The following is a 56,117-nucleotide window of genomic DNA, read 5'->3' on the forward strand; positions in this document are numbered from 1 at the left end:
GCCGTGGACGTGATGGCCTACGCCTGCCTGGTCGCCATCATGTCCCAGGGCCGCGGTGCGCACCGCGGCATCGAGGAGCGGCTGACCCGGACCGCGGCCGACGCGGGCGCGCCGGTTGACGTCGTCTCCAGCGCCGGGGCGCTCATCGCCGGCCTGGAGCACCTCGGGGCGCGCAAGGTGTCCATCGTCACCCCGTACATGAAGCCGCTGACCGCACTCGTCGCCGACTACATCGAGGCCGAGGGCATCGAGGTCCAGGACGCCATCAGCCTGGAGGTCGACGACAACCTCGCCGTCGGACGCCTCGACCCGGCGAACCTGCCGGACATCGTGCGCAAGCTCGACACCCGCGGCGCCGACGCGGTAGTGCTCAGCGCCTGTGTGCAGATGCCGTCTCTGGAGGCGATCCCCGCTGCCGAGACCGTCGTCGACCTGCCGGTCGTCACCGCCTCCACCGCCACCTCCTGGCAGCTGCTGTCCTCACTCGGCGCCTACACCCCGGTCCCCGACTCGGGCGCGCTGTTCCGCGGCTGAGCCGTGCAGCGCTGCCCTGATCAAAACGAACCCACCGAACATCCATGTACTGCGAGAAGGAGCCGCTCGTGACCACGGAGAGTGCCACGGAACTTCGCAACGGCGCACCAGGGCGCCTCGGAGACCCTGCGCTGTCGCTCGGGACCGATCCCCGGGTTCATCCGGGTGTCGTTGCGGCGTTGGCGCCGTTCGGCCTCGACGGGTTGGCGTCGGAGCCGCCGGTGACCCCCCGTTCCACACGCGCGGAACTCCTGGAGTTCGCGGCGGGCGCCGAGGCCGGCTTCGAGTCGGTCTTCGAGGCGCTGATGGCCGGACTGCCCGAGGTCGGCGGGGTCGTGTCCGAGACGCACACCGCCGTGGCAACGGACGGCCAAGAGATCAAGCTCTACGTCTCCCGCCCGGAAGGCGTGGAGGGTCCCCTGCCGTGCATTTACCACCTGCACGGCGGAGGCATGGTCCTCATGGGGGCGACGGGTGCGGTCTACGACCGCTGGCGGCAGGAACTGGCCGCCACCGGCCTGGTCGTCGCCGGCGTCGAGTTCCGCAACGGCGCGGGCAGGCTCGGCCCCCATCCCTACCCGGCGGGGCTGGAGGACTGTGCGACCGGGCTGAAGTGGGTCGCGGAGCATGCCGGAGAACTGGGTGTGTCGGACATCGTGGTGTCGGGCGACTCGGGAGGCGCCAACCTCGCTCTGGCCCTGGCCATCAAGGCCAAACGGGAGGGTTTCCTCGCCGCGGTCTCCGGGGTGTACGCGCAGTGCCCGTTCGTCCACGGTCGGTGGACCGACGACAGCGGGACGCCGCCCTCCGTGGCCGAGAACGACGGGTACTTCAACCATCGCGTCATGATGCAGGTACTCGCCGAGATCTACGACCCGGGTGCGGCGCACATCGACGAGGCGACGTGCTGGCCCTCCCGGGCCACGACCACCGACCTGGAGGGACTTCCGCCGCACATGATCTCGGTCAACGAGCTCGACCCGCTGCGCGACGAAGGGCTCGACTACTACCGCAAGCTGCTCGCGGCGGGCGTCCCGGCGAGCGCCTGGACGAATCCGGGCCTGTCCCACGAGGGCGAGATCCTCTTCCGCGCGACCATGCCCGACGTCTACGCCGCGAACGTCCGCAGCGTCAGCGGCTTCGCTCATTCCCTGGGTCGGCGAGCAGGTCGTTGATGGCGGACGTGGTCTGCCCGTCGTACGGCACCCACAGCTGAAGCCAGTGGTTGGCCTCTCCGACGAGGAGAACCTCGATCGTGAAGCGCAGAGTCCCGGCGACAGGGTGAAGGAGACGCCGGCTGCCCGGTTGCCGGAACGCGACCGGGTGGGCGGCCCATCTCCGCGCGAACTCGGGCACCGCGTCCAGATCTTCGACCAGGTCACGGAACTCGTCGTCCGTACCCCAGTCCGGCTGGGCGGACCGAAGCCAGCCGACCAACTCGTCCGCGATGGCCGCCCAGTCGCTGTCGGCGAAGATCCGGCGCGCCCGGGGATTGAGGAAGTGGAAGCGGAAGAAGTTCGGCCGGTCCTCGTCCAGCACGCCCAGCGGCCTGACCACCGTTTCCCATGCGTGGTTCCACGCCACGAGGTTGTAGATCGGGCCGAGCAGACACGCCGGCGTGGGATCGAGATGGTCCAGCAGTGCACGCACCGTGGAGCGCGGCTCCTCGCTGACCGGGTGGGGTGCTGGGGCGAGAGCGGCACCGTGCCGTTTCATCGCCAGCATCGCGAGGTGCCGCTTCTCGTCGTCGGAGAGCCGCAGGGCCTCCGCGAGCGCGGCGAGTACCGCGACCGAGGGGTTGGTGTCCCGGCCCTGCTCCAGCCGTTCCAGGTACTCGACGCTCAGGCCGGCAATGGTGGCGAGCTCTTCCCGGCGCAGCCCGGGAGTCCGGCGTCGGCTGCCGGAGCGCAAGCCCACCTGTTCGGGGCGCAGTTGCTCCCGACGCGATCGCAGGAAGCCCGCGAGCCCGTCTCCGTTGGTCGTCCTCCGGTGTTCCTTCATGGTCCGCGCGGGAGCGCTCCTCCTGGGAGCCGGATCGGGTGGGACGAGACGCTTTGTCTGTCATGGTCGACGCGGCGACAAAGCTACTCCGACCAGAGTTGATGCGTCAACCAGCGGGTGGCGGTGTCGTGGCGAGGGCACGGACCGCGGTCGAGTGGTCCAGGAGTCCGAGCAGCCGCCGAAGACCGAGTGGACGATCACCGAGTTTCCCGTAGCCACGAGCTTCTCCATCATGGCACCCAGCTTCTCGTCCTCGCCCACCGTCGCGAACTCGGCCCGATGTCGGCCTCCGCCGCCTGCTGCACGCCCTCCGGGAGGACACCCGCATTCAGGACTACACCGAACGACAACTCGGCCGCCTCATCGACCACGACACCCGCCACCACACCGACCTGCTGCCGACCCTCCACCACTACATTGGACGCCGCAGGCATCAAGACCAGCGCCGCACTCCGTAGCGGCCTGTCTCGCGAGACCTTCTACCAACGCCTGCGTACCATCGAGCGCCTACTCGACTGCGACCTCGAATCCGGCGAACAGCGCACCGCACTCCACGTCGCGCTCACAGCGCTCGACGCCCTCGTCCACTGAGGAACCCGGCCGAGCCATGACTTACTGATTTCGGCGTTTTAGGGTCTGTCCGGTCTGTGGAGGGTGAGGCCGGTCCCGGTGAGAATCCGCTCAGGATGTGGTGCCGGTACTGCACCGCCTTGAGCCGCCTGCGGAGCAGGGTTTCCAGTTCGCTGAGGGTGCGGGCGGCCAGGTTGGCCAGGCTTCGCTTGATGTGTGCCCACAGGCCCTCCAGTCGGTTTGCCACAGTGCGGGGAGAGATGGACAGCAGGGTCTGAAAGCGCCGATTATCGGTAGGGAGGGCCTGCTTCGGCTGGTCGAGTTGGTCGAGCGGCTGCGGGCTCGTGATGAAGGCGGGGCACCGTGGACGGAACCGGTAAGGACGGCCTCCCCAGAGCCGGGCGTGTACGCCGTGGATGTTGCTGCCCGAGCCGAATCGCCAGGAGGCGGTCCGGGCTCTGATCGTGCTGCTGGAGCGGGCGGCGGGGACCACAGTGCAGGTGGTCGGGGGTGATGGCGATGTTGCTGCGTGAGCGCGAGAACGGGAAGATCCAGGGTCGGCATCGTGACCGCTTGGCGGTGGTCTACGTGCGCCAGTCCATCATGGGGGAACTGCCCGGCTTCCGTACCGGCGACGCCCTCGCCTCAGTCGCCCTGACAGCACAACACAAGCGCCCACGCACCAGCCGGTCCTGCTCGTCGACCCCACCCGGGGCGTACAAGCGAAAGGGCCGTCCGGATTCAGCGGCACCACTGTCGCCGTTGGTCAACAGCGCGAACTCTTCCGCCGCTGGACCACCGCTGCCGACGCGCACCCCCACGAAGCTCTGCTCGGCACCCTGGCCCTTCTGCACGCGGCCTCCAGCCGAGAGGTCCGGTTCCTGCGCATGGACGACATCGATCCGACCGACCGCACCGTCCGTCTGGGCAAGCGACCGCATCCGGTGCCGCTGGACCCGGCCAGCCGGTCGGTTCTGCAACGATGCCTGGCCCACCGCGAGAACCAGCACACCGACAATCCCTACGTCGTGGTCACCCGGATCACCAAAACCGGCCGGTCGCCGGCGTCAACCGCCTATATCAGCCACGTCCTCGACCCCTGCGGCATCCCACCCAGGACCCTGCGATGCACCCGCCTCGCCGACCTGGTAAACGTCCTCGACCCCAAACTCGTCGCCGCGGCCCTCGGTATGGAACCCGAAGGCGTGATGATCTATCTCGCCGACCACGTCGACCGGACACCGCTCCCCGACGTCCCGACAGCCTGACGGAGAAGACCCCATGAGCACCCCACCATCCGACGACGAGCTCTGGCAGGCATTCGTCGAGGCCAAGCGCGAAATGCACCACCGCCAAGCCGACTTCCACCAAAGGGCCCACGACAGGCCTGCGATCCTCAAAGCCGCTCTCACCGCAGGAGCAGGACCATGGCAGCAGGGCGCCGCCCTCGACTTCCTCGCGGCACTCCCAGATGACGTCCCGGCACTCCTCGGCGACCTTGTCGACCTCTCCCTGTCTCACGGGTGGGCTCTGGCCGCCCTACAAGCCATTGACCACATCCCGCACGACGAGCTGCTACCCCTGCTCGAACCACTCATCTGGGAGCAACTCGACTCGGCCGACAACGACGAGTACCGGCGCTTCGCCGAGCTCCTCGCCCATATCGAAGCATGGGAGCTCCTCGGCCAGCTCGTGAGCCGGGCGCTGGACACCGCTGACCCCGACACACACGAAGTAGCCGAAGACTTCACGCAGTCGTACGGCCCGGTCTGGCTCTCCAAGCCCAACCCGTGAAGTTTCGATGCCGCCTCGCACAGGTTCGCCGGAACATGTGCGCTTTTCCGAAGGACTCATTCGAGGCGATGGCGACGCTGTTCTTCTCCTCTCGCTCGGTCAGCACTTGGAAGAGGGGTTCAGCTCCGTGGCGGTCGAGTTCCATGTAGCCGAGTTCGTCGATGCAGAGCAGGTCGACGCGCCCGTAGCGGGCGATCGTCTTGTTCAGCTGCTCCTCGTCGGCAGCCTCGACCAGTTCGTTGACCAGTTTCGTGGCGAGGGTGTAGCGGACGCGGTAGCCCTTCATCGCGGCCTCGGTGCCCAGCGCGATGAGCATGTGGGACTTGCCGGTGCCGGAGTCGCCGATCAGGCAGAGCGGCTGGCTCTTCTTGATCCACTCGCAGCTGGCAAGCGTGTGGATGGTGGCCGGGTCGGTGTTCGGGTTGGCGTCGAAGTCGAAGGACCGCAGTGACTTCTCCCGCGGGAAGCCGGCCGCTTTCGGCCTGAATGCTGTTGGCACGGCGCGGGGACAGCGAGCGCGGACCGCCGGCCAGCAGTGCGCGGCATTGGAAGCCTGGCAAAGCCAGCCGCCGCCTCTGCGCGCCACTTCCTCGCTGTCTTGACTGCCACGCCAAAGGCGAGTGCAGCGCCCACGTTTGTCATGCCGTCGGCGCACGCAAGGACGATCCGGGCCCGCTCAGTCGAACGCCGGTCCGATAATGCTGCCCGACGCATTAGCTCTGTAGGCACGTCATCGGACAGTGCGATTTCCGCAGCAGAGGGACCCGGATGCCGCATGCCAACAGGCTACTTACCAGCCCTCAGAATTTCTGGCGCATCACACTAGGGCCACAGCAGGACGGCATCCGAGTTGTCGCCTGAGGCCGAAAGCGGTCGAGGGCTCGCGCTGCTGTACGCCGTCGTGGACAAGTGGGGTGTGGGACCGAAACCGGGCGGCGGTAAGACGGTCTGGTTCCAGTACTGAATACGTTGACCGCAAAGGCATGTACACGTAATATCCGGGCCCTCCAGATGCTGCAGGCGTACGCATGTCCCCCCACCGCCTGGGGCTTCCTCGCATCCGTACCGGGAGAAACGGACGTACCCCTGTGTGCTTAATACGTGCGCGTCTCAGACGCGCCTTCCTGATGCTCTGCGCGGTGATCATTTTACTGGCCTCCGCCGCGCAGGCCCCCGCCCTTTCGGCGCCCGGAAGTTCGGGCAGGCCGCCGGGGCCCGCGGCCGGAATGGCCGGACAGACCAGGTCGCCCCAGCAGGAAACCGCTGCGGAGGCCACTGAACCTCTTCCCGCGGCGGCGAAACAGAGCTTCAAGAACCAGAGGCAGGCCGACCGCAAGCCTCAGAGCATCGAGGAGAAGCGGTCCAGGATCACGCACGGCGCCAGCTGTGACGAGCTGAGGCGTGATCCGGCCAAACGCCAAGGCGGCGCGGTCTGCGTCGAGGAGAAAGAACTCTCCGCTTCGGCTGCCGTCACCGCGGCCGCCTCCCTCCCGGTTTGGTGCGACGGGGGCACGGCCATCATCCAGGTCACCCGCTTCAGCCTCTGCTCCGTCCGGTACTGGGGCGTCATCGTCTACAACACCGACGGCAGCCAGTTCGGCACAGCCGACATCACCACCGCACAGGAGATCACCACCAAGCCCAGGGCCTCGGACTTCATGGAGGAGTTCTACATGCGGGTCGACCGCATGGACCCCGACCTGGCCACCGTGACCGTCTCCGTCAACGCGGAGTGCAACTACCTCTCCGGCTGCTCCGACGGCGGTCAGGACCCCTGGATCGGCGAGCTTCCGTTGCCTCTTCCCGGGCACTGGCACGAGGGGACCGTGCACCGTAGTTGGACCGGGGCGAACGGACACGACAGCATCCTGATGCTCTGGACCCTGACCTTCACCAAGCCTCAGAGCAAAGAGAGTTCCAGCGTCGTGTGGGGCGGAGCCGACTACGAGATCCGCTGCGACGACGAGATCGGCGGAACCGCGGGCTGTGTCGTCCCCAGCTACACCCCGACGATGGTCGTCGACGGCTCCGCCTACCCCGGCGCCCGTGACTACATCGGCCGAGTCCAGGCGAGCTTGGACTCCCACATCGGCTGGCTGGGCATGGGCGAACCGCTCCACCGCGAGGGCGACTCGACGGTGTCGAACGAGAACCGCAAGAAGGTCTGTGACCGTTCCTGGGTCAAGGAGGACCGTTTCGGCGGGAAGGCCTCTCCCGACCCCGACAGCATCGAGTGCGACGAGTTCCCCTTCGCCGCCACCAAGGAGAGCGGCGCCCAGACGGGCATCTCCTCGGGGACCGAGTGCCAGCAGTGGACAGTCTGGCCCGGGGGTTCGGGCTCCGGGTGGCCGTCCACCGACTACGCCGTGCAGGCGTGGACGAGGTCCGGCACCACCGGTGAGTGCGCCCGCGCCAGCATGCCCCGGCACCAGAACGGCGGGGTGGGCACCGCCCTCAGCAACTTCAACCAGAACCAACGCATCCTGGACAACGAGGACTTCTGGCTCGACTCCGGCGCGGCCTCCGCCTACAAGGACCCGGGCCCGGTCAAGGCCCACCAGCCGAAGAGCTGCACTCTGAGGACGCCGGTGTTCTCCGAGGTGACGCCCAGGGCTGCCCCGCAGACTGCCTTCCTGGACTACGCGAGGGCCACGCCGAACGGCTGGACCGGCGGCGACTCGACCTACTCGGTACGGCTACCCGACGGCCGCAACCTCTGGCTCTACTCGGACACCTTCCTCGGACCGCTCAACTCGAACGGCACCAGGCCAACCAGCGCCCCGCTGATCAACAGCTCCTTCGTCATCCAGGACGGCTCGAACCTGACGACGATCACCGGCCCGAACCGGACCGCCATCATGCCCAACAACGAAGCCGGCCACTGGTACTGGCTCGGCGACGGAATGATCGCGGAACGCGGCGGCACCAAGTACCTCCAGGTGATCTTCCAGGAGTACTACCGCTTCGGCGACGGCCTGTGGGACTGGGGCTGGCACCACAGTGTGCTGGCCACCTTTTCGCTCTCTGACTTCAACTCCCCTTTGAGTGTGGTCCCGTTGCCCTCGGCCGGGGGCGTCACTTGGGGATCGGGCATCCTTCCGTCCAGCGAAAGCGGTGACGGATACACGTACATCTACGGCGTGAACGACGCCCCCACCAAGAAGTCGATGCGCGTCGCCCGCGTCCGGGGCGACGACCTCAACACCCGCTGGGAGTTTCTCGACTTGGCGAACAACCGGTGGGCGCTCGACGAGCGCCGCACCTCCAACACCCTGACCGGCGTGGCCAACGAGTACAGCGTCACCCCCTGGAACGGCCAGTTCATGCTGCTCACTCAGGACAGCAATCTGGCCTTCAACGCCCAGGTGTACTCCTACTCCTCCTGCGATCCAGCAGGCGGATGGTACAACCAGGCAGAGGTGTACAAGATGCCGGAGACCGGGCTGTGGGGCACGTACGGCGACGAGAACATCTTCGCCTACAACGCGCACATACACCCTCAACTGAACTCTGACGGAACCCACTTCACCTTCAGTTACAACGTCAACACCTTCGACAGCCGAGTCTCCGACGAAGGCTCGCACTACAAGGACCCCAGCATCTACAAACCCCGCTGGGTATCCTTCGCCGTTCACCCCGATCCCTGCCCACCGAGATGCTGACGAGGTGACGGAATGACTGACGGACTCCGCTGGGTGTTCGAGGCGTACCCCTTCGGCTACAGCCTCGTCTTCTGCGAGGACCTCACACCGGAGGAGGTGCTTGAGCGACTCGGCGCCCGGCGCGAGTCCGTCTTCCCCCTGACCCGCTTCGAGGCCCAGGAGATCGAGGTCCGCAACGCGACGGAGGAGCCGTACGATCTCGACCACCTGGACGCTCTGGATGTGGAGGCCGTGGACGAACTGGGCTTCCTGCGCCCTTCGACGAACGCCGTGATCCGGGCCGGCACAATCGAGGGCTGGTCCTTTGCGATCCAGGCCTCCGTATCGTACGTCTCCGCCGTGAGCTACCTCCCCACGCTCTCCCGGGGCACCCGCGTCATCGCCGCCAGCCGGGACGTGAACGCCGTACAGCGGGTGGAGTACGCGGTGGACGGGCGTGTCCTGTCGTCCTTCGACCCCCTTTTTCCGGCGTACGACGACGGGGCCGAGCCTTTGGCGCTCGGCTGGCCGTCGGGCGAGGGCATGGACCCGACCCAGGTTCTGGAGCAGCTGGAGAGCCGGTTCGGGCTGTGGGTGCCAAAGGACTCGGAGGAACGTCGGCTGCCGGCGGCGGGCCTGTCGACGACAGACCGATGAGTACTTCCCGCCCCTGCCCTCTTGAGATTCACAAGGCCGTTTCTGGTAGATGCCTCGTCCGGTTGGACCTGCACCGTGATGTGCGGCTCGGCACCGAGCGCGTTCAGGTGCCCCAGCTGTTCACGCATGACGTCCGGGCTCCCGACGACACGACGCAGTGCCGATTCGTCCAGGACGACCCACAGGCGCAGCGGACGGGCCGGGTCGTAGATCCGGTGCTGACGGCGCAGCCGCACCTTCAGGCGCGTGCCGGCCTCTTCGGTTAGGTCGGCGAGCTTCAGCATCGTTGTACCGTCTCTGTCGCCCGCCGCACCGCGCCCTGGCCGGCATCCTCCCCGGCGAGGCGGCAGTCTTGGACCGGACCTGGCCCCGCCGCATGTCCACCGCCCACGCCTCCGTCCCCTCCGCGGAACTACGCGACGCCTGGTCGACCGGCACCGTCGACAGCTGGGACGGCCATGTCCGTCCTGTGCTCGGTCACCACCTTCTTGACTGTGGCTCATCCCTATCAGGTCGATCATGGGGAGTCGGTGGCGTCAGCCAACTGTCCCTGAGCCTCGTCTGATCATACGTGGGGTTTGCCACCTACCGCCGCTGTTCGTGCCTGTTGGTGTCAGCCGCTGATGTCAGGCGGCAGTTGCCCTCTTGACAGAGCAGCCCATCGCGGCCGCATTCATGGGAGCCATGCCGCCTCCGATTGGCCCAAGAGCTCAGAGGGTGAGGTGAGCTGCACGGTGCGAAACGCCATGGCCGTCCACCCGGGATCGATGGCCACGCCCATGGTGCGTTCCATGAGCGCAAAGGACTCGGCGCACAGGGTCTCCATGTGGAAGACGACCCCTTCTGCCCAGGCGGGGACCTCCGGTTCCGGATCCATCCACGCTGCGTCCTCAAGCTCGAAGGGGTCGAACATGCCGTCTACGCGGCCGTCAACGGCGTGCATGACCTGGTACCTGGCGTTCACATTCCGGTAGACGCTGAAGAACTCGCCTCCGTCAGAGGACGCTCGTATGGCGACCTCTGGGATGCTGCCGTGGTAGCCCCATTCGATGGCGATGACGTGCCGGTCGACGGTGAGCACACGAAGCAGCTCGTAGTCCTCATAGAGGTGAGCTGCTTGCTCTTCGACGGTCTCGGCGAATGTCATCAGCCGTGACGCTCCGGGATCGCCACCAAATGCCCGGATGACCTCGTCCTCCGTCTTCCCTGCGATCACGGAGAAGGTGTACGCATCGGGCTCGTCGGCATCGGCCCACGCGTATCGGGCGACAAGGTCTTCCCAGCTCGCAGCACCGCCGTGCTTCGGGTCTCGGGGGGCATCAGGACTCATGGTGGTGCACCCTACAGAGCGGCTGGCGGAGTCTTAATGGCCGAGTCAAGGCCTCTGCTGGGCCGCTGGCCATCAGGCGTCGTGGTCGGCGGCCTCTTCGAGCAGGTCCATGGCATGGTTGTGGAAGCGGCGTTCGGCGTCGCGGCACGGGGCGTTGAAGAAGGCTCGTTGAGCTTGGGCAAGATCGCACTGCAGCAGGCCCATGGTCACGAACACGGCTTCCACTCCGTGGCACCCGTTGTCCTTGAGGAACTGCTGGAGTGCGTCTGTGTCGCCGGTTGCCTCCCAGACGGGCCGGGCGGTTTCCTGCATGGCAGCGATGCGCGCTGATCGTTCTGCGTCGAAGCCCACTGGGGTCCGCCTCTCTCGCGGCTCTCCAAGAGCCGGCCGAGCCGACGCCACGCCCCCGGAACGGTTCGCAAACAGTACTGAGGCTGCGCCAAGCTCGTTTCGGCAGTTCAGTGGGGCTGGTGTGATGCGCAGGTGAGGTCATCACGCTGGTAGGCGGCATGATCGTCGGGGCGAGATCCCCCCCCCATCTCGTCACCGTGTCGGCGTACAAGCGAACGTGCACCGCCTCGTACGGATGAAAGTGCACCGTTTGCGGTGCGGTGAGGGGTGAAGCACGTGAGTCTGCTGTCGGTTCGGGGCGGCAGGGAGGCGACTGACGGTGGTCTTGGATCCGCATCGATGGCTGGAGTTGAGGCGGTTCCGTTCGCTGTACGAGTTCGGCGCCATGAGCATGAGGGAGATCGCAAAGGAGATCGGGCTGAACCGCCGGACGGTCAGCAAGTACCTCAGGGACCCCGCTTCGGTCGCACCACCGAGGATAGAATCAGCAGGTCAGCGCCCTCGGCGGGTGGTGGACGAGGTTGCGCCGCTGATCGACGCGATGCTCAGGTCCGAGATCCTGCTCGAGGGAAATGTGATCCACGAGCGCCTGGTCCAGGACTTCGGGGTCAGGATCAACTACCAGCGGGTGAAGCTCTACCTGCAGAAAGCCCGTCCCCGGATCGCGGACGAACTGGGCATCAGCCCGGGCGAGCTGGTGGGCCTGCACCGGCGGTTCGAGGTCGTCCCGGGAGCTCAGGCCCAGGTGGACTGGGGCGACGAGGGCAAGATCCTCGCTCATGTCGGCATCCCGAAGGTCCTACTCCTTCCACATGACGCTGTCGTACTCGCGCGATCCGTTCTGCTGCTTCACCACCAACCAGGACCTGGCGACGTTCTTCGACTGCCACCGGGCCGCGTTCGCGCACTTCGGCGGGGTGCCGATGAGCATCGTCTACGACCGCACCAAGGCGGTCGTGCGCCGGCACGTCGCACCGGGCGAGGCCGTCCCGCTGCATCCGGAGGCGGTCGCTTTCGCCGGGCACTACGACTTCGACATCGACGTGCTGGCCGCCTACCGGCCGCAGGGCAAGGGCCGGGTCGAGCGGCAGGTCGGCATCGTCCGCGACTACGTGCTGGCCGGGCGGGCCTTCTCCTCGATCGAGGAGCTGGACGCCGTCTTCGCGGCCTGGGTGCCACTGCGACGGGCGAAGGTCCACGGCACCCACGGCGAAGTCATCGGACAACGGGCCGTGCGCGATCACGTGGCTCTCTGCCCGCTGCCGAAGGTCCCCTACGTGGTCACCCAGCGGCATTTGCGGCACGTCGGAAAGGACTGCTTGGTCGCCTTCGACGCGAACCTCTACTCGGTGCCCGCCCGGAAGGTCCGCCCTCGTCAGCTGGTCGAGATCAGGGCAACGAAGTCCCAGGTCAGCCTGCATTCCACCGTCGCCGACGCAGGCGGTCAGACGCTGCTGGCCGTCCATCCGCGGGCCTTCGGCCGCGAGCCCGGATCGTGGACGAGACCCACTGGGACGGTCTGCCCACCGGTGCCGGCCGCCGCGTCACCACCGGCGACGCCCTGCCTTCTGCCCGCAGCGGTCAGCCTCCCGGACCGGAGGCCGGGCCACTGCAGACCCTGCTGAACCGGACCGCCGCAGCAAGTGTCGAGGTCGGACGCCGTCCGCTGTCGGTCTATGACGAGCTGACCGGCACCCGCCCCTTCACCGCAAACTCTCCCTGCAAGGAAGCCCGTACGGGGTGCAGGCATGGTGGTGGTGGATCTCCTTCGCCAGGACCGTAACCCTGGCATCAGGGACTCCACAAATCTCAGTACAGCTCAGCGCATGTCCGCCGCATCGAGCAGGATGGCCACGGTGGGAGCGACGAGCCCGGCCTTCGCGTCGGCTTTGATTCCCGCGCGGGCGCTGGCGCCGTCGAAGACCAGGATCAGTTGCCGGGCCAGCAGGTCCGGGTCGCTCGCCCCGCCCTGTTCGGCCTCGGCACGGAAGAAGGCTGTCAGGTTCTCCTTGACCCGGCGGGCCACCCGGCTCGCGGGGTGGCTCTGGTCTTTGAGCTCGATCTGCGCGACGAGGTACCGGCAGCCTTGGAAGTCGGGTGTACTCGCCTGTGATTCCGCCTGTTCGAAGACGTGCAGGATCCGCTCGCGGGGTGGACGGTTGTCGTCCGCCGCGGGAAGAAGCGTCGTCATATAGGCGGAGGCGCGTTCCTCCAGGCTCGCCGCCAGCAGATCGCCTTTGCTCTCGAACAGCTGGTACATGGAGCGCTTGGACACCCCTGCCGCCTTGCACAGTGCGTCGACGCCGATGTTGACGCCGTCTCGGTAGGTGAGCGTGGCCGCTGCCTCCAGCAGTCGCTCTCTTGAGCTTGACTTTGCTTCGGTGGTCATAGTGTGAGGTTAACTCGATTCCAGCCCCTTGGAAACCGATCGGTTTGCAGCGCTTGCCGGGGTGATCCATGGCGCCGCCCATGACCGAGCGGGCCTATGAGGACGGTTCCCACTGCTCCGAGGCGGCGGTCTTCTCGGGCTCCGTTACCGCGGGGGCCCGGTGCAGCCCTCGAGGGTCATGCCGACGCGTTACCCCGAAGCCGAAGAGTGCGGCCGCAATGAGGCCGACAGTCGTCATCATCCAGCATCGGGCCGGGGCCGCGTCGCCTCGGGCGTCGCAGTAGAGGGAGGATCGAGCGGATACGGCTGGTGATTTTGTCGTAGCAGCTCGAACTCTGCGAGGAAGCGGTTGAAGCCGGGCGGCGTCTTGATGGGGGTGGCGACCGGACGTCCGCACCGCCATCGCGGTCTACAGGGTCGGTGCGCTCATCCTCTTGCCGCGTTGGGCGCGCCCGGCATCGCTCGCCTGCCGGTGCCGTGACTGCACTCGGTGGCACCCCCTTATGGCCGGCGTGTCCCTCGGCCTCGCATATTCAGCTTCAGCCCACATCGTGGGTGCCCTCTACCGGCGACGATCCGTTTGCTGAAGACGGAACGCGCGGGTAGAGGCGGGCACCATCTCGGAGATGCTCCTGTCTTCCTGCGCTGATGTGTGCCTGAAGAGCACCAATCAGCGCAGGGCATCTCTCACCACGTGGATTCATGCTCAGTGGGCGATCACGGGCTCGCCCTCCGACGGCGCCAGAGCTGAATTCGGCATCAGGAACGCCGTGAGCACCGCACCGACCACGAAGATCCCGGCGCCCCACGCCAGGGTGGCCGTGTAGCTCTCGACCCCGGCCTGCGCCGCGGTCAGCGCGCTGGGCTTGTGCGAGGTCAGGTAGTCGGTCGCGGCTGATGAGGCGACAGTGGTCAGCAGTGCCGTGCTGATCGAGCCACCCACCTGCTGGCTGGTGTTGATCAGCGCTGAGGCGACGCCCGCGTCCTCGTGGTGCACGCCTGCGGTCGCACCTTGGAACGCGGTGGTCATCACCGCGCCGATGCCGAGGCCCAGAAGGATCATGCCGGGCATGATGTCGGCGACGTAGGTGCTGTCCAGGGTGAGCCGGGTCAGCAGGGCCATGCCGGATGCCGAGATCAGGAAGCCGGCGCTGACCACGATCTTGGAACCGACCCTGGGCAGCAGCAGCGAAGGCACGGTGGTCGACGAAGCGACGATGCCCATGACCATCGGAAGGAACGACAGACCGGCCTCGATCGGCGAGTAGCCGATGCTGGCCTCCAGGTAGTAGGTCAGGAACAGGAAGATCGAGAACATCCCCATGCCCAGGACGAACACCGCCAGGAACGAACCGCCGCGGGTTCGGTCCAGTACGAGGCGCAGCGGCAGCAGCGGATGCGCGACCCTGGACTCCACCCAGACGAACACTGCGAGCAGTACCACACCGCCGACCAGGAAGCCGAGGCTGACCGGGTCGGTCCAACTGGTGGATTCGACGTGCGAGAACCCGTAGACGATGGCGAACAGCGCGGCGCTCACCACGATCGTGCCCGGAATATCGATTTTCGGACGCTCGGTGATCGCGGGCTTGGCCAGCAGTAGCAGCGCACCGACCAGCGCGGCGGCCGCGAAGACGACGTTCACGTACATCACCCAGCGCCACGACGCCCATTCGGTGAGCATGCCGCCGAGCAGCAGCCCGACCGCGGCGCCCGCACCGGACAACGCACTGAAGATGCCGAAGGCCTTCGCCCTTTCGGACTTTTCGGTGAAGGTCACGCTGAGCAGTGAGAGCGCGGCGGGGGCGAGCAACGCGGCGAAGAGGCCTTGGGCCACCCGCGCCCCGACGAGGATTTCGAAGCTGTTGGCCGCGCCGCCGGCGACGGATGCGCCCGCGAAACCGATCAGGCCGGTCACGAAGGTGGTGCGTCGGCCGAACAGGTCGCCGAGTCGGCCGCCGAGCAGCAGCAGGCTGCCGAAGGCCAGGGCGTAACCAGTGATGACCCACTGCCGGCTGCCGTCGCCGAAACCGAGGTCATGTTGCGCCGCGGGCAGTGCGATGTTCACGACGGTCGCGTCGAGTGTGACCATGAGCTGCGCCACGCCCAGTACGACAAGCACCCACCAGCGCGCCGCATGTGAGCCGCGCAGGCCCGAGTCGTCTTTCCCGGGGGCGGGCGCCCCGCGGTCGATGATCGTAGTCATTGCTTCCCTTTGTCGCTGGTCATAGGCCGAACATCGGCTGGAAACCGATCTGTTTCACCCCTAGGAAAACAGATCGGTTTCCACCACGCAAGTGAACGGGTGGTCCCTGGCCCATGAGCGACTCGACAATGCCGACGCCCGCACCGGCCGCCCGTGCTGCCTCAACGCGCGACCAGGGCTCGACCGACGGGACGAGCGACGACACCGCCGACAAGCCGATCCCCGTCGCCACCGACTGACCCCCGCGAGGGAGGCGCCGATGACACGCGGGCACCCCGCCGGGGACTTCCACCGCCGACCGCTCCGGGAAACTCGCCCCTCCGGCCGCTCCCCCGCCCGCACGCACGGCGAGCCCTCCGGCGTCGAGGCCGCCCCCCCCTGCCTCCCGCTCTGCGTCTGCGATACGACCACGAGAGCCGGAAGCACGGCGAGCTGTGGCGCAAGCTCTTCGAGGACGCCCGGTACGCGGGCGACCTGCGCGCCGACCTCCACCCGACGGTCGCCCGCATGCTCGTAATGGGTGCGTTGAGCTTGACCGCCGAGTGGTGGAACCCGCGCCGCGAGTCGCTGGAGACGGTCATCAAGACGGCGCAGTCGCTGGTCAGGAGCGGCCTCGCCGAGCTCTCGGCCGCCGCGGACGAGGCCACGGCCAAACCGCCGTCGCCCTCACGGAGACGCCACAAGGCTCCCGGAACTGCGGCCTGAGTCGTTCCTGACGCCTCCTCTGTCGGGGCAGCCCGGGCGGCAGCCTTGAGGTGGGGTGGCCGTGTCAGCCGGGCGGAGGGACGCGGGGCACCGCTCCGGTCAGGAGCGTGATGCGCGCCCGTCGGCGGCGACGTTGTCGGTCGTCAGAGTGCCCGAGAAGGTCACGCCGACAGCGCAGGTGCACCAGTGCTCCCCCGCCGCCCGACGCAGCCGGCCGGTAAGCCGGAGTCCCGGGCTCCCGGCCACTACCAGCGCCACTTGTGGCAAGCAAGCTCCAAATCCCCCTCCCCGTCATTCAACAGCCGCTCGACGCTCTTGACGGCCAGGCTGTCGAGGTCGAGCAGCAACGTCGACACGGAGTCGTCACGCGCGCGTCGTTCCACCGGCGCCGGCTCGTGGGACGGCCCGCACAAGCCATCGCTTCTGGGTCAGAGGATCATGTCCTCGCCGGTGGCCCGGACCGTGATGTCGGAGATGGACACGCCCCACGGCTGGTCGATCGCGTAGATCACCTTCTCGGCGAGTTCCGTCGGCGTGGGCACCCAGTAACGCGGGTCGTCCGAGTCGCCGTACTCAGGGGACAAAGTGCCTGCGGCCGCCTCAGCTGTGCGCGCTTGGAACCGTGCCATGTTGTGGCCGATGATCCCGAGGAGGGCGTCGGGGTTGATGACCGAGTTCATGAGACCTGTGCCGGGTATGCCGGTCGGCCGGACGACGGTCACCTTGATCTTTCCCTGGGACTCGACGCGCAGGGACTCAGACAGGATGTTGACCGCCGCTTTGGTGGCGGAATAGACGCCGCTTCCCGCAGCCCCGGCGTTGCCGTAGATGGAGGAGATGTTGACAACGTGGCCCCTGCCTTGGTGCGTCATCTGGTCGAAGACCGAGGCGATGCCGTGGACGACGCCCTTGAAGTTGATGTCGATGCAGGCGTCCCAGGCGCGCCAGGCCTGCTCGTGATCCGCGAAGAAGGCGAGTGGCATGATCCCCGCGCAGTTGACCAGGACGTCGATGCTGCCGAACCGCTCGACGGCGAGCCGCGCGACGGCGTCTGTCTACTCCCTGTCGGTCACGTCCGTGAACTGGTGGACGAAGACGCCGCCGTCCTTCTCGATGGTGGTGGCGGTCTCCGCGAGCCCGTCGGTGTTGATTTCGGCGCCGACGACGTTCGCGCCGCTGGCCGCGGCGAGCTCGCTGATCAGGCGGCCGAAGCCGCTGCCGGCCCCGGTGACGAGAACCGTGCGGCCGGTGAGATGACTGTTCATGGGTGTCTCCGATGAGTGGGCGCACGCAGGCCTGGCGAAGCCGCCGGAGGCGGGCCGCCGCGCGTGTGCGGTGAGTCTGACGGCTCCCGGGCAGACGTTTAATACGCCGCCCGTGCTGCTCCCCGGGTGCGAGTCATCTGCCGCAGCTCGGTGCGCGCCGCCGACCCGAGCGGGCGTGCTCTCAGCACGGATGCCACCACAGCCGCACCGACAGGCGCAGCAGGCGGCGGCGCAGGGCGGTGGTGTCACAGGGTGGGGCGCGACGAGCGTGTTGTAGGTGGCGTTCCAGGCGTCTTGCGTCTGCACCGAGCCGTCGCGGGAGGCCTGGAAGGAGCAGGAGGAGCCGTGGTCGCGGTACTGATCGCTTCCATGGTCGTGGGCACCGAAGAGGGACACACCGACTACTTCCGCGCCGACAAGGCATGGCTGTACATCGTGATCCTGACCGTCGGCTACATGATCAGCCGTGGGCTGGCCAAGTCCGGCAGCCGCGACCCCTACGACGAGTCCCACTAACCCGGCGGGGAAAGGCAGCATCCGGTGTGCTGTACGCCGCGGCCCGACGTGTAGCGCCTGGCGGAGCGGATGAGCGCGCGTCGCGACCAGTACGTTGGTCGCGGCGCGCGCTTGGCCATGCCCCCGTGCCCTGCGGGAGGAAAGGCCGGGCCGTGCAGTGCTGGCCAACTGTTTGAGCCGCCCTGGTGAGCGAGGGGTTTCAGGCGGTGGCGCGGTTGCCTTGGCGGGCGGCGAGCGCGGCCTGGGCGCTGGGGTAGGCGGGCAGGAAGGTGTCCATTCCGGTGACGCTGAGCAGGCGGCTCAGCCGGTCGGGGATGGCCGCCAGGGTCAGGGAGCCGTCGGTGTCCTTGGCGCAGCGCCAGATGCCGACGAGGGCGCCCAGCCCTGAGGAGTCGCAGAAGGTGACGCCCGCCAGGTCGGCAACCAGGTCGGGGTGGCCGTTCGTGATGAGCTCGAGGGCGCGGGCCCGCACGGCGGGTGCGGCGGCGCTGTCGAATTCACCGGACAGTGCGATCACGGCCAGGGCGCCGTCGGTGTGCGGGACATCGATGTGGAGTGCGTCGGTCATGGGCGTCGGTTCTCCTGCCCGACAAAGACGTCGGCGGTCGGGGCTGCGGCGCTGTGAACGGTAGTGGTGATACCGGCGGGAGCGGCATCGCGGGTGGGGACGGACAGGGCCAGCAGCGCCACGTCGTCGCGTTCGGTGTCGGGGAGGGTGTCCAGGAGTGCGACGGTGTCGTCGATCAGGGCGCCGGCACTGACCGGCGCCGGCCGCCGGGCCAGGAAGTCGAGCAGGCCCGTGTCGGCGAGCATGTGGCCATCGGCGGTGCGGGCCTCGGTCAGCCCGTCGGTGTACAGCAGCAGTCCCTGGCCGGGTGCCAAGTGCAGCGTGCGTGAGGCGAAGGAGGCCTCGGCGAACGCGCCGACCAGCATCCCGCCCTTGGCGCGGACCGCCTCGACCCGTACACCGCCTTCCTCAATGGGGCTCAGGTGGTAGGCGGGCGGATGGCCGCCGGTGGCCAGCGTGACCGTGAAACCGCCATCCCGGGCGGGATCGAGCAGGCCGAAGATGGCGGTGCAGAAACGCGTCCCCACCGCGGCGTCCAGCAGCAGCGCCGTGTTCAGGGCATTCAGCGCGGCCGTGGGGTCTGCGTCGACGAGGGCTGCGGCCCGCAGCGTGTAGCGGGTCAGTGAGGTGACCGAGGCGGCTTCGGCGCCCTTGCCGCACACATCGCCCAGGAAGAACGCCCACCGGCCTCCGCCGACGGGGAAGACATCGTAGAAGTCGCCGCCCACTTCCTGCGGGGAGGCGGTCTTGTAGTGGCAGGCCAGCTCCAGGCCCGGTACCGCGGGCAACGCGGGAGGCACCAGGGTGCGCTGCAGGGTGGAGGCAAACGCGGCGATGGCCGCCTTGTCCCGCTCCGCCCGCTGCCGGGCCTCTTCCTCCGCCTGGCGCTTCTCCTGCTCGACCCTGCGGCGCTCCTGCTCGGCGCGCACCACGCGCAACGCCGACAGCCGCAGCTCCAGCTGGTCACGCACCACCGCGGCCAGGTCTGTGAGGGTGGCGGCATCGGCCTCGCTGATCTCGCGGGGGCGGGTGTCAAGGACGTTGACCGTGCCCAGGCGGTGCCCGTCGGCGGTGATGATCGGAGCGGCGGCGTAGAACCGCACCCCCATCGGGCCGGCGACCAGCGGGTTGGAACAGGCGACCGGGTCCAGCAGGGTGTCGGGGATGACAGTGGTGTCATCCGTCAGGACCGCCGAGGCGCACAGCCCCGGATCCCGGCCGATCTCGCTGACACCCTCCAGCCCGTGCGCGGCCTTGAACCAGATCCGGTCCTCATCCACGATCGTCACCGTCGCCACCGGCACCTCGAACAGCCGCGCCGCCAGCGCCGCGACTCGGTCGTAGGCCCCGTCCGGAGGGGTATCGAGAATGTCGTAACGGCGTACCGCCGCCATCCGCGCCGCCTCGACCGACACGGCCAAAGGCCCGCTCGGTGCTATCGCAGGCAGGATCGCTTGCTCCGGCATGTCCCTCGTCTGGCTCATCCCCCCAGGAAGGCACCGACCAGACAGCCAGCACTCCGGAACCCTACCGAACGCGGCCGGGGCACCCGATGTTCGGACCGCGGCAGGACGCCGCGCGACTCGGTGTGCGCAGAGTTGAGTTCGGTTGGAGGGCGCGGCTCGGTCGGATCCGCTCGCCGCAGTTGATCGAGGTCCGCTTCGGCACCTCGCGGGCGCGGGGCCGAACAATGTCACGGAAAGAGTGAGCATGAAGGCGGGGGAAGGGGGTATGCGCGGCAGTGGCAAGTCGAGGTGGGCCGGTGTCGGCATGGCCGACAAGGGGAGGGACACATGGTCACGGATACGGCAGTGACGACGGCGGATGCGAAGTGCGCTGAGCTGCCGGAGGTGGCCGACCCCTCGAGGGTCGCTCCGAAGGATGCTCGTGAGCTCACCCGCCTGTTCTTCCAGCAGCTGGACCGGCTGGAGGAGGGCACGCCGCAGTACCAGTACGCGCGCAACACGCTGATCGAGATGAACATCTCCCTGGTCCGCTACGCGGCCTCCCGTTTCCGCAGCCGGGACCAGGAGGAGATGGAGGACATCGTCCAGGTCGGCGTGATCGGCCTGATCAAGGCCATCGACCGGTTCGAGCTCTCCCGCGAGGTGGAGTTCACCTCGTTCTCCATCCCCTACATCGTGGGAGAGATCAAGCGGTTCTTCCGGGACACCACCTGGGCCGTGCACGTTCCGCGCCGCCTGCAGGAGGCCCGCGTCCAGCTGGCCCGCGCCACCGAGGAACTGAGCAGCCGCCTGGGCCGCACCCCGACCGTCGCGGAGCTGGCCCAGCTGATGAACCTCGAGGAGAAGGAGGTCATCGAGGCGCGACTGGCCTCCAACGGCTACCGGTCCTCCTCCCTCGACGCCGCCATAGGCAACAGCGAGGACGGCGAGAGCGCCCTGTCCGACTTCATCGGCAACGAAGACGGCGCGCTGGAACTGGTGGAGGACTTCCACGCCCTCGCCCCCATGATCGCCGACCTCGACGAGCGCTCACGCAAGATCCTGCACTGGCGGTTCGTGGAAGAACTGACCCAGGCCCAGATCGGCGAACGGCTCGGCGTCTCCCAGATGCACGTCTCCCGGCTGCTGTCACGCACCCTGGCCCAACTGCGCGAGGGCATGCTCACCACCCACTGACACCGCAACCTCGCAACGGCACCTCGCGGCCCCGGTGAACCCGTACACCACGCACGCCACCACCCTGTGTGCGCGGTCGGTTTGGAGCGGCCCGCTCAGGCCGTTCTCCACTCGTGTGGGCGGCCTCCGCGCCATTCCACCCACCGCGGATCGTCCAACACTGCCTCGGGTTCGTCGACGCCCGCCGCTTGAAGGAACACCACCAAGTCGTGGTCGCTGAAAGCGGTGCCGAGGATCTCGTCCCGGCCGTGCGAGTGCACGGTGACACTCCGGCCACCGGTACGGGAGGGCTGGTGTACGACGATCGGCGCGCTCATCACGCCTCCCAGCGTGCTCCCGGCAGGGCCGTGCGGCGAGTCGGCTGCCCGCTCAGGAGGGTGCCGGACCCGTCGAAGCGGCGCGGGGCTCCGGGACTCGAGTCCTACATCGCCCCGCCCGCCGGCGTTCGAACTGCCCCACGCTCTGAGGGCAACACGGGTGTCGATCCCGCGGCCCAGGGTCACGCAAGCAGCCTGACCCGCACCTCACCGCTCGCGTGGTCCACCTGCACGGGATGACCGGCTTGCGTGAGGATCGCCAGCAGCGCCGACCGCAGAGCTGCACGAATGCCCTCGAACTCGGTATCCTCCCGGCCCGCAGGATCTAACTCGCTGCCGGGCACCCATCCCACCAGCACCGAGTCCGTATCCCTCCGCACCCGCAGGCCGGGGCTGCCCTCATCACCAGCCGACGCCACGTCAAAGCCAGCACAGGCCAACGTCCCGCACACATCAGCGAGCAGCTTCTCTACGGCATCAGCGGTCACCGCCGAAGCCTATCCACACACATCCTGACGGTTTCGGGCACAGGTGCTTCACGCACGGAAGAAGGAGAGCCGACCGCTGGTCTTCTGCGCTGCCTGTGCCGTCCAGCTTCTGGTGCTCGCGCTCGCCGTGGCGCGCGAACGCCGATCGCCCGGCGCCTGCAGTGGGGGCCCGTGAGCTGGAGCGCCGGCCAGATTGGCGGTGGTCCTTCCTCGTACGGGCCCAATACCGCATCGGCGTCAGCGGGCGCCGTGACGGTCACAGCGACCGCGAAGGTGGCGAAGATCGTGTGGCAGATGGGCGACGGAACGGCCGTGACGTGTGCCGGCCCCGGTACGCCCTACAGCGCGGCTGCGGGTAAGACGGACTCCCCGACCTGCGGTCACACCTGCACCCGCACCTCCACCGACCAGCCAGCGGGCCGCTACCGGGTGACCGCGACCTCCACGTGGAGCATCGGCTGGCAGATCACCACCGGTGGCGGCGGGCAAGCCGGCCAGCTGACCGAAACCCGCCAGACACAGATCCAGGTTCCTCTCGCGGAGCTCCAGGTCCTCAACTGACATGCAGGCACAGGTCCTCGCCGGGGGCGGTTGCGGGCACGCCGCAGCCGGCGCATTCGACGAGCGCCCGGTAGGTCAGGGCCTCGGTCACCGTGCGGCCGGCAGAAGCCGTGGACGACCGCCCGGCCGATGGCCGCCCCTGTGGCTCGTCTTCCATCACGTCGCCGCGGTGGTGAGAGCCGTCCAGGGTGGCGGGCGGCGGGTAGGCCTGAGCAGCCCGCAGACGGGCGGCGACGATCGCACCGACCGAGGTGCGCACCGGTTGCGGCAACGGCCGGCCGGTGATGACGCGACGCAACTGCTCGGTACTCCAGCCGGCCTCCAGCATCACGGTCGCCACGCGGCCCTGATCAGTCAGAGCCTTCCCGGTCAACAGCAGCTCGGGACGGCTCGCCCCGATCTCCAGCAGCAGCCGGATACCGGCGTGTATCTCGTCGGCCGGAGGCTGCAGCGTCGGCGATGCTGTCGCGTGCGAGGGGGCCGTCCGTGCGTTCGTGCGCGCGGCGTCGCCGCGGTCGCACGGACGGAGGGGGTTGGTCTTCTTAACGATGGTGTTCTTAAGACAGTGGACCGGATCCGTGGGATCGCCCATCGCGTCCACTGTGCCCACACGGCTGTGATCGCACGGCCGCTGTGGCCACTGCCGTCAGACGCCGGAACCTTGCAGCTAGCGACATCACCGAACCGCACGAAGACCTCGTCCAGTCCACGCGTCGGAGACCGAACAATGCAGCTAAACCCAGCACGTTCCTGCGACACGGCCACCACCGTCACCAGAGCCCCATCGATTAAGAGCCGATCGTCCTTGGCAATGTCCACGCCATCCCCTCCCCCGGCCTTGCGGCCCCGCCCCCAGACGGCGACGCCACCCCACCGAAGCGCCTGTCGATCAACCTATCTGACTACGTCTCAGGCGAGGATGATATTGGAAGGAACGCTGATCTTTTGATCACATTTAGAGCTCGCTCCGCGTCCATCGCCTCCGGAGCATGTCCGTAGTACCGCTGGGACCTGCCCTTTCCGGACAGGGTGGGGGAGAACGCGCTGCGGTCCGACTTCCTGGGATCCCCGCCGACGCGTCCCGCAAGCCGTGTCGGCACTGTTGCGCGGCTCCCCATCCGCTGCGGGAAACTCAGAAGAATCGTCGCGACACCCGCGCCCATCCCCGGATGCGGAACACCCCCGCGTCGGCGGGGAGAACGCGCCGCGGTTCGACTTCCTGGGACCCCGTCCGGGACACCTCGCGGACGCGGGTTTTCTATAGCCGACGCCGTCACCATAGGCGGGCCGCCGTTCTCCCCTCCGACGCGGGGGTGCTCCGGCGTTCTGCGCGAGTTCGTCGCCACGTCCCCGCAGCCGGCCAGAGCATCCACGCGGGCAAGAAGATCGTGGCCTGGGGTGCAACGGAGCACCGGCACCGCCGTCTCCATCCCGGGGGTCCGCCGTGAACTTCGGGCCGAAAGCTGTGGACCCGGCCGGAAACTTCGCGCGCCCCTCTGGCCCTGTCGTTCTGGGCTCGCTTGAGGCCGAACCCAACCGTTGGAGGCCTCATTGGCGAACACTCCCCCAGTCACAGGGACGGCGTAGTCCTCGGTCTCTCGCGTCGGCAGGGCTCTACGATGGCCCGGTGACCGAGACGCTGCCCCCAGTGGGTATTGACCTCTTCGACGTCGAACGGGTTCAGCTCGCGGAGGTGGCAGCGCCTGCGCTGTCACCCGAAGACGAAGCGGCCAGAGACCGTGTGTGGGACAAGGCAGCCCAGACCAACCCGGCCCTCTTCGACGGTCCGGTGGTGGCATGTGTGGGACTGGAGTGGGCCGGGCCGCGCATCCTGAGTCTCTCCTGGGCGCGGGTTACCTACCGGCACTTTGCCCTGCGCCGGGTTCCGGGCGCCACCGCGCTGCCGTCACTGTTCGTGAACGTCATCCAGCCGACCGACGACGGCCGCGTACCAGCGGTGAGGATGTCACCGTCCACGGCCGCCCCAGGCCGCTGGCAGTTGCCCGGAGGTTCCCTGGAACCGCCTCAAGACGGCGAAACTCTGAATGAAGCCGCGCTGGTCGGCCAGGCGGCACGGGAACTGGTCGAGGAAATGGGCATCAGCACGCCTCCCGACGCAATGCGGCTGTGGGCGGTTACCCGTGGTGAGAACCGCAGTATCGGCCTGACCTACCTTGCCCCGGCCCTGCCGGAGTCGGCGCTGCGCGCGAGGTTCGTCTCGGTGGCGCGTGCGGAGCGCGCCGAGGGTCGTGAACCCGAACTCGACGAGATCGCACTTGTGCGCTCCCCGGACGAGCTGGCCGCCCTGGAAGGTCCGCACGCGGACTACCTGGAGCCGGTCGTCCGCCGGTACACGCGACAGGCACCGCTGCGGCACGACGTGTGACTCACCCGCCGAGGAGGAAGTCGCGGGCGCGTTCGTCGAGTTCGGCCGCGCACCGTAGGCCGCGGGCCCGGAAGCGGGCGAGGTCGCCCCTCATGCGGCGGACGGCCTTGCGGGTGCGGACGGAGCGGACGCCGTCCATGTGGTCGATCGCTCGGTGCCAGGTGGCGCACGCCTGCTCAATGCCGCCGCGCTTGAGGTGCATCTCGGCGCCCGCGACCAGGTCGAGGGCGACGATCCGGGCGTAGGTCCCGGCAGGGCGGGCAGTGGCGGCGAGAGTGTACTGCTGGGCCGCGGCCCGGTGATCACCCAGAGTTTCGTGGACCTTGGCAGTGCGGGAGTACACCGAGGCTGCCGGCGGGCCCCAGGTAAGGGCCCAGAACTAGACCTCGTCGCCGGGGGCGGCAGTCAGCAGGGTGCGGGCCCGTTCGGCCTCGGCGAGGGCGTGACGGCGTTTGCCGAGCTTGGCCAGCGTGTGTGCGTGGACCACGCGGAACAGCGCTTCGGTTTCGGCGTCGACCCGCCCCTTGGCCAGGTTCAGGCCCGTTTCGGCGAGACCCTGGCAGTGCTCGGGGCGGTGGAGTCTGAGGCCCTGCATAGCCATGGTGCGCATCACGAACCCGTCCTGTCCGGAGATGCCGGATTCGACGGCCAGCGCGTAGGACTGGAGATAGTAACGCTGGGCAAGTCCTTGCTGGCCGGCGTCGTAGCTCTTCCAGCCCAGGAGGTGCACACCGCGGCTGGCAGCCGAAAGCATCTGCCGGCGGACCTCCTCGGTATGGAAGCGGGCCCTGCACAGCGGGGCGACGTCGTCCCGGAGATAGGTGACCAGGGCGCTGCGGCCGTGCTGTCCACCGTGGCGCTCGTCCATCTCGGAGAAGGCGCGGATCATGTCGCGTACAGCGGCGACCTCGGCCATGCCGACGGTGTGGCCGGTATGGGCCGCAGCGGTGCGGGCGGCGATCTCGTGGACGTGGGTAAGGGGCAGGGCGGCGGCGGCCACAGAGTACGCGGAGGCCGTCAGGAAGCGGCGGCGGTCCAATTCGTACCTCCACATCGGCATCAGTGCGTCCAGCGGATCGTTCCCGAGGGACAGCCCGATGGTGTCATCCTCCGAGGCGGCGGGGAGGCCGAGATCGGCGGGGGTCAGGAGGCGGCCCAGCCGCCGGGACAGGGCGACAGCAAGGTAGCGGCCGGTGTCCCCCCTGGGGATGGCTCCAGCGATCCAGTGCTCAACGGCGCTCTTGTTCGTCTGTAAGGCAGCGCCGCATTCGGCCGCGACCGCCCGCACCGCCTTGGCTAAGCCTTCGTAGGTGAGGCCCGATTCGGCGACGAGGTCACGGAGCAGTTGGTTTGGTGTGCGGGTGGGCATGAGCCACCTCCCCGTATATACGCGATATACCGCTTGGCCTGCCCGTCACCGTACCGCCGCAAGCCCGCTGCAGGTTGACTCTTCATCAGGCCAGGACGGGCGTTCGGCAGAGCTGAGGCCCTCGCCCTGACGGTCTGCGGACGGCGCCCGCTCCGGATCTACTTCTGCGCCCCTTCTGCGATGAACGCACGGCTACCCCCTTGGGAGGGATCTCCTTGGATGAGCGGCGAGTGCAGTGGATCAACGACGAGGCGACAGCTCTGCTTGCCGCTGAGCGCGACCGGGTTCCGGTGGCCTCGCTGACCGAGCGCTGGCCCGGACTGTCCCTGGACGATGCCTACCGAGTCCAGGCGGCGGCGGTTGCCCGGCGGATCGCGGGCGGGGCCCGCGTCATCGGGCACAAGGCAGGTGTGACGTCCAGGGCCATGCAGGAGCAGATGGGGGTCGCCGAGCCGGATTCCGGCGTTCTCCTGGACTACATGCTGCTCCCCAGCGGCAGCAGCCTGGCCCGTGGCGCACTTATGCAGCCGCGGGTGGAGGCGGAGATCGCCTTTCGGCTCGGCCGCGACTTGGCGGGCCCGGACATCGATCTGGAAGCCGCCCAAAGGGCCGTGGCCGGGGTATGTCTCGCTCTGGAAGTGATCGACACCAGGTTCACCAGCTGGCGGATCACCGTGGCGGACAGTATCGCGGACAATGCATCCTGCGCACGCGTCGTCACCGGCCCAGTGATCCCGTTGGACCCGGACCTGGACCTGGCCGCCGAGTCGCTGGTTGTGAGCGTGGACGGCAGGGCGGTGGCCACGGGCGAGGGCCGGGCGGTGCTCGGAGACCCGTTCCGTGCACTGGTGTGGCTCGTGCACCGGCTGGCCCGCTTCGACGCCGGCCTCAAGGCCGGGGAGCTGGCCCTGGCCGGGGCTGTGCACGCCAGCCTTCCCCTGGACGTGGCATCGACGCTACGGGCTCACTCGCCGCATCTGCCCCCGTTGGAACTCCTCGTCGTCTGACCCCGGCCGAGGGCCGCGGAACCGCCATCACGCACGTCATCCATGAAGAAGGGACAGCCCATGGCTGCTGGCGAACGAGGCACGAACGTCGCGGTGCTCGGTGCAGGACTGATCGGGATCGACCTGGCCGACAAGATCCAGCGCTCGACGAGCCTGGACCTGCGTCTGGTGGTGGGCCGCCACCGGGAGAGCCTGGGGCTTGCGCGGGCGGCCGAGATGGGGTGCGCGACATCCTCCGGCGGAATCGCCGCCCTGCTGGAGTCCGGCCCCTTCCATGTGGTCTTCGACGCCTCGAACGCCGACAGCCATGCCGATCACTGGACGGCCCTGAGCAAGACCGGCACGACGCTCATCGACCTCACCCCCACGCAGCTCGGAACCGTCGTCGTGCCCACCGTCAACGGAAGCCAGGCGGCTGCGCATCGGCACATCAACCTGGTCAGCTGTGGTGGCCAGGCGGCCATCCCGGTTCTGCACGCCGTGGCCCAGCACTGCACCCCGGCGTATATCGAGGTGGTGTCCACCGGGGCAAGCGCAAGTGCCGGCCGGGCCACCCGGCTCAACCTCGATCAGTACATCGCCACCACTGAGGCCGCGATCCGTTCCTTCACCGGCACGCGCGAGGTGAAGGTGATGGTCAATCTCAGTCCCGCGCGGCCGGCACCGCCGTTCCGGGTGGTCATGACCGTGCTGGCGCCCGACCTGCGACCCGGCCCGGTCGGCGCCGCCGTCACGTCCGCCGCCGAAGAAGTCCGGGCCTTCGCACCCGGGTTCACGGTGGCCTCCGCCACGGTGCAGGACGGCCGGATCTCGGTTGCGGTGGAGGTGACTGCCACCGGCGGCCGCATTCCCAGGTACGCCGGAAACCTCGACATCATCAACGGCGCCGCCCTGCTGCTCGCCGAGCAGCACGCCGCCGCCTTATCTCGGTGAAGGAACCTCTCATGGACGTATCCACCAGCGGCCGGCGGCCCCAGGTGCTGATCCACGACCCCACCCTGCGCGACGGCCACCATGCAGTGGGCCACCAGCTCGACACTGATCAACTGCACGCGTACGCCGAAGCGGCCAACGCCGCCGGGGTGCCAGTGGTCGAGGTCGGCCACGGCAACGGCCTCGGTGCCAGCAGCCTCCAGATCGGGCGTGCGAAACTCCCCGACGCCTCCATGCTGAAGGTCGTCCGCGAAGCCCTCACCCACTCCCGGATGGGCGTCTTCATGGCACCCGGCTGGGGCACCGCCGACGACCTGCGCGCCGCCGTGGCCCATGGAGCGGACGTGGTGCGGATCGCCGCCCACTGCACTGAGGCCGATGTGACAGAACGTCACCTCGGTATCGTGCGCGACCTCGGGTCCGAGGCCCAGGGCGTCCTGCTCATGAGCCACATGGCAAGCCCCGGCCAGCTGGCCGATCAGTGCGCCCAACTAGCCAAGTTCGGCGCACAGGCTGTGGGCATCATGGACTCAGCCGGCCACTACCTCCCGGCCGACGTGATCGAGCGCATCCATGCCATCGCCGGGGCGGTCGACGTGCCGGTGATCTTCCACGGCCACAACAACCTCTCCCTGGCCGTGGCAAACTCCATCGCCGCGATCGAGGCCGGAGCCCGCATCATCGACGCCACCGCCCGGGGCTTCGGCGCCGGAGCCGGGAACACCCAGCTCGAAGTCCTCGTGGCCCTCCTGGAACGCCAGGGTCTCGACACCGGGATCGGGCTGCGCGAGGTCCTGCACGCAGCCGACGTCGCAGAAGCACAGCTGATGGAGACCCAGCCGGCCATCGACTCGGTCAGCCTCGTCAGCGGCCTGGCCGGGGTGTTCTCCGGCTTCAAGAAACCGGTGCTGGAGGCCGCCCGGCGTGAGGGCATCGACCCGCTCGATCTGTTCCTCGCGCTCGGCGAACGGCAGGTGGTCGCGGGCCAGGAGGACCTCATCGCCGACGTGGCCCGACAGAGGAAAAGGGCCTCATGAGCGCGCACGGCCCAGCCGGGCCGGACGAGCGGGCCGCCGTCCTGTGCAGTATCGGGGCAGCGCTGCCGGAGACGGTCGTCACCAACGCCGACCTCACCGCAAGGCTGGACACGACGCACGAGTGGATTCGCTCCCGGACCGGCATCGCCCAGCGGCACGTCGCCGGCACCGACCTGACCACTGGGGACCTGGCGGTCCGAGCAGCGAGGAAAGCCCTGGCCCGCTCCTCATCCGTACCGGTACAGGCGATCGGTGCTGCCCCGCCACCGCCCCCGCCGTGGCGGCTCAGCTCGGCCTGGGTGGCATCGCGGCGTTCGATCTCTCGGCGGGCTGTACCGGCTTCCTCTACGCCCTGGCAACGGCGGCCGGGCTCATCGCTGCCGCCACGGTGGAGGCGGTCGTGGTCATCGGCGTGGACCGGTTAGCCGCGCTCCCCGACCCCGACGACCGAACAACCGTCCCCCTGTTCGGCGACGGGGCAGGCGCCGTAGTCCTGCGGCGGGGCACTGCGGCGGAACGCGGGGCGCTTGGACCGGTACTGCTCGGCAGCGACGGCAGCCATTCCGACCTGATCCGGGCCCGGCACCCCGGCGCCTTGCGGATGGAAGGCGCGGAAGTCTTCCGTCACGCCGTCGACCGCATGTCCGCTGCCTCCCGCAAGGCCGCAGCCGCGGCCGGCTGGGCCCTGGACGACGTCGACCGCCTCGTACCACACCAGGCCAACGCCCGGATCACAGGCTTCACCGCCCGCCGGCTCGGCATCCCCGACGACCGCCGGCTCCACAACGTGGAGCACGTCGGGAACACCGGCGCCGCATCCATCCCCCTTCTCCTGGCGCAGGCCGCCACCGACGGCCGCATCACAACGGGCCACCGCCTCCTGCTCACTGCGTTCGGCGCCGGGCTGACCTGGGGCGCCACCACCGTCATCTGGCCCGACCTGAACCGCTGACCAGCCCACCGAAAGGGACTCCTGATGACCGGTGATCTCGCAGCCATCCTGCGCGAGGACCTCAAGCTCCCCGCGAACGGACTGACCCCGGACGCGAGCCTCGACAACGCGGGCTTCGACTCGCTCGCCATCGTCGAGCTGTCCGTCCTGCTCAACGACCGCTATGGCATCGCCATCGACGAAGCCGAGATCAAGAACGCCTCCACCCTTCACCAGCTCGACCTCCTCATCCAGCGCAAGCGCGACGAAAGGTGAGCACCTTCATGGAACCCAACAGCAGCCGCGGACGGGCATGGATCATCACCCCGGGGCTGCGGCGCGAACGGTTCGCCGCCGCGCGCAGCTCCGGCGCCGGGGTCGCCCTCGTCGACATCGAGGACTCCGTCGCCATGCAGGACAAGCAGCTCGCCCGCACCACGGCGGAGCAGTTCTTCGAGCGCCCCGGCGCCCCGTGCACGCTGGGTGTCCGCATGAACTCGCCCCTGACGCTGGAGGGGGCCAAGGACCTCGTGGCCATGGCCGCTTACACGGCCAAGCCCGACCTCGTCCTGGTCCCCAAGACCGAATCCGCCCGCGACATCGAGCTCGTGGCCGGCGTCCTGGACGACGAGGGCTACACCCCCGACATCTGGGCCCTGATCGAGACCCCCCGAGCTTTCGACAGGCTTCCGGCGATCCTGAGGGCACCCCGGCTGGGCGGCGTGGTCTTCGGATCGGCTGACTACGCAGCGACCGTCCGCTGCGGTCTGGGCTGGGACGCTCTGGTCTACGCCCGCTCCGCCCTGATCAACGCCGCGACCGCGGCCAAAATCCCCGCCGTCGACGCGCCGGTCTACGAACTCGATTCCCCCGATGCGCTGCGCCGCGAAGCTGAGAAGGCCAAGGAGCTCGGCTTCTACGGCAAGGGTGCCGTCCACCCCCGGCAGGCCACCATCATCAACGAGGTCTTCACCCCCTCCGGGGACGAGATCGCCCACGCGCGGGCGATCGTCGCCGCCGGCGTAAAGAGCGGCAACGGTGTGACGTCCGTGAACGGACAGATGATCGGCACTCCCTTCTTCGCCGCCGCGCGGGCCCTCCTGGCCGAAGTGGACGGGACTCCGTGAACGATGCCCTCCCGCACGGATACCGCCGCATCGCCCAGGGCCGCATCCGGGAGAACGTCGGCCTCGGCTATGACGAGCTCCCCGTCGGCCTGGTCATCGAGCACCGGCCAGGACGAACCCTCACCGAGCTCGACAACCTGCTGGGCACCGCACTGAGTGGCAACCCGGCACCCATCCACAGCGACGCCCACTACAGCAGTCAGACCGAATGGGGCCGCATCCTCGTGTGCGGCGGCGTCACGCTGAACCTCGTGGCAGGCATGACCGTCCGCAGCACCAGCGGGATGACCGTCGCCAACCTCGGCCTCGACGAGGTCCGGTTCGAAGCTCCCGTCTTTGTCGGCGACACCCTGTATGCGCAGACGGAAGTCGTCTCCCGCAGACTCGCCAAGAGCCGACCCGGCACCGGGATCGTCACGTGCCGCACCTGCGGCCACAACCAGACGGACACACGCGTGCTGACCTTCACCCGGACCTTCCTCGTCCCCACCGACCTCGACTCCGTCCGGGAAGCCACCAACTACTAGGAGGCGATCATGAGCGAACTGACCTTCGCCCCGGCCGACGAAGCCCTATGGCAGCAGTACGACAGGCTGGCCACCCGCAGCTACGGCCATCAGGTCGGCGACATCACCGACCTCCGCGAGCACGCCGACCTCCAGGTCTCGATCCGCGACGGCCAGGTCGTCGCCGGGGGCCTCGGCTTCGTCGTCGACCAGTTCTTCGGCGGCTCCCCGGTACCCAGCGCCTGCCTCGGCGCCGGTTGTGTAGCCCCGGAGGAACGCGGCCAACACCTGGCCGCTCGCATGACGGCCGAGCGGCTGCGACCCCTTCGCGAGCGGGGTGCGGTAATCTCCGCGACCTCCACATCCTCGAACGGCTACGCCCGCCGACTCGGCTGGGAGGCCCCGGTGCAGGTCTTCGCCTGGACCGTCGCCACTGACGACCTCAAGAGGTCGTTCACCGGCGAGAATCTCGAGATCGAACACGGCCTGACCGAAGACGCCCAGGCGCTCCAGCGGAACCTCGCCCGCCAGTGGAACGGCCCCGTACTCCGGCCCACCTGGTGGTCCACCTGGAAGGAGAACAAGAGCGCCCTGACCACCTACCGCTTCCACAGTCCCGGCCACCCCACAGCCGGAGTCCTGTCGCTGGCCACCAGACGGCGCGAGCGCCACGGCATGAGCCTCGTCGTCCACGACTTCTGGGCCGCCACTCAGCCGACCGCCGCGGCCATGCTCGCCTTCCTCGGCCGCCACAACACCCGTGCCGAAACCATCGAATTCCGTCGCGGAGCCCTGCCGCCCTACCCCACCCTGCTGCACAACCTCCACCGCTTCCGGCCCATCGCCGAGTCCTGGCACCCCTGGATGCTGCGCATCCTCGACGTCCCCGAGGCCGTCCGGCTCCGTGGCTGGCCCACCGACCTCACCACCGCTGTACCAATCGAGATCGAGAACGAGAGCGGCACCTCCTGGGACCGCTGGATATTCCAGATGGAGGCTGGAAATGCCGAGATCACACCCACCCATGCCGAAGGACAGGTCACCTTCACCCGGCGCCAGCTCGCGGTCTGGTACGCCGGTGGCTACCGGTCCGCCACCTCGGCCCGCATGGCCGGGGTCCGTGCCGTGTCAGACAGGGCTCTCGCTTCCCTCGTGCGCAGCACGGCAGACCTCGAACCCTGGCTGCCTGACCACTTCTAGAAATTGGGGCCACCAACTCCAGACGCGTCGCTGGCCCTGGGCGTGACACCGCGCCGCCTGGACGAACTCGGCTTCGGGCCACACCAATGCCGGAGCGCGCGTGCATGCGCCGGCCAGCGCCAGTGGGGGCCTGCTGGAGGTCCCCGAGCCCTACCCGCTGAGGCTCCTACGCGAGTGGTAAGTCACGCGGGGCGGTTTCCGTCCGGTGAGCATGGCCCGTATGCGGTGGGCCCGAACGAATGCCTCGTGCAGCGGTGGCCGCACCCCCTGTGAGACCCGCCGAGGCCGCCTGTTGCTTGTGATACTTCATGCCTGTGACCAGTGAGAATCCCCGTTTCATGACATCAGTTGCCCCGCCAGCCAGGCGGCAGCTGGGGGCCGATCACCGGGATCGTGCACGGTGCCGGAGTGCGAGCGCGCACGACGCCTTGGAGGAGGTGCGCCGGGGTGTCCAATGAATTCCATCCGAGTCGATGCCGTGTTCCAGCGCCGTGCGGAGTCTCCGGACGGCTCAGCGGGCGCAGAAGGTTGCTGGTGCGGGCCTCGGGCGACGCCGCACCAACCGCCTCGCGCCGTGGGGCTGCCCCACCCACCTGGTGGTCGCCCGGAAGAGTGAAAGTGTGGAGTCATGCCTCTCATGCAGCCATTCGCTTCCGACTGGGATCGTCCGGCCTCACAGAACCTCGAACAGTGGAACTGGCTCGCGGTCGAGATAGCCGAGATCCGTCGATGCGCCGAGGCAGGCGACCAAGCACACGACCGCCTTGCCCTCATCCTCCTCGACCATCTTGTCGAGGTGATCATCAGCCGCGAGGTCAACGCCCAACTGGCCTTCCAGCTCCCCGACAGCACCATCGAGGAGATGCGGGAATTCCGTGACAGCGGGGGGCAACTCGATGGGCGTCTGAGTCAGCTGATCCACCAGCATGTAGGCCCGGACCGACGGGCAAAGATGGACAACCATCTGGACCAGAAGACCAAGTTTCTGAAGCAAAGGGACGTGCTGACAGACCACGAACGCGATGTACTCGACCGGCTGCACGAATACCGCAACGCGGCCTACCACCGTGACACCCTGGAACCGGACCTCATCTCAGACCTCGTACTGGCCTACCGGGTGCTGGCGGACGAACTCTTCAGCCGGCACAAACCGATCGCCTGGACCATGGCGTCGTCGGACCCCGCCCCCATCGTGACGCCACAACAGCTTCGCGGCCGCCTGACCGAAGGCGTCGACATCGATCTCACATCGATGGCCCGCCGGTTCCACGACCACGCTGCGAAGCGAGTCCAGGCTGTCTCCACGGCCGTCGCTTTCGCCCAACAACTCCTCGACTCCAGGAGTTCCAGTGAAACGGACGCGGCACCCCCGGATGACGACATGGCCCACATGCTCACCGGCCTCGGCGACACAGCCAAACACCTGGCGCCCTGGACGAGGCAGGCAGAGGGGTTGAAGTCCAAGACCTCGTCAATCACCGGCCTCATGGTCCCCTTCCTCAACCTGGACCGAGCCCTGAGCCGTATCGAACCGTCTGTCAAGCGCCTCCACATGATCCTGGACTGGTGGGAACAGCGTCGGATCGACGACCTCAGAGGCAAGTAGCGCCACGCTAGGAGCAGATCCTTGCGAGCGATGCCGACCTCGCGGGCGGGCTTGACAATGATGCCAGCGGCCTCGAGGTACACCAACACCGGTGGCCGCAGGGGCGAGCCGCAGCCGCTCCGAAACTGGACTCCACGAGACATGGACACCGCCCTGTAATGGATCAACCACCCCACCAAGACCACTCAATGCAGAGGAAGACTCGTCGAACCTGAGCACCACCCGGGGAAACTGACCACAGCTGGCCAACGCCTACTCCACCTGACCAAGCGCCAGCTCAGCACACAGTCCCAGCCGGCCGCCCAACCGAATGGCTGAAGGGGACTGTAAATCGTTCGGTGTAACTCCCGATCATGGAAGATGCATCGATGACCAGCAACAACATGCCTGAGGCCGAGTCCGTCGAGCCGTCTGAAGCGGCGCCAGCGAAGTCTGTGGACGACCAGCTGATCGACGAGCTGGTGGGCCGGGCTCAGGCCGAGGGCCTTCAGCTGACCGGCGAGGGCGGGCTGCTCCAGCAGCTGACCAAGCGGCTTCTGGAGTCCGCTCTCGAGGGCGAGATCACCGACCATCTCGGCTATGGCAAGCATGATCCGGCCGGGAAGAACGGCGACAACTCACGCAACGGCACCCGTGCCAAGACCGTGCTCACCGACGTCGGCCCGGTCGAGATAGCCGTTCCCCGCGACCGGGAAGGCAGCTTCGAGCCGAGGATCGTCAAGAAGCGGCAGAAACGCCTGACCGGCGTCGACGAGATGGTCATCTCGCTCGCTGCGAAGGGCTTGACGACCGGTGAGGTCCAGGCTCACCTGGCGGAAGTCTATGGAGCCGACGTATCCCGCCAGACGATCTCCACGATCACCGACAAGGTCCTGGACGGCATGGCCGAGTGGCAGAACCGGCCGCTCGACGCCGTCTATCCGGTGGTCTTCATCGACGCGATCCACGTGAAGATCCGCGACGGCGCCGTCGCCAACCGTCCCATCTACGTGGCCCTGGCCGTCACCGTTGAGGGCCGGCGGGAGATCCTCGGGCTGTGGGCCGGCGACGGCGGTGAGGGCGCCAAGCACTGGATGCACATCCTCACCGAGATCAAGAACCGCGGCGTGAACGACGTGCTGATGCTGGTCTGCGACGGGCTCAAGGGCCTGCCCGAGGCGGTCGAGACGGTCTGGCCAAAGACGATCGTGCAGACCTGCGTGGTGCACCTGCTGCGGAACTCCTTCCGCTATGCCGCCCGGACTGGGACAAGATCGCCAAGCTTTTGAAGCCCGTCTATACGGCGCCGACCCAGGAGGCCACCCTGGACAGGTTCGCCGAGTTCGCCGACGCCTGAGGCAGGAAATACCCGGCGATCGTGAAGCTGTGGGAGAACGCCTGGGAGGAGTTCACTCCATACCTGCGGTTCGACACCGAGATCCGTCGCATCGTCTGCACGACGAACGCGATCGAGCCGGTCAACGTCCGTATCCGCCGGGCGGTCAAGGCCCGCGGGCACTTCCCGAACGAGCAGGCCGCGTTGAAGCGCGTCTACATGGCGATCATGTCGCTCGACCCCACGGGCAAGGGCCAGGCTCGCTGGACCATGCGCTGGAAGGCCGCGCTGAACGCCTTCTACATCACCTTCGACGGCCGCCTTTCCACAACCCGTCAGTAACCGTCAACCCCGTTACACCGCTCGTTTGACAGACCCCGCCCACCTGGGGAAACGGGCTGTGTGCCATACAGGAGCAGCCGGGACCGGCGCTCTGACGCGGCGCAGCGCGGCGACGGTCGGGTCCGCCGGCGGATCGGCGGGCGGCGGGGGTGGTGCGGTGCGGATGTCGCGGACGGCCTGGCGGACCACGGCGCGGACGGTGGGCTCATTGAGGCCAGGCCGCTGTGAGCGGGCGTGGCGAGGCGACGTGTGATCAACTCCGCGACGCCGCTGCTGTGGCCGGAGACGGCGATCAGGGGCGCTGGGACAGGCCGTAGTCGATCGCGGCCGCGGCGGCCGGGTCGGTGTCTCGCATGCGGGACGGATCGAGGCCCGCGGCTACGGCGTCGTGTAGCGCGGGCGACGTCGAGCAGCCGGTACGGCCTGGGCGCGGCTGTCGGTTGTCGAGAAAGCTCTTCTCTGCGCTCGCCAGTTGAGTGCCCCCGCTCACAGGAGCGGACGTGAGAGCGGAGGCAGCATCTGCCATCTGGGGGAATTGGAGGCCCAGAAGTGTGCTGCGGTGGCGTGTTGCTCGGGCGGCATCCAGTGTTGAGTGTGCCGTATTTCGTGACACGAGGAGGTCTCATGTCTGCTGCGATCGTCGAGTTCATGGAGGACCTGGCGACGGATGTCGCCAGGCAGCGCACGTTCCGTCAGTCACCGGAGCGGTACTTGGCCCATACGCGGCTGTCGGAACAGGAGCGCCAGGCAGTGTTGTCAGGCCAGGTGCAGCAGGTGCGGTCGATGCTGGCGGATCACAGCAAGACGAAGGAAGGGTCCGCCGCCCTCGTCCTGTACGCGCTGGCTTAAGCAAGGGCACTAGTTGAGGAAGGGTCGGTGGCCCGGTGGCCAGTAGGGCGGAACTCGTTGTCGTCGGTACTGGGTACCGGGCTATCGGCGATCTGACGCTGGAGGCGAAGGCGTGCATCGAGCAGGCGGATTTGGTGTTGTGCCTGATCGGTGACCCGATGGTCACCGGCTTTCTGGAGCGGTTGAACCCGTCGGTGCGCACCCTCGATGGCTTCTACGCACCCGGTAAGCCACGCCCTGAGTCCTACGAAGAGATGGTCCAGGACATCCTGGCCGAGGTGCACCGGGACCAGTTGGTGTGCTGCGCGCTGTACGGGCACCCAGGGGTGTTCGCCTATGTCGGGCATGAGGCCGTGCGCCGGGCCAGGCTTCAGGGGGTGCCCGCGCGAATGCTCGCGGGTTCCTCGGCGGAGGACTGGCTTTTCGCCGATCTGGGACTGGATCCTGGGACCTGCGGGTGCCAAAGCTTCGAGGCGAGCGACTTTCTCCTGCGCCGACGGGTTTTCGATCCGGCCAGCCTGCTGGTGCTGTGGCAGGTCGGCGTCATCGGTATGCGTGACCGCGACCCGGACTTCGACCATCGCCCCGGCGCGGCGCTGCTAGCAGAGCGGCTGACGGCGTCCTACGGCGGTGATCACCAGGTGACGGTGTACGAGGCGTCCCCGTACGTGGTGACACCGCCGCGGATCAGCCCGGTGCCGCTTGCCAAGCTGTCCGATGTGCAGATGTCGGCCAGTTCCACGTTGGTGGTGCCGCCGCTGCCTGCCCGCCCTGTGGACCCCGAGGTGGCGGCTCGGCTGCGCGCAGCATGCGGGTAGGCAGCCGACGGGCCTCACGTGGGCGCGGGCAGTCCGAAGTAGTCCTTGCGCAGCAGGCCGTACAGGCAGATATCCCGCCAGGTGCCGTCGCGGAACGCGGCGCCGCGCGCCACCCCTTCGCACACGAAGCCGGCCTTTTCAAGGCCAGCACGCACAGGGGCGTTGTCGATGTCGACATGCCACTCCAGCCGATTCGCCTGGGTGTGCGCAAACAGGTAATCGACGAGCCACCAGTTCGCCCGCACAGCGCATCGCTTGCGGCGCATTTCCGGGAGGATGCAGAGCCCCAGGTTCCAGGCATGAGAGGTGTTGTTGTAGGCCACCTTGCGCCAGGTGGCCAGCCCCACCGGCTCGTCCTGCTCGATCACAGCCAGCACGGTGAGGTCGTCGCTCTGCAGCCCCGTTTGCGCCCAGAGTTCGCGCAGGCCGCTCCGGAAGCCTGTCCACGCGTACGGACCGAGGAACTCAGGGTCCCGGGCCAGCCGGTCCAGCAGGTACAAGTCGTTCTCACTCAGCGGCCTGCAGTTCACCTTCTCACCCATATCCAGACCGTAACGGCGTCCTGTACGGGAACGTCGCAACGATGAACGGTTGGCGGGTCGGTGTCTGGGTCACTGCCGGGCTGACCTGCGCCACGTGGTACGCGGTAGAGGCCGCGTGGATGATCAGACGACGCGGTGACGGCAGCGCGCCTTCGGTGTCGGAGCGGCGCAGCACTGTCGTTCTGCTGGGCGCCACCACGCTCAGCCAGGTTGGCGCCCTCATCCTCGCCTGGCGGGCGCCGACCATGCCCCTGGCTGCCGACCGCACGACGGCGGCGGCCGTCGCTCTGCCCGCGGTGTGGGCCGCTCTCACCTTGCGCTGGTACTCAGTACGCACCCTGGGTACCTACTTCCGGGCAACCATCGACATCCGCCCCGGCCAGCCGGTCATCCGAACCGGTCCCTACCGCTACGTACGCCATCCCTCCTACACCGGCGGACTGCTCGCCGTAGCCGGCGCCGCCCTCGTACTCAACGACGGGCCCGCCTGGCTGCTGCTAACCGGCACTACGCTGGGCGCCATCCTGTACCGCATCCATACTGAGGAGACCGTACTCACGCGCCACCTCGGCTCCGCATACATGCAGTACGCCGCTACGACCCATCGCCTCATTCCAGGCGTCTGGTGATAGAGATCGGTGCGGCAGTTGGGGCCGTGCCAGCCGTCGGCAGGCGGGACGTTTCTCGTAGCGGACGCCCGCAGATCCGGGAGGCCCTCCCACCTCGTTTGCTGCTGTTGCTGGTTGCGGCGTTCTTCCTCGCAGTGTTCGCGGCGTTCGTCTTCGCGCCGTGCCAGGCGTTGATGTCGTGGGGGTTGGCGAGGGCGTCGGTGGCTGCCCCAGGCGGCGCTCGTCACCCTGCCGACGTCGCGCGGACGGCCGCGGAGAGGGCATCGCCGATGGCCCGAGCTCCCAGGGCGTTCGGATGCAAGGGCGCGGCGGCACGCGTGGGGACGATGCCCTCGATGTAGCGGTCGGCGGGGGCGGTGCAGATGTCATGCCCGGTGCCCAGGGCGTAGGTGTCGACGAAGCGGGCGCCGCGCTCTTCGGCCACCTGCTTGAGCACGGCGCTGAGGTGGTTGACCGCACCTTGGATGTAGTTGGCGTCCTGCTTCCAGAAGGGCTGGGTGGGATAGCAGCCGTCGGTGCGGAGGTAGTTTCCGTAGCCGACGACGAAGACCTTGGCGTGCGGCGCCCGCCGGGCGATTTCTTCCAGGGCGGCGGTGAGGGCCGGGGCCCAGGCGTCGATGCGGGCCCTGACCTTGTCGGTGCCGCCTGCGGTGTTCTCTTCCGCGCAGCTGGTGCCGTGGGGCGGGGGCAGGATGTTGACGCAAGCCAGCGCTTCGCTGAAGAGGTTGGCGTCGTTGCCGCCGATGGTGATGCTGACAATGTCGGTGTCGGGTGTGAGTGCGTCGAACTGGGGTGCGGCCCCTGGGTGCTGCGTGGTGTTCAGATGGTCGACGGTGGCGGCGGAGCAGCTGACGTCGGTGAGCTCGGCATCAAGGGCCTTGGCCGCGATGTGCGGATAGCCGGCCAGGGAGCGCAGACACGCCGGATGGGCCGGGTCGAAGGGCGGCACCAGTGGTGCGGCCGCGAAGGAATCGCCGAGCGCGACGTACCGCAATGGTTCGTCCGCGGCCGTGACGGGTGCCGTGGCCAATACGGCACCGGCGGACAGGACGATGGCCAGAGCTACGCGCCGGGTTTTCTTCAAGAACGCCTCCATTCGGGACGTGCGTCTTTGCTCTGAGCATGTCCCAGCAGGCGTGCCGCCGCACGCGGTCCGCGGCTTCCGGTGGAAGTTGCGGCCGCTGATGACAGCACCCGCGTTCGCATTCCAGCGCAGTCATCGCGAAACGGTGGGCGACCCCCACGGCCGAACGCAGGCTCCCGGATAAAAGGTGGCGTCGCGAGCCCAGGCGCCCGTGGCGGGATTGCCGGGCCCGGAGGCTAGAGGTTGTCCCGTATGGGACGTGCGTTATCCAGTGAGGGCCAGGTTTTGGAGCCGGGCGATGCCGAGCATGGCTTGGTGAACGCCGTTGCCCTTGAGCCGGCAGTCGCGCAGGATCTTCCAGTTCTTCAGCCCCGACAGGCCGTGTTCCACCCGGGCTCTCGCCCGGCGGTGGACGGCGTTCTCCGCTTCCTGCTGTGGGCTGAGGTGTGTGTGGCCTCGCCGTTTGCGGTGCGGGATGAGCAGGCCGGTGCCCTGATATCCGCCGTCGGTGATGGTGGGGGTTCCACGGCAGGTCCGGTCGACGCCGGGCTCGGTGAAGGCCCGGCAGTCGTTGCGGCTTCCGGGCAGTGGCAGGCCGATTGCCACCACCAGGCGGCTGTGGGCGTCGATGACCACTTGGAGGCTGGTCGAGTACCGGTAGTTCTTGCTCGAGGCCGCGACGCTGCGGTCGCGGGTGGGCACCAGAGTGCCGTCGACGATGTGGACGGTGTCCTTGCGCGGCCGCTGGGCAGGCGAGATCGCCAGCAGAGGCGCCAGGTGGTCCAGGATTCTGTCGGCCGCGGACTTCGACACCCCGAACAACGGCGCCACCTGCCGCAACGTGAGATTCGTGCGCCAGTACGTCGCCACCAGCAACACCCGGTCCTCCAAGGACAACCGCCACGGCCGGCCACGCTCACACCCCCGCGCGTACCCGCGCATGCGTGGTACACGCTTTACGCCCTCGATAGGAAGGCATTACCCGGGCTGTGCAGGGCAGCACTGCCTGGTGAAGGTCCAGCTGTGCCAGTATCACCGACATGGCTGAGGGAGAGATGGCGGACACCGGACAAGCCGCGCAGCCGGGTCAGCTGTCGGTCGTCTCCACCGCCACTGACGGCATCCGCGTGCTGACCCTGGCGGGGGAGATCGACCATGACACCGGCCAGGCGCTCCGCCAGGCCCTGGACACCTCCGGCATCCTCCGCCCCCGCATCGTGGTCGATCTGAGCCGGGTCACCTTCATGGACTCCACCGGCATCAACATCTTCGTCGCCGCCCACCGCACCCTCACCGAGGCCGACGGCTGGATACGTCTGGCCGCACCCGGCGAAGCCGTGATGCGCACCCTGCAGATCGTCGGCGTCGACGCAGTGATCGACTGCCGTGAAACCCTCCGCCAAGCACTCAGCGACTGACCGATCCCCGCACCGGCCATCCGCTGCCCGACCGGATCAGTGCTGATGGTGGTCGCGCTGGGACAGGTAGAGGGGACTGAGCCGGCGCCAGTAGCCGTGCACCAGGTCTTCGGCCTCCTGCACCGCCCGCTGAGCGCATGGCGCGTCCGCCGGCAGACGTGGCTTGGCCTGAGCCGCGGTGGAGCCAGTGCGCCGGACATCCCTCAGCGCCATCCAGCGGGCTACCGCAGCAGTGCGCGGCTTGCTCCTTCGACCCGTCAGGCACCAGCGCGCGAACAGTACCGCGGCCACCACTGACAATGCGCTGACGGCATAGACCTCATGACCGGCCACTGGCTCCTCCTGCCGGACACCCGTACGGACCGTGCCGGGTTCATCTGCCCCGGTATCGCATCGTCAACGTCACCGCTGGGCCAAGAAACCCTCACATGCCATCGCCGTGTGAGGGGGGCGGCATTCAGGCGGCCCACGGCACGCTCGCCGGGCCTGCTCGACCCGGCCCGGCCTGGCCATCATGCACAGGCTGGCCATTCTGCGACGAGTGGGGCAGCCCGGAAACACTGAACCTGCCAGATGTTGGTGTGCTGGTTCTCGGCGGGCCGGGGTGCCGGGAGGACCTTCGGCTACGCCCCTCCGCCCGTCCCTCGATCAGTGACCAAGGTGAAGAAGCACATTGACATCAAGTGCGGTTGGGGTTGCAGGCTCAGCAGGGCGAGTTGAACACGACCTTTGGGAGGACAACATGCGTGCGGTCGTTTTGCACACCTTCGGGCCTGCGGAGAACCTGCGGTACGAAACCGTCGTCGACCCCGTGCCCGGCCCGGGACAGGTACGCATCACCGTCCGGGCGGCGGGCGTGCACATGGTCGAAACAATGATCCGATCGGGCCTGGTCAGCGAGTCCTTGCCGCCACGGCCCGAGCTTCCGTCGATCTTCGGCGGCGAGGTGGCGGGAACCGTGGACCTGGTGGGCGCGGGGGTGGACCCGGCGTGGATCGGACGAGATGTCGTGACCTCCGCAGCCACGCCCGGCGGCTATGCGGAACTGGCGGTCACCGATCTGGAATCGGTGCACCGGGTTCCCGACGGACTGGGGTACGAGGCGGCCGTTGCCATGATCGTCACCGGAACCACGGCCCTGCAACTTCTGGATGTCGCCGGGCTCACCCCGGACGACGTTGTTCTGGTGACGTCAGCGGCAGGCGGAGTCGGCCGCTTGGTGGTGCAGTACGCGCACAGCCTTGGTGCGAAGGTGATCGGCGCGGCAGGCGGTCCCGCCAAAGTGGGGGCCGTGAGCGAACTCGGCGCGGACACTGCCGTCGACTACAACGAGTTCTCCTGGGAGAAGAGAGTCACCGAGCAGTTGGGTGGTCGCGCTGTCACGGTGGTGCTCGACGGGGTGGGCGGAGCCCAGGCGAGGGCGGCGTTCGAGCTCATCGCCGACGGCGGTCGGTACATCACGATCGGCAATGCCTCCCAGCAGGACTTCGAGCCGGACCCCGAGACGCTGACAGCGCGCGGAATTACGGTGATCGACGCCCTGGCGCTTCTGCTTGACCGGCTCGACGAAGGGCCGAAGTTCGAGGCAATGGCGCTGGCGGCGGGCGGCGAGGGCAGGCTTGTGCCCTCCGTACAGTCGTTTCCCCTCTCCGAGGCAGCGGAAGCCCACGCCGCCCTCGAATCCAGGGCGACGACGGGCAAGGTTGTCCTGGTTCCGTAGACGGACCTCACATGATCCAGTCACAACCGCCTGAAGCAGTGGCGCGGCATCGCTACCCGCTACGACAAGACCGCCGAGTCCTACCAGGCAGCCGTCACCCTCGCATCGCTGCTGATGTGGGCGTGACATTTGAAGACAACTCCTAAGGCTTGTCCCGTAAATGATCTTCGAGTCGAGGTGGGCATTGCCGGGCACGATGCGGACTGCCGCTCTACGCGGCGAGGTTGAGGTTGTGCAGGCGGGCGATGCCGAGCATGGCGTGGTGCACGCCGTCGCCCTTCAGCCGGCAGTCTCGGAGAATCTTCCAGGTCTTCATGCGGGCGAAGACGTGCTCGACGCGGGCTCGGACCTGCTTGTGCGAGCGGTTGTGGTCTTGCTTCCAGTCGGAGTTCCTCGCCGGCCCGGCGGCGGTGGGGCATGACGAGTCCGGTGCCGGAATAGCCCCGGGCAGAGGCTGTCCGACCACGACGACGAGACGGGTATTAGCGTCGATGACGACCTGGTGGTTGGTGGAGTACCTGTAGTTCTTCGACTGCTCGGCGATGGTGTGATCGCGGGTGGGCACCAGGGTGCCGTCCACGATGAGCACGGTGTCCTTCGCGAAGCGCCGTCTGGGCTGCAGGGCCAGGAGCGGACCAAGCTGGTCGATGATGCGGTCCGCGGCGGACTTCGAAATGCCGAACAGGGCGAGTTGGCGCATCGTCAGTTCGTGCGCCAGTACGCCGCGACGAGCAGTACCCGGTCCTCCAGAGGAAGTCCCCAGGGCCGACTCCGTCGCGCCGCGTCCGCACCCTCGCGGCGCAACGCGGTCACCAACTTCCCGAAGCAGCGCGGGCTCAGCCCGGTGAACGGGGCTATCCAGGACGGCTCAGACGCCGTGATCACACCAGCCATATGAAGATCATCCCAGGACGGTTAGGGTGCCTTCGTCGCGCCGATGGACTGGAGACGGATGCTGGAACAGGACGAAGCCCTGAAAGTAGCGGTGGCGTTCCTCGCACGAAGTCAGCGCGACGATGAGCCGCCCCTTGCCATCGACGCAGAGCGCGTCCGCGAGAGCAACGGGCTCTTGATCGTGCCCTATAACTCCGTGCAGTACCTCGCCTCGCGCGATGTGAGACAGCAGCTGTTGGACTGCTGGCCCATCCTCGTTGACCTAGAACGTGGAGACGTACGGTTCGGGACCCTGGACGAGCGGCACCTTTGGGAGAACCCACGCACCTGAGGCGCTGCAGCTGCCCGCGACTGCACTTACGGGACAAGCCTTAGCGGGGCACGTCCGACTTGCCTATTTCCGGGAGATGTCGTCTTGCAATCTGCGGGAGCAGTTCACGCTCACCGTCTCAAAGCCCTCTACCTAGTATGGACTTCATAACTCTAGGCCTGGTCGGAAGCCTTGCCACCGGGCCACTGGCCTTGTGGCTTCGCCTTCGCTGGCGCGTGCGGCAAGAGCAGGCGCGCGGCGCCTACCTCATTGGTATCGCTCAGGCCCTCCCCCGGGGAGGGCGGTTCGATGGGAATCACCTGGCATCTGCGGCTACGCATGGCTGCGCAGGGGCTGTTCCAGACTACCGACCTCCGGCCGCTGCTCGCCGAACGCGGCATCCACCTGTCCCGCGAGCAGGTCTATCGCCTGGTGACGCAACCGCCCCAGCGACTGTCCATGGACACGTTCGCGGCGCTGTGCGACATCCTCGGCTGCGCCCCCAACGATTTGATCGAAGTGCGGGTCGCGAACACGCAGGTCCGCAAGACTGCCGAGGGCTCGCCGGCGCCGCCACCACCCGTACGACGCAGCACTATCCGGCGTCCAGAAGCGCCATGAGCCGTCCGCAGCCGCCGGCCGTGGTCCGTGCCTGCGTCATCGCGTATCTGTGCCGGGCACTGCCGGATCTCGCTGCGGAGGAAGCCGAGCTGGCACTGGTCGCTGTCAACGCCCACCACCACGTGGGTCTGCACCGGTTGGATGATCACCTGCGTGCTCGTCCGGACGTCGTGGTCTCGGGTGACGCGGATGTCCCGCCTTCCGTGCACCGGCTCCTGCGACACCTGTATGCAGCCGGGCATCCCGTGACGGTCCCGGCGTGTAGCGGTTGCGGTCAGCAGCGCCCGTTGCCAGAGCGAGGTCCGCGGGGTCGTGTGTGTTCGAGCTGTGCTTCCGCGGGCCGGATGCGGGTCTGCTCCCGTTGCGGTCTGGAGCGCGTCGTGGCCATTGTGGCGTCACAGGGGCCCTTGTGCGGTAGCTGCTTCGCTGCGGACCCTTCGCGGCATGAGCAGTGCCGTGTCTGCGATCGTCGAGCGCGGGTGAACCGACGTCTGCCGGACGGGTCCGCTGTCTGCGCGGCCTGTGCGCAACGCCCGCCCGACATTTGCAGTTCCTGCGGACGAGCGGGCCCAGTGGCACGACGGCTCGAGACCGGGCCGTTGTGTGACTGCTGCTACCGCGCACACCGTGTGCCGCGCGAGTGCGGGCTGTGCGGCAGAACAACCGACATCCATGTCAGGGCACGCAATGGCGCCCCTGACCTGTACCGATCGTGTGCCAAGGAACCCATGGCCGTGTGCATCGAGTGCCGCAGGCTGCGGCCCTGCACGGGTCTTCGGGCGGGTACCCCGCGCTGCAGCTCCTGCAAGGCTGCGCCTGTCGTGCCCTGCGCGCGGTGCGGACAGCACAAGCGACGCCGGGCACGTTGGCCCTCGGGCGGCGTGTGCCCTTCCTGCTACGCCTACGTTCGCTCACACCCACGGCCGTGCGCGACCTGCGGCCGCACCCGGCCGTTGACCGGGCCAGGTCCGGACGGCCGGGGCACGTGCGGCGTGTGCTGTGGCGCCTCCAACGCCTACCTGTGTTCGACCTGCGGTTCAGGCCGGGAGACCGACCGCGGTGCGCGCTGCTCCCGCTGCGTGCTGCGCGACCGCCTGGCAACCGAGTTCCTAAACAGTCACGGCGAGGTCCCATCCGGAATCGGCCCGCTGATCGAAATTCTGCTGCGTGCCCCCAGGGCGCGTTCCATTCTGGTCTGGCTGGAGAAGCCCCGCGGAGGAGCCGACTGTCTGCGGCGCCTGGTCCACGACGATCTCCCACTCACTCACGACTCCGCCGGGCCGGGGCAAGGGCCGGCGTTGTTGAGGGCCACCCTCGTCCACCTCGGTGTCCTCCCCCATCGAAACGAGCCCCTGGCCGCCCTGCAGCCCTGGTTGGATCGCACGCTGGCGCCGCTGCCCGCCCAGCACCGCCGCACCCTGCGCATCTACGCCGAATGGTCCCTCCTGCGACAGGCCCGGCGACGGGCGGCCCAGGGCCGCTTCACACCCAACAGCGCGGCGTCCGTACGCAACGCCGTCCGTTCCACTGCAGCTTTTCTCACCTGGCTCGACGAGCACGACATCCCGTTGGGGGACTTGGCCCAGGACGACATCGACAGGTGGCTCTCCGAGGGACGGGAACGCCGGCACACCCGGCTCTTCCTACGCTGGGCCCACCAACGCCGCCTCACAGAGAACCACGAAATCCCCGACCGGCAGCGGGACGAGCCCCACCGCTGGTGGACCAAAACCGAGCACTGGACACACCTTCAACGCTGCCTCCACGACGACACGCTCCCCCTGGAAGTACGCGCCACCGGCACCCTGACGCTGCTCTACGGGATGCCGATCACACGGATCGCAGCTCTCACGCACTCCGACATCGGCGCCGGCAGCACGCCCCAACTGCGCATCGGCGAGTACCCCGTCACGCTACCTCCGGCCGACCGCCAGCTCCTGCAGCGCCGAGCCGAACACGGCATACAGCACTCGGCAGTAGGCCGAATCACGCCACGCGCCGGCTGGCTATTGCCCGGCTACGCCGCCGGGACGCACACCTCAGCGGCCACCCTCGCGCGCAAGATGCGTCTCCACGGCTTACCCGCGCACCCCAGCCGCAACACCGCCCTGCTCGCTCTGGCCGCCGACCTGCCCGCCTCCGTACTCAGCGACACTCTCGGCATCAGCATCAGCGCAGCTCTCCGATGGAACCGTCGAGCCGCCCGCGACTGGAACATCTACCTCGCGGCTCGCCCTGGAGGAGGTCGATACTTCAAAGGCGAACGACTGCCGAAAGGTCAGGGTTGATTGGTGCCGCTGGCCTGCCGTTGGACATCGTCGGCGTGCGGCCGGTCAGACGGGGGAGGCTGCCGAGGGCCCGTGGTCGATCTTGCTCACGCGCAGGTTCCGATTGTGAGAGATCGAGCGGGTTGCAAGACCTTTTAGAAGGTGCGCTCGGCTATCTTCGCCCGCTTGCTGGTCTGCAGCGTGCTGCGCAGTGTGTCGGCGGGCAGGGGTGCGGCGGGGGCTTGGAGCATGTTCTCGGGTGCTGTGTTGGGGTCGGCGAGGTAGATGGGGGTGTAGGCGCCGGATTCGGGTTCGAAGCGCCAGCTTTCGGCGAGGGTTCCGGCGTCGACGGTGTCGTAGCCGAGGCGGTGGATGAGCTGTGCTGCCTGGGCCTTGGCGGCGGGGTCGTCGCCGGCGATGGGCAGGGCGGTGCGGTCGGGGGCTGCGTCGGGCCGGGCGAGCTGGGGGATGTGGTGGGCGAGGATGTTGTTGAAGGCTTTCACCAGCAGGGCGCCGGGCAGCCACTGCTGGGCGAGTTCGCTGGTGGTCAGGTCCTCGGAGTCGAGTTCGGCGATGCGGCCGTCGCGGTGGGGGTAGTAGTTGCCGGTGTCGAGCACGATGCGGTCGCGCAGCAGTCCGGCGGGCAGGTGGGCGTACGCGGTGAGCGGGATGCTGAGCAGGGTCGTCTCCCCGGCCCGGGCGGCCTGTTCGACGGTGCCGGCGGTGGCGCGCGGCCCGAGTTCCTCAACGAGCTCTGTCAGGGTCTGCGGGCCGCGTGAGTTGGCGATCATCACGTCGATGTCCGCGGCGACGGCCAGCCGTGCGACGGCACTGCCGATGTTGCCGCTTCCGATGATGCCCAGCGTCGTCATTGCTGTTCGCCTTCTTTCGTGAATGGGATGCCCCGGGGTAGGTCCGGGCGCGTGCGGTGGTGGGTGTGGTTGCCGGCCGTGGTGTGGGTCAGGCCGTGGGGGTGGTGGGTTCGGGGGTTACGCCGAGGGCCTGGGCGAGCAGGGTCCGGGAGTGGATGCGGGTCTGGGGGTCGGCGATCATGTCCTGGACCATGACTTCGTCGACGCCGGTGGCCTTGGTCATCTGCTCGATTTGGTCGCGGACGGTGGCGGGGCTGCCGGCGATCTGACGGGGCCAGCGTCCGTCGGTGATGACGGTGGGCGCGTTCTTCTCGGCATCGCTGAGCTCGGCCGCGGCTTCCTCGACGGTGGGCACCAGGGCGGAGGTGCCGGTGCGGACTGTGCGGGCCAGCAGCGCGGTCCGGATCCAGCTAAGCCGCCGGGCCTCGGCATCGGTGTCGGCGACCACGGCGCTGACGGCCAGGAGCGCGCGCCGGTCGGCGGGCCCGGTAACCGCGTGCGCGTAGGCGCCGTGGCGGAGCAGGGCGCGGGGGGCGGCGTCGGGGTTGGTGAAGCCCGCGAAAGCGTATCCGAGGCCGAGTTCCGCAGCCGTCTGGGCGCTGGTGCCGGAGGAGCCCAGGATCCACACCTGGGGGCGGGTGGGGATGCCGGCGGGCGGGTCCAGCCGGGCGAAGGCGCTGCCTTCGGCGGGGCGCAGGCCGAGGTGGGCGAGGACCTCCTCGATCTGCTGGTCGTAGTCGTCGGCGGGCGGGGTGTGGCGGTCGCGGCGCAGGGCGAGGTCGATCAGGGGGCCGGCGGTGGCGCGGCCGAGACCGAGGTCGATGCGGCCAGGGGCGAGGGCTTCGAGCTGCAGAAAGGTCTCGGCGACCTTGTAGGGGCTGTAGTGGTTGAGGAGCACCGCGCCGGAGCCGACCCGGATGCGTGAGGTGGCGCGGGCGGCCAGGGCGATGAGGATTTCCGGGGCCTGGGCGGCGAAGCCGGCGGTGTCGTGGTGCTCGGCGTACCAGATGCGGTGGTAGCCGAGGTCTTCGGCCTGCCGGGCGGCGTCGAGGGCGTCGTTCAGGGCCTGGGGCTTGTCGGCGCCGGGGGCGACGGTGGCCAGTTCGACGAGGGAGAGCTTCACGGTCTGCCGTTCCTTGCTACCGCCCCGCGTAAGGGCTGACATCTCGGGGCGAGGGGAGTGCCGATTCCGCATGGGGCACGGAGTCGATAAATGCAATGGTAACCCAAACTGGCACTCCGTTCCACTTCGGGCCTATGTACACTCATGGCATGGCCGATCCAGCGAAGACTTCCTCCATCCCCTCGCCACCCAAACGCGCCTCGCTGCGTGAGCGGACGCGTGCCGCGATGCGCGCGGAGGTCAGCGACGTCGCCTTCCGGCTTTTTGTCGAGCAGGGCTTCGAGAACACGACCGTGGAACAGATCGCCGCCGCGGCCGGCCTGTCGCGCACCACGTTCTTCCGGTACTTCGGCACCAAGGAGGAAGTGGTGCTCGGCCGGGTGGGTGAGTACGGACGCCAGGTCGCCGACGCCCTCGCCGCCCGCCCCGCTGGGGAAAGTCCCTGGTATGCGCTACGCCGCGCCTTCGACGTGATCACCGAGGCCGGGCCCGGCAGGCCCGGAGCGCCCGCGGACATGATGCGGCTGCTCAGCCAGGCGTGCGTGCTGATGACACGGCACTGGGAGAAGACCCAGGGCTGGCAGAGCATGATCGCCCCGGAGGTTGCCCGCCGGCTCGGCGGCCCCGACCCGGTCACCGACATGCGGGCGAACGCACTCACTGCTGCGGCGATCGCCTGCCTGGACGCGGCCACCGACGCCTGGATCGCCACCGGCGGGACCGCGTCCCTGTCCGACCTCGCGGACCAGGCGATGGGGTGCCTGCACGAGACGGGCGACACACCCGGATAGCCGCACCGGGCACCGACGCCCGACGGCCACTCCCTTGAACCCGGCGCGGGCCGATCGCCCCGCCGTCACCGCGTGCTGCCCTCCGGGCGGTGGCGCTGCGGCGGTCGGCGGGGAACGCCTGCGCAATGGCGGCGTCGTCGGCCGCCTCATCGCCGTCTACGACCATTGAAAACCCCGGCCCGGCCCGCCGCGTGCTCCTTAGCAGCCACAGCGGGTTGGCCGATCCTGCGCCGACCACCCGCCCGTAGTCGGCGCTGGAAGGAGTCGACTACGGGGGACACGATGCTCATTTGATCCCGTCCCTCGGATCTTGGGGCCGACCATCACCAACCGGAGCACGAGCCCGCGGGCGTACGAATAGCGCAGCCTTGGAATACGTACCTGGTACCAGCTGCCCGCCCCGACCTCTCCCCTGCCGACGTCCCCCGACTGACGTCACCGCCGCACTGACGGCGGCACGGGCGCGGCGGCCCCGCCGACGCGCAACACCGGAGAGCGCGCCCCGATCCCCGGCAGCCCGCGCCGCCCATCCCGCGCCCTCCCACTCCTCAACTCCAGCCAGGACATGGGCGAAAGCGGCCGCAACAGGGATGTCAGCGAGCCGACCACACCGAAACAGCGTGGTGACAGGCCCGGACACGAGGACGGTCCATCGGGTCCCGCAACCGTAGGCGCGACCCTCTGTCGCAACACATGGCGCAACCCTTGTCGCAACCGGCTCCGGGCGGCCCACCGGCCACGCGTTCGAGATCGAGTTGCCCCCGACCGGTGTCCCCGCGGCCCGTGACACGCTCAAGGCACTACCGCGAGCAGAAGACGGCCGGTGCCTCCAACCTGGAGGAACGGCAAACCATGCCGGTGTCATGACTTGAGCGGCTCCCCATCATCGGCGAAGAACTGAAGAGCCCAGCGACGCAGGGCAGCTTGGTCTCGAAATGAACGCTGCCGTCGACGAAAGCACCCGCCTGCGCCACGGAACCGTCGGACCGTCCGCCCTCTTTCCGCAGCCTGCAACGCACCAGGGCCTGCTCGACCCCAAGGACATCCCATCATTCCTGCCGGACGCATGGGCCAGGCCACTGGACGCGCTGAACGGGCCTGCAAGACAACTGCGCCGTGACGCGGCCATCCGCCTCCTTCAGATGACAGATGACCCGCGGAGGCTCCCGCGCAGCGGCCGCCCGCTACCTCGGCATCACCCCCGGCACCCTCCACTCCACCACCGTCACCGTCCGCACATGCCAGAAGGAACCAGGAAACGTCAAGGCATACCAGACAGCACTGCGGCACGTAGCCGACATCGCCATTCACAGGAACGAGCCGACCAACTTCACGGCAAATTTCAGGTTGCACGGATGTGCCCCGGAAGAGTAGCCGGACCTCACTGCCACGCGACTGCGAGCAGATCGCCCTTCACCCCTCGCCGGTGGCGAGGACTTCCTTCCTCGCGCACCGGCCGGCCCAGGCTGCCGGGCGTGCTTGGCCCGGTGGCCCTGGTATCGCACACCGCAGTTTTTCCGCCTGTCCCTCCCCGAACGGAGCATTCATGCCCACGCCGCCACCGTGCTGGTGACCGCCGTCCTCGCCACTTCGGCTGCCGGCACTGCCGCGGCCGACACCAACAAGAGCGAGTAGACCTCCGCCCTCAGCGGCCCCCTCGCGCCGATCCTGTCCCCGGCCACCGTCCCCTCGGACAACGCCCAGATCAACGGGCAGCTCATGGACAAGGCCCACACCAGCAACTGGGCACTCCTCGACTACGTCGGCTCAGACGTGGGGCTCGGTCCGTACTCCGGGCTCCTCGGCGGCGGGGCCACCCCCGAGGCGTTGTAGGCGCTTTCCGCCAAGCCGTGCCCGGCTCCTTACCGGGTGCTGGCCCACCACCGTCAGCACCAATCTGCGAAGGCAGGATCATTCATGGACAAGACGCTCACCCGCTCCGCCGTGCTCGCCCTGGCGGCCACCGCCCTGACGCTGGCTGCCGCGGGTACCGCGGCTGCGGACACCAAAGAGCGAGCAGACCTCGGCCATCAACGGGCCCACCGCGCCAACCTGTCCCCGGGCACCGGCCCCGGCGACAATACCCAGGCCAACCAGCAGGCCATGATCAAGCGCCACACCACCAACTGGTCCCTGATCGACTACATCGAGCTCCCCAGCCTCCCCGGCGCCGCCATCAACGCCGCCTAAGAGTTCCTACTGACCTTTCCGTTGAGTTGTCGGGGCTGACATTGCTAGATCCCTGCGGTACGCCGTGGCCATGAGATATCCCCAGGGCGGTGGTCTCACGCCGCAGGGCCAGGCCGCACGGGAGCGGGCGCGCATGCTGGCCGTCGGTGGTTTTGCGCGGGGCGAGAAGAACACGGTGATTGCGGAAGAACTGCGGGTCAGCGTCCGGTCGGTGCAACGGTGGCGCCGGTCCTGGCGCGAGGGAGGGCGACAGGCCCTGCGCCCGTCGGGGCCGGCCAAGCGGCCGAAGGTCGGCGACAGTGACTTCGCCGTGCTTGAGACACTGTTGCTGGATGGCGCGGTGGCTCGAGGCTGGGCGGATGAGCGGTGGACGCTCTCGCGGGTGCGGGTGCTGATCGGGGACCAGTGGGGGATGTCGTTGTCGATCCGCGGAGTGTGGGAGTTGCTGCGGCGGCAGGGCTGGTCGTGTCAGCAGCCTGCCCGGCGGGCGGTCGAGCGGGACGATGCGGCGGTGGCCGGCTGGGTGAAGGAGTCCTGGCCCCGGGCAAAGCCACCGCGGCGGCGCTCGGGGCATGGCTGGTCTTCGAGGACGAGGCCACTGTCTCGATGACGTCGCACCGCGCACGCACCTGGGCACCCAGAGCGAGCACGCCCGTGGTTCGGTTCAATGGCGCTTCCCGTGGCCGCATCTCGATGGCCGCACTGGTGTGCTTCAAGGCCGGCGAACGCAGCCGGCTGATCTACCGTCCTCGCATCCAGGGCCATCACCGAGGTGCCCACCGTGGCTTCACCTGGCAGGACTACCGAGACCTTCTCGTGCGGGCTCACCTTCAGCTCGGCGGTCCCGTCGTGGTGATCTGGGACAACCTGAATGTGCACCGCTACAGTCGATTACGTGAGTACGCGGCAGAGCACGACTGGCTCACCATCGTCCAACTGCCCAGCTATGCGCCCGACCTGAATCCGGTCGAGGGCATCTGGTCGTTACTCCGGCGCAGCACTACCGCCAACGTCGTCTTCACCGACCGCGACCACCTCGTCGCATCGGTCCGCAGCGGTCTACGCCAGATCCAGCGGCAACCCCACCTCATCGACGGTTGCCTCGCCGAAGCCGGCCTCTCACTCAACACGACAACTCAACGGAAAGGTCAGTAAGACCTCTGAGAGAGCATCTGATCAGTGTTCACGAGGATGTGAGTGGGATGTCCGTTTCGATTCGCCAGGTTGGTACGGATTCTCCGGTCAGTTCGCGGGACATTTTGTTAGCCATCGCCCAGTGGATCACCGCCCTCGACCTCTGCGGGAGGGCTTCGTAGTCCCGCGCCAGGCGGCGGTGCTGCATCAGCCAGCCGAAGGTTCGGTCGATCATCCACCGCTTCGGCAGCGGCTCGAATCCCTTCGTGCGCGGCCGCTGAACCATCTCGACATCGAAGCCCAACCGGGCGCCGTGGTTGAAGATGCTGTTCTGGTAGCCGCCGTCCGCCCAGACCTTGGACACGCTGGGATGTGCCGCGGCCAGGTCGTCGAGCAGGAGCTTGCCACCGGTGGTGTCGTGAACGTTCGCGGCAGTGACGAGGACAGCCAGCACCAGACCGAGCGTGTCCGTGATCAGGTGCCGCTTGCGGCCTTTGATCTTCTTGCCGGCGTCAATGCCCTGGCTGGTCTCGGCGACGTTTGCCGAGGTCTTCACGCTCTGCGCGTCGGCCAGGCCGCCGTGGGATCCGCACGGCGGCCGTGTGATCGGGGGGTCTTATCGCGTAACAGGTCGTGGGCCTGCTGGGTGGTGCCGTCGGTTTCCCACTTCGCGTAGTAGTCGTAGACGGTGTTGTTGGGCGGGAAGTCGTGCGGCAGGTACTCCCACGGGATGCCGGTGCGGTTGACATAGAGGATCGCGTTGACGATCTCTCGCAGTTCGTGCACCCGGGCCGCTGTGCCGGGGCCGTGTCCGTCTCGCCCGCCATGCGGTGAAGACCGGTTCGGTCAAAGCCCAGCGGGCGTCGGACACGTCACTGCGGTATGGACGACGAACACTCACGCCTCATCCAACGATCGCCAACGACCCCAGTCACAAAAACATCCCAGAACACCAACTACGGAGATCAGATTCTCTCTTACAGGCCGCGTAGCGCCTCGTACAGGTCGCCGTAGGCGGTCCAACAGTCGATGCTGCCGTCGTCGTAGAGGTTGCCCATGTACCAGTCGCCGTCATCCTCAAGCTTCACAAGGCACAGGCTGTGGAATCCGAGAACGATCTCTGCGCTTAGCATCTCGTGGGCCTCGCTGATGCTGACCCACTTCACTGGTCGATCGGGATTCAGGGCGACAGCGTCTCGGTCCCCGGATACATCGCGGATCTGCTGAAGAGTCCATCCCCGGGGGAGTCGCGCGTCGGCCATCTACGGATGATCTCACTCGCCAGACGTAGATCACCGCTTTAGACATCGTTTCTGATGGCGTGATCGCTCGTTGAGCCGTGCATGACGGATCTGGTGGAGCGGTTGGTGCCGGACGAGTTGTGGACGCTGTTCCGGCGGGTGGTCCCGCCGACGGAGGTCCTACGCCCGCAGGGCGGCGGCCGCTGACGGGCCGAGGACCGCGACTGCCTGGCGGCGATCATCTTCGTGGCCACCTCGGGCTGCACCTGGCGGCAGCTGCCGCCGATGTTCGGGCCGGCCTGGCCCACCGTCTACCGGCGCTTTGCGCAGTCGAGCCGGGACCAGGTCTGGGCCAGGCTCCACCGCGTCGTCCTGGACGAATTCGGCAGGCGGGGTGGGCTCGACTGGTCGCGGTGCGCGATCGACTCAGTCAGTGTCCGGGCTGCAAAGGGGGCCACTGACGGGACCGAATCCGACTGACCGTGGCAAGTTGGGATCGAAGATCCACCTCATCACGGACCGGAACGGCCTGCCGGTGTCGCTGGGTATCTCCGGCGCCAACATGCACGACACTCTCGGCCTGAAGCCGCTCGTGCGCGGGTTCCCGCCCATCCGCTCCCGCCGCGGACCTCGCCGCAGACGCCCCGCCAAGCTCCACGCCGACAAGGGCTACGACTACGACCACCTGCGGAATTGGCTCCGCCAGAGGGGCATCCGAAACCGCATCGCCCGCAAGGGCATCGAGTCGTCCAAGCGGCTCGGCCGTCACCACTGGCTGGTCGAAAGGACCGTGTCCTGGCTGGCCGGCTGCCGATGCCTGCACCGCCGCTACGAGCGGAAGTCGGAACACTTCCTCGCCTTTGTCGGCATAACCGCAACCTTCATCAGCTACCGAAGACTCACCAGCTGAGGTGCCGACTATCCGACGAGCCGTTCTGCCGCTTGGCGGTACTGGTTCGACTGAACTCCCGCCAGTTTCCACAGAGCAGGCAGGCCGTTCTTCCGGAGCCGGCCTTCCGCATCCTGCTGGCAGGCCAGCTCGAAGCGGACGAGGCTGTCGAAGGAGCCGATACGGATGGCGGACGGCCAGGCTGCCACCGCCTTCGACGCCAGGTCCAGCCCCTGCGCTGCCACGATGTCCTGCTGCTTTGGCTTCGTCAGCACCACTACGGCGAACACCACAGAGGTCCAGCCTCTGACGAAGTCATGCCCCGCGAACTCTGCCGGGTACCTGGCGTCCAGCGACCAACTCTCGGCAAACGCAGAGCCGAGCAGGTCGTCGTCGAGTTCTCGGCCGTCAAGAAACGCCACGATGTTCGT

At 68.1% G+C, this 56,117-nt stretch carries 48 protein-coding genes and 14 pseudogenes (1 of these 62 running past the window's edge); 38 read left to right on the forward strand and 24 right to left on the reverse strand.

Annotation, left to right across the window (positions count from 1 at the left end):
* Positions 1 to 534 (forward strand): Asp/Glu racemase (locus tag ACFWJX_RS22005; RefSeq protein WP_383245746.1); only part of this gene is annotated, 534 nt, incomplete at its 5' end.
* A gap of 221 nt (positions 535 to 755) precedes the next feature.
* Positions 756 to 1,709, forward strand: coding sequence for an alpha/beta hydrolase fold domain-containing protein (locus ACFWJX_RS22010; RefSeq protein ID WP_383245748.1), 954 nt, complete (start codon positions 756 to 758; stop codon positions 1,707 to 1,709).
* Here the strand turns inward: ACFWJX_RS22010 and ACFWJX_RS22015 are convergent.
* Complete coding sequence (locus ACFWJX_RS22015) at positions 1,666 to 2,535, reverse strand: helix-turn-helix domain-containing protein (RefSeq protein WP_383245750.1); 870 nt, start codon at positions 2,533 to 2,535, stop codon at positions 1,666 to 1,668. The two genes, ACFWJX_RS22010 and ACFWJX_RS22015, sit on opposite strands and share 44 nt — an antisense overlap.
* A 272-nt stretch (positions 2,536 to 2,807) precedes the next feature.
* Here ACFWJX_RS22015 and ACFWJX_RS22020 point away from each other — a divergent pair.
* The 3 genes and pseudogenes from ACFWJX_RS22020 to ACFWJX_RS22030 form a co-directional block, all read left to right on the forward strand.
* Positions 2,808 to 3,126 (forward strand): annotated as a pseudogene (locus ACFWJX_RS22020) (helix-turn-helix domain-containing protein); the annotation flags it as partial.
* A gap of 866 nt (positions 3,127 to 3,992) precedes the next feature.
* Entirely contained in the window at positions 3,993 to 4,373 is a 381-nt protein-coding gene (locus tag ACFWJX_RS22025) for a hypothetical protein (protein ID WP_383245753.1), read from the forward strand.
* A 13-nt stretch (positions 4,374 to 4,386) separates the two neighbouring features.
* Positions 4,387 to 4,899 carry a hypothetical protein gene (locus ACFWJX_RS22030; protein WP_383245756.1) on the forward strand — a complete coding sequence of 171 codons (513 nt, stop codon included), beginning with the start codon at positions 4,387 to 4,389 and terminating at the stop codon, positions 4,897 to 4,899.
* 16 nt (positions 4,900 to 4,915) lie between these two features.
* Here ACFWJX_RS22030 and ACFWJX_RS22035 read toward each other — a convergent pair.
* Positions 4,916 to 5,554: pseudogene (locus ACFWJX_RS22035) on the reverse strand (ATP-binding protein); the annotation flags it as partial.
* A pseudogene (locus ACFWJX_RS22040) lies at positions 5,509 to 5,676 on the reverse strand (IS630 family transposase); the annotation flags it as partial. The pseudogenes ACFWJX_RS22035 and ACFWJX_RS22040, both read right to left, overlap by 46 nt.
* 362 nt (positions 5,677 to 6,038) lie before the next feature.
* On the opposite strand from ACFWJX_RS22040, the gene ACFWJX_RS22045 reads away from it, so the two are divergent.
* Positions 6,039 to 8,561 carry a hypothetical protein gene (locus ACFWJX_RS22045; RefSeq protein WP_383245759.1) on the forward strand — a complete coding sequence of 841 codons (2,523 nt, stop codon included), beginning with the start codon at positions 6,039 to 6,041 and terminating at the stop codon, positions 8,559 to 8,561.
* 12 nt (positions 8,562 to 8,573) lie between these two features.
* Positions 8,574 to 9,197: a DUF6461 domain-containing protein gene (locus ACFWJX_RS22050; protein WP_383245761.1), complete on the forward strand. Its 624-nt coding sequence runs from the start codon at positions 8,574 to 8,576 to the stop codon at positions 9,195 to 9,197.
* Positions 9,198 to 9,229: 32 nt separating this feature from the next.
* On the opposite strand, the pseudogene ACFWJX_RS22055 reads toward ACFWJX_RS22050, so the two are convergent.
* The 3 genes and pseudogenes from ACFWJX_RS22055 to ACFWJX_RS22065 form a co-directional block, all read right to left on the reverse strand.
* Positions 9,230 to 9,457: pseudogene (locus tag ACFWJX_RS22055) on the reverse strand (Scr1 family TA system antitoxin-like transcriptional regulator); the annotation flags it as partial.
* A gap of 413 nt (positions 9,458 to 9,870) precedes the next feature.
* Positions 9,871 to 10,527, reverse strand: a complete 657-nt coding sequence (locus ACFWJX_RS22060) for a DUF6461 domain-containing protein (protein ID WP_383245764.1) — start codon at positions 10,525 to 10,527, stop codon at positions 9,871 to 9,873.
* 72 nt (positions 10,528 to 10,599) lie between these two features.
* Entirely contained in the window at positions 10,600 to 10,878 is a 279-nt protein-coding gene (locus ACFWJX_RS22065) for a hypothetical protein (RefSeq protein WP_383245767.1), read from the reverse strand.
* Between the two features lie 319 nt (positions 10,879 to 11,197).
* Here ACFWJX_RS22065 and istA point away from each other — a divergent pair.
* A pseudogene (gene istA, locus ACFWJX_RS22070) lies at positions 11,198 to 12,661 on the forward strand (IS21 family transposase).
* A gap of 36 nt (positions 12,662 to 12,697) precedes the next feature.
* On the opposite strand, the gene ACFWJX_RS22075 reads toward istA, so the two are convergent.
* Both ACFWJX_RS22075 and ACFWJX_RS22080 read right to left on the reverse strand, forming a co-directional pair.
* On the reverse strand, positions 12,698 to 13,267 hold the full coding sequence (locus ACFWJX_RS22075; RefSeq protein ID WP_383245770.1) for a TetR/AcrR family transcriptional regulator: 570 nt from the start codon (positions 13,265 to 13,267) through the stop codon (positions 12,698 to 12,700).
* Positions 13,268 to 13,973: 706 nt separating this feature from the next.
* The gene (locus ACFWJX_RS22080) at positions 13,974 to 15,473 is read right to left on the reverse strand and encodes an MFS transporter (protein WP_383245772.1); all 1,500 of its coding nucleotides are present in this window, start codon (positions 15,471 to 15,473) and stop codon (positions 13,974 to 13,976) included.
* Positions 15,474 to 15,586: 113 nt separating this feature from the next.
* On the opposite strand from ACFWJX_RS22080, the gene ACFWJX_RS22085 reads away from it, so the two are divergent.
* Positions 15,587 to 15,712: a hypothetical protein gene (locus ACFWJX_RS22085; protein ID WP_383246419.1), complete on the forward strand. Its 126-nt coding sequence runs from the start codon at positions 15,587 to 15,589 to the stop codon at positions 15,710 to 15,712.
* 139 nt (positions 15,713 to 15,851) lie between these two features.
* Positions 15,852 to 16,178, forward strand: a complete 327-nt coding sequence (locus tag ACFWJX_RS22090) for a hypothetical protein (RefSeq protein ID WP_383246383.1) — start codon at positions 15,852 to 15,854, stop codon at positions 16,176 to 16,178.
* 428 nt (positions 16,179 to 16,606) lie between these two features.
* Here the strand turns inward: ACFWJX_RS22090 and ACFWJX_RS22095 are convergent.
* Positions 16,607 to 17,443: pseudogene (locus ACFWJX_RS22095) on the reverse strand (SDR family oxidoreductase).
* Between the two features lie 345 nt (positions 17,444 to 17,788).
* Here ACFWJX_RS22095 and ACFWJX_RS22100 point away from each other — a divergent pair.
* Positions 17,789 to 17,959 (forward strand): hypothetical protein, encoded by a 171-nt coding sequence (locus tag ACFWJX_RS22100; RefSeq protein ID WP_383245775.1) that lies wholly within the window; start codon positions 17,789 to 17,791, stop codon positions 17,957 to 17,959.
* A gap of 199 nt (positions 17,960 to 18,158) precedes the next feature.
* Here the strand turns inward: ACFWJX_RS22100 and ACFWJX_RS22105 are convergent, their stop codons facing one another.
* A complete protein-coding gene (locus ACFWJX_RS22105; RefSeq protein WP_383245778.1) occupies positions 18,159 to 18,527 on the reverse strand; it encodes an STAS domain-containing protein in 369 nt (122 codons plus the stop codon).
* A complete protein-coding gene (locus ACFWJX_RS22110; RefSeq protein WP_383245781.1) occupies positions 18,524 to 19,921 on the reverse strand; it encodes a PP2C family protein-serine/threonine phosphatase in 1,398 nt (465 codons plus the stop codon). Before ACFWJX_RS22110 ends, ACFWJX_RS22105 begins: the two co-directional genes overlap by 4 nt.
* 399 nt (positions 19,922 to 20,320) lie before the next feature.
* On the opposite strand from ACFWJX_RS22110, the gene ACFWJX_RS22115 reads away from it, so the two are divergent.
* Entirely contained in the window at positions 20,321 to 21,169 is an 849-nt protein-coding gene (locus tag ACFWJX_RS22115) for an RNA polymerase sigma factor SigF (protein WP_383245782.1), read from the forward strand.
* A gap of 499 nt (positions 21,170 to 21,668) precedes the next feature.
* Here ACFWJX_RS22115 and ACFWJX_RS22120 read toward each other — a convergent pair whose 3' ends face one another.
* Positions 21,669 to 21,974: a hypothetical protein gene (locus tag ACFWJX_RS22120; protein ID WP_383245785.1), complete on the reverse strand. Its 306-nt coding sequence runs from the start codon at positions 21,972 to 21,974 to the stop codon at positions 21,669 to 21,671.
* A gap of 249 nt (positions 21,975 to 22,223) precedes the next feature.
* Between ACFWJX_RS22120 and ACFWJX_RS22125 the strand changes: the two genes are divergently transcribed.
* Positions 22,224 to 22,535 (forward strand): hypothetical protein, encoded by a 312-nt coding sequence (locus ACFWJX_RS22125; protein ID WP_383245788.1) that lies wholly within the window; start codon positions 22,224 to 22,226, stop codon positions 22,533 to 22,535.
* Between the two features lie 7 nt (positions 22,536 to 22,542).
* On the opposite strand, the pseudogene ACFWJX_RS22130 reads toward ACFWJX_RS22125, so the two are convergent.
* Positions 22,543 to 23,094 (reverse strand): annotated as a pseudogene (locus ACFWJX_RS22130) (hypothetical protein); the annotation flags it as partial.
* 1,068 nt (positions 23,095 to 24,162) lie between these two features.
* Here ACFWJX_RS22130 and ACFWJX_RS22135 point away from each other — a divergent pair.
* Positions 24,163 to 24,921: an NUDIX hydrolase gene (locus tag ACFWJX_RS22135; RefSeq protein ID WP_383245791.1), complete on the forward strand. Its 759-nt coding sequence runs from the start codon at positions 24,163 to 24,165 to the stop codon at positions 24,919 to 24,921.
* A gap of 1 nt (position 24,922) precedes the next feature.
* Here ACFWJX_RS22135 and ACFWJX_RS22140 read toward each other — a convergent pair whose 3' ends face one another.
* Both ACFWJX_RS22140 and ACFWJX_RS22145 read right to left on the reverse strand, forming a co-directional pair.
* A complete protein-coding gene (locus tag ACFWJX_RS22140; protein WP_383245794.1) occupies positions 24,923 to 25,264 on the reverse strand; it encodes a hypothetical protein in 342 nt (113 codons plus the stop codon).
* A 36-nt stretch (positions 25,265 to 25,300) separates the two neighbouring features.
* Positions 25,301 to 26,290: a hypothetical protein gene (locus tag ACFWJX_RS22145; RefSeq protein ID WP_383245797.1), complete on the reverse strand. Its 990-nt coding sequence runs from the start codon at positions 26,288 to 26,290 to the stop codon at positions 25,301 to 25,303.
* Between the two features lie 230 nt (positions 26,291 to 26,520).
* On the opposite strand from ACFWJX_RS22145, the gene ACFWJX_RS22150 reads away from it, so the two are divergent.
* From ACFWJX_RS22150 to ACFWJX_RS22205, 12 genes and pseudogenes are all read left to right on the forward strand, one after another.
* Positions 26,521 to 27,297, forward strand: a complete 777-nt coding sequence (locus ACFWJX_RS22150; protein WP_383245800.1) for a 2-keto-4-pentenoate hydratase — start codon at positions 26,521 to 26,523, stop codon at positions 27,295 to 27,297.
* 60 nt (positions 27,298 to 27,357) lie between these two features.
* Complete coding sequence (locus ACFWJX_RS22155; protein ID WP_383245803.1) at positions 27,358 to 28,230, forward strand: acetylating acetaldehyde dehydrogenase; 873 nt, start codon at positions 27,358 to 27,360, stop codon at positions 28,228 to 28,230.
* Between the two features lie 11 nt (positions 28,231 to 28,241).
* A complete protein-coding gene (dmpG, locus tag ACFWJX_RS22160) occupies positions 28,242 to 29,267 on the forward strand; it encodes a 4-hydroxy-2-oxovalerate aldolase (RefSeq protein WP_383245806.1) in 1,026 nt (341 codons plus the stop codon).
* Positions 29,264 to 30,219, forward strand: a pseudogene (locus ACFWJX_RS22165) (beta-ketoacyl-ACP synthase 3). Before dmpG ends, ACFWJX_RS22165 begins: the two are co-directional and overlap by 4 nt.
* A gap of 24 nt (positions 30,220 to 30,243) precedes the next feature.
* Positions 30,244 to 30,474: an acyl carrier protein gene (locus ACFWJX_RS22170; protein WP_383245809.1), complete on the forward strand. Its 231-nt coding sequence runs from the start codon at positions 30,244 to 30,246 to the stop codon at positions 30,472 to 30,474.
* 8 nt (positions 30,475 to 30,482) lie between these two features.
* Positions 30,483 to 31,325: an HpcH/HpaI aldolase/citrate lyase family protein gene (locus ACFWJX_RS22175; protein ID WP_383245810.1), complete on the forward strand. Its 843-nt coding sequence runs from the start codon at positions 30,483 to 30,485 to the stop codon at positions 31,323 to 31,325.
* A complete protein-coding gene (locus ACFWJX_RS22180; RefSeq protein WP_383245813.1) occupies positions 31,322 to 31,852 on the forward strand; it encodes a MaoC family dehydratase in 531 nt (176 codons plus the stop codon). Before ACFWJX_RS22175 ends, ACFWJX_RS22180 begins: the two co-directional genes overlap by 4 nt.
* Before the next feature lie 9 nt (positions 31,853 to 31,861).
* Positions 31,862 to 33,031, forward strand: a complete 1,170-nt coding sequence (gene eis / locus ACFWJX_RS22185) for an enhanced intracellular survival protein Eis (RefSeq protein ID WP_383245816.1) — start codon at positions 31,862 to 31,864, stop codon at positions 33,029 to 33,031.
* Positions 33,032 to 33,668: 637 nt separating this feature from the next.
* Positions 33,669 to 34,637, forward strand: coding sequence for a hypothetical protein (locus ACFWJX_RS22190; RefSeq protein WP_383245819.1), 969 nt, complete (start codon positions 33,669 to 33,671; stop codon positions 34,635 to 34,637).
* Positions 34,638 to 35,005: 368 nt separating this feature from the next.
* Positions 35,006 to 36,294 (forward strand): annotated as a pseudogene (locus tag ACFWJX_RS22195) (IS256 family transposase).
* Positions 36,295 to 36,918: 624 nt separating this feature from the next.
* Complete coding sequence (locus ACFWJX_RS22200) at positions 36,919 to 37,143, forward strand: hypothetical protein (protein WP_383245822.1); 225 nt, start codon at positions 36,919 to 36,921, stop codon at positions 37,141 to 37,143.
* Positions 37,144 to 37,178: 35 nt separating this feature from the next.
* The gene (locus ACFWJX_RS22205) at positions 37,179 to 37,961 is read left to right on the forward strand and encodes an SAM-dependent methyltransferase (protein WP_383245825.1); all 783 of its coding nucleotides are present in this window, start codon (positions 37,179 to 37,181) and stop codon (positions 37,959 to 37,961) included.
* A gap of 14 nt (positions 37,962 to 37,975) precedes the next feature.
* Here the strand turns inward: ACFWJX_RS22205 and ACFWJX_RS22210 are convergent, their stop codons facing one another.
* Positions 37,976 to 38,503 carry a GNAT family N-acetyltransferase gene (locus ACFWJX_RS22210; protein ID WP_383245828.1) on the reverse strand — a complete coding sequence of 176 codons (528 nt, stop codon included), beginning with the start codon at positions 38,501 to 38,503 and terminating at the stop codon, positions 37,976 to 37,978.
* 119 nt (positions 38,504 to 38,622) lie between these two features.
* Between ACFWJX_RS22210 and ACFWJX_RS22215 the strand changes: the two genes are divergently transcribed.
* A complete protein-coding gene (locus ACFWJX_RS22215) occupies positions 38,623 to 39,132 on the forward strand; it encodes a methyltransferase family protein (RefSeq protein ID WP_383245830.1) in 510 nt (169 codons plus the stop codon).
* A 223-nt stretch (positions 39,133 to 39,355) separates the two neighbouring features.
* On the opposite strand, the gene ACFWJX_RS22220 is transcribed toward ACFWJX_RS22215, so the two are convergent.
* Together ACFWJX_RS22220 and ACFWJX_RS22225 are read right to left on the reverse strand one after the other, a co-directional pair.
* A complete protein-coding gene (locus ACFWJX_RS22220) occupies positions 39,356 to 40,216 on the reverse strand; it encodes an SGNH/GDSL hydrolase family protein (protein ID WP_383245833.1) in 861 nt (286 codons plus the stop codon).
* 264 nt (positions 40,217 to 40,480) lie between these two features.
* Positions 40,481 to 41,146 (reverse strand): annotated as a pseudogene (locus ACFWJX_RS22225) (transposase); the annotation flags it as partial.
* Between the two features lie 110 nt (positions 41,147 to 41,256).
* Here ACFWJX_RS22225 and ACFWJX_RS22230 point away from each other — a divergent pair.
* Positions 41,257 to 41,634: an STAS domain-containing protein gene (locus ACFWJX_RS22230; protein WP_383245836.1), complete on the forward strand. Its 378-nt coding sequence runs from the start codon at positions 41,257 to 41,259 to the stop codon at positions 41,632 to 41,634.
* 36 nt (positions 41,635 to 41,670) lie between these two features.
* Here ACFWJX_RS22230 and ACFWJX_RS22235 read toward each other — a convergent pair whose 3' ends face one another.
* Positions 41,671 to 41,967, reverse strand: coding sequence for a hypothetical protein (locus tag ACFWJX_RS22235; protein ID WP_383245838.1), 297 nt, complete (start codon positions 41,965 to 41,967; stop codon positions 41,671 to 41,673).
* A gap of 409 nt (positions 41,968 to 42,376) precedes the next feature.
* Between ACFWJX_RS22235 and ACFWJX_RS22240 the strand changes: the two genes are divergently transcribed.
* The gene (locus tag ACFWJX_RS22240) at positions 42,377 to 43,354 is read left to right on the forward strand and encodes a zinc-binding dehydrogenase (RefSeq protein ID WP_383245840.1); all 978 of its coding nucleotides are present in this window, start codon (positions 42,377 to 42,379) and stop codon (positions 43,352 to 43,354) included.
* A 24-nt stretch (positions 43,355 to 43,378) separates the two neighbouring features.
* Positions 43,379 to 43,480: pseudogene (locus tag ACFWJX_RS22245) on the forward strand (IS5/IS1182 family transposase); the annotation flags it as partial.
* Between the two features lie 85 nt (positions 43,481 to 43,565).
* Here the strand turns inward: ACFWJX_RS22245 and ACFWJX_RS22250 are convergent.
* Positions 43,566 to 44,248 (reverse strand): annotated as a pseudogene (locus ACFWJX_RS22250) (transposase).
* Positions 44,249 to 44,306: 58 nt separating this feature from the next.
* On the opposite strand from ACFWJX_RS22250, the gene ACFWJX_RS22255 reads away from it, so the two are divergent.
* The 3 genes from ACFWJX_RS22255 (at position 44,307) to ACFWJX_RS22265 (ending at position 47,467) form a co-directional block, all read left to right on the forward strand.
* A complete protein-coding gene (locus ACFWJX_RS22255) occupies positions 44,307 to 44,579 on the forward strand; it encodes a YrhB domain-containing protein (RefSeq protein WP_383245843.1) in 273 nt (90 codons plus the stop codon).
* 288 nt (positions 44,580 to 44,867) lie between these two features.
* The gene (locus tag ACFWJX_RS22260; protein WP_383245846.1) at positions 44,868 to 45,179 is read left to right on the forward strand and encodes a helix-turn-helix domain-containing protein; all 312 of its coding nucleotides are present in this window, start codon (positions 44,868 to 44,870) and stop codon (positions 45,177 to 45,179) included.
* A gap of 1,079 nt (positions 45,180 to 46,258) precedes the next feature.
* Positions 46,259 to 47,467 (forward strand): hypothetical protein, encoded by a 1,209-nt coding sequence (locus ACFWJX_RS22265; RefSeq protein WP_383245847.1) that lies wholly within the window; start codon positions 46,259 to 46,261, stop codon positions 47,465 to 47,467.
* Between the two features lie 134 nt (positions 47,468 to 47,601).
* Here the strand turns inward: ACFWJX_RS22265 and ACFWJX_RS22270 are convergent, their stop codons facing one another.
* Together ACFWJX_RS22270 and ACFWJX_RS22275 are read right to left on the reverse strand one after the other, a co-directional pair.
* A complete protein-coding gene (locus tag ACFWJX_RS22270; RefSeq protein WP_383245850.1) occupies positions 47,602 to 48,318 on the reverse strand; it encodes an NADPH-dependent F420 reductase in 717 nt (238 codons plus the stop codon).
* A gap of 88 nt (positions 48,319 to 48,406) precedes the next feature.
* Complete coding sequence (locus tag ACFWJX_RS22275; protein ID WP_383245852.1) at positions 48,407 to 49,441, reverse strand: MsnO8 family LLM class oxidoreductase; 1,035 nt, start codon at positions 49,439 to 49,441, stop codon at positions 48,407 to 48,409.
* Between the two features lie 149 nt (positions 49,442 to 49,590).
* On the opposite strand from ACFWJX_RS22275, the gene ACFWJX_RS22280 reads away from it, so the two are divergent.
* From ACFWJX_RS22280 to ACFWJX_RS22295, 4 genes are all read left to right on the forward strand, one after another.
* The gene (locus tag ACFWJX_RS22280) at positions 49,591 to 50,232 is read left to right on the forward strand and encodes a TetR family transcriptional regulator (protein ID WP_383245854.1); all 642 of its coding nucleotides are present in this window, start codon (positions 49,591 to 49,593) and stop codon (positions 50,230 to 50,232) included.
* Positions 50,233 to 52,149: 1,917 nt separating this feature from the next.
* Positions 52,150 to 52,422, forward strand: a complete 273-nt coding sequence (locus ACFWJX_RS22285; protein WP_383245856.1) for a hypothetical protein — start codon at positions 52,150 to 52,152, stop codon at positions 52,420 to 52,422.
* A gap of 70 nt (positions 52,423 to 52,492) precedes the next feature.
* Positions 52,493 to 53,032, forward strand: coding sequence for a winged helix-turn-helix domain-containing protein (locus tag ACFWJX_RS22290; protein WP_383245858.1), 540 nt, complete (start codon positions 52,493 to 52,495; stop codon positions 53,030 to 53,032).
* The gene (locus tag ACFWJX_RS22295; protein ID WP_383245861.1) at positions 53,029 to 53,577 is read left to right on the forward strand and encodes a transposase; all 549 of its coding nucleotides are present in this window, start codon (positions 53,029 to 53,031) and stop codon (positions 53,575 to 53,577) included. Before ACFWJX_RS22290 ends, ACFWJX_RS22295 begins: the two co-directional genes overlap by 4 nt.
* A gap of 28 nt (positions 53,578 to 53,605) precedes the next feature.
* Here the strand turns inward: ACFWJX_RS22295 and ACFWJX_RS22300 are convergent.
* Positions 53,606 to 54,457: pseudogene (locus tag ACFWJX_RS22300) on the reverse strand (IS5 family transposase).
* 442 nt (positions 54,458 to 54,899) lie between these two features.
* Here ACFWJX_RS22300 and ACFWJX_RS22305 point away from each other — a divergent pair.
* Positions 54,900 to 55,707 (forward strand): annotated as a pseudogene (locus ACFWJX_RS22305) (IS5 family transposase).
* A gap of 8 nt (positions 55,708 to 55,715) precedes the next feature.
* Here the strand turns inward: ACFWJX_RS22305 and ACFWJX_RS22310 are convergent.
* Positions 55,716 to 56,117, reverse strand: the 3' portion of a protein-coding gene (locus ACFWJX_RS22310) for a hypothetical protein (RefSeq protein ID WP_383245864.1). 132 nt of this gene lie beyond the right edge of the window; 402 of the gene's 534 nt are visible here — the last part of the coding sequence; its start codon lies beyond the right edge, outside the window — the gene reads right to left on this strand; the stop codon is at positions 55,716 to 55,718.

The sequence above is a fragment of the Streptomyces sp. NPDC058335 genome, assembly GCF_042723915.1.
In the GTDB taxonomy this organism is placed as follows: domain Bacteria; phylum Actinomycetota; class Actinomycetes; order Streptomycetales; family Streptomycetaceae; genus Streptomyces.

Excerpts from the sequence above, each read along its gene's own strand:
- ACFWJX_RS22015 (WP_383245750.1), bottom strand. The coding sequence starts at position 2,535 with ATGAAGGAACACCGGAGGACGACCAACGGAGACGGGCTCGCGGGCTTC.
- ACFWJX_RS22025 (WP_383245753.1), top strand. The coding sequence starts at position 3,993 with ATGGACGACATCGATCCGACCGACCGCACCGTCCGTCTGGGCAAGCGA.
- ACFWJX_RS22030 (WP_383245756.1), top strand. The coding sequence starts at position 4,387 with ATGAGCACCCCACCATCCGACGACGAGCTCTGGCAGGCATTCGTCGAG.
- ACFWJX_RS22050 (WP_383245761.1), top strand. The coding sequence starts at position 8,574 with ATGACTGACGGACTCCGCTGGGTGTTCGAGGCGTACCCCTTCGGCTAC.
- ACFWJX_RS22060 (WP_383245764.1), bottom strand. The coding sequence starts at position 10,527 with ATGAGTCCTGATGCCCCCCGAGACCCGAAGCACGGCGGTGCTGCGAGC.
- ACFWJX_RS22075 (WP_383245770.1), bottom strand. The coding sequence starts at position 13,267 with ATGACCACCGAAGCAAAGTCAAGCTCAAGAGAGCGACTGCTGGAGGCA.
- ACFWJX_RS22080 (WP_383245772.1), bottom strand. The coding sequence starts at position 15,473 with ATGACTACGATCATCGACCGCGGGGCGCCCGCCCCCGGGAAAGACGAC.
- ACFWJX_RS22085 (WP_383246419.1), top strand. The coding sequence starts at position 15,587 with ATGAGCGACTCGACAATGCCGACGCCCGCACCGGCCGCCCGTGCTGCC.
- ACFWJX_RS22105 (WP_383245778.1), bottom strand. The coding sequence starts at position 18,527 with ATGACCGACGCACTCCACATCGATGTCCCGCACACCGACGGCGCCCTG.
- ACFWJX_RS22110 (WP_383245781.1), bottom strand. The coding sequence starts at position 19,921 with ATGGCGGCGGTACGCCGTTACGACATTCTCGATACCCCTCCGGACGGG.
- ACFWJX_RS22115 (WP_383245782.1), top strand. The coding sequence starts at position 20,321 with ATGGTCACGGATACGGCAGTGACGACGGCGGATGCGAAGTGCGCTGAG.
- ACFWJX_RS22145 (WP_383245797.1), bottom strand. The coding sequence starts at position 26,290 with ATGCCCACCCGCACACCAAACCAACTGCTCCGTGACCTCGTCGCCGAA.
- ACFWJX_RS22155 (WP_383245803.1), top strand. The coding sequence starts at position 27,358 with ATGGCTGCTGGCGAACGAGGCACGAACGTCGCGGTGCTCGGTGCAGGA.
- dmpG (WP_383245806.1), top strand. The coding sequence starts at position 28,242 with ATGGACGTATCCACCAGCGGCCGGCGGCCCCAGGTGCTGATCCACGAC.
- ACFWJX_RS22170 (WP_383245809.1), top strand. The coding sequence starts at position 30,244 with ATGACCGGTGATCTCGCAGCCATCCTGCGCGAGGACCTCAAGCTCCCC.
- ACFWJX_RS22175 (WP_383245810.1), top strand. The coding sequence starts at position 30,483 with ATGGAACCCAACAGCAGCCGCGGACGGGCATGGATCATCACCCCGGGG.
- eis (WP_383245816.1), top strand. The coding sequence starts at position 31,862 with ATGAGCGAACTGACCTTCGCCCCGGCCGACGAAGCCCTATGGCAGCAG.
- ACFWJX_RS22190 (WP_383245819.1), top strand. The coding sequence starts at position 33,669 with ATGCAGCCATTCGCTTCCGACTGGGATCGTCCGGCCTCACAGAACCTC.
- ACFWJX_RS22200 (WP_383245822.1), top strand. The coding sequence starts at position 36,919 with ATGTCTGCTGCGATCGTCGAGTTCATGGAGGACCTGGCGACGGATGTC.
- ACFWJX_RS22210 (WP_383245828.1), bottom strand. The coding sequence starts at position 38,503 with ATGGGTGAGAAGGTGAACTGCAGGCCGCTGAGTGAGAACGACTTGTAC.
- ACFWJX_RS22215 (WP_383245830.1), top strand. The coding sequence starts at position 38,623 with ATGATCAGACGACGCGGTGACGGCAGCGCGCCTTCGGTGTCGGAGCGG.
- ACFWJX_RS22230 (WP_383245836.1), top strand. The coding sequence starts at position 41,257 with ATGGCTGAGGGAGAGATGGCGGACACCGGACAAGCCGCGCAGCCGGGT.
- ACFWJX_RS22240 (WP_383245840.1), top strand. The coding sequence starts at position 42,377 with ATGCGTGCGGTCGTTTTGCACACCTTCGGGCCTGCGGAGAACCTGCGG.
- ACFWJX_RS22255 (WP_383245843.1), top strand. The coding sequence starts at position 44,307 with ATGCTGGAACAGGACGAAGCCCTGAAAGTAGCGGTGGCGTTCCTCGCA.
- ACFWJX_RS22260 (WP_383245846.1), top strand. The coding sequence starts at position 44,868 with ATGGGAATCACCTGGCATCTGCGGCTACGCATGGCTGCGCAGGGGCTG.
- ACFWJX_RS22270 (WP_383245850.1), bottom strand. The coding sequence starts at position 48,318 with ATGACGACGCTGGGCATCATCGGAAGCGGCAACATCGGCAGTGCCGTC.
- ACFWJX_RS22280 (WP_383245854.1), top strand. The coding sequence starts at position 49,591 with ATGGCCGATCCAGCGAAGACTTCCTCCATCCCCTCGCCACCCAAACGC.
- ACFWJX_RS22285 (WP_383245856.1), top strand. The coding sequence starts at position 52,150 with ATGGACAAGACGCTCACCCGCTCCGCCGTGCTCGCCCTGGCGGCCACC.
- ACFWJX_RS22290 (WP_383245858.1), top strand. The coding sequence starts at position 52,493 with ATGAGATATCCCCAGGGCGGTGGTCTCACGCCGCAGGGCCAGGCCGCA.
- ACFWJX_RS22295 (WP_383245861.1), top strand. The coding sequence starts at position 53,029 with ATGACGTCGCACCGCGCACGCACCTGGGCACCCAGAGCGAGCACGCCC.